This is a genomic window from Echinicola pacifica DSM 19836 (assembly GCF_000373245.1).
In the GTDB taxonomy this organism is placed as follows: Bacteria; Bacteroidota; Bacteroidia; order Cytophagales; family Cyclobacteriaceae; genus Echinicola; species Echinicola pacifica.
Window position 1 is genome coordinate 57,672 of sequence record NZ_KB890758.1, and the last position, 57,671, is coordinate 115,342.

Genomic DNA, 57,671 nt, shown 5'->3' on the forward strand with positions numbered 1-57,671 from the left:
ATGAGATTCCATGATTGCTTTTCTGCGACATAAATCATAAAGCTCAACGGGTTGGCTATAAATTTTATAGCCAAAGCGGGCAGCAAAATTTTAGCATAGGCCCCGGCTATGGCCCAATCTTTACCAAATACTAAAATAAATACATCTTCTATATAGAAAAACATCACAACAGAAGGTATAATGGACGCAAAGAACAGCCACTTTAGTGTTTTTAAATACACATCCCTAGCATGTCCTGTTTTACGATAAGATCTAGAGGCTTCCTCTTTAAAAACATCCAACACTGATGTTGAAATCAAAGTAATTGGTGCTTGCAAAACTCTCTGCGTCAAATAATAGTGACCAGAATAGGTCGCTAAAAAGAACGATGAAAACAAAATATTAGGCGCATGAGTTGACCCTACACTTAGAAGATTTGTAGGAATATCAAACTTTGGAAATTTTGAATAACGGATAGCAACCCTTTTTAATGACTTTAATTTCACCTTAGAAAAATAGTCCCCCTTTGTATTAAATAATTTCTTAAATAAGATATATACCGTAATTATTTGACCTATGAGGGAGCCATACAATAACCCCATTCCTCCCATATTACTCAGCCCAAATAATAGTTGGCTACCTCCAGAACTAGAGCTTTGGACAACCCTATTTAATGCCAATCTTTTGAATTCTTTATTCCTATTATACCAATAGTTTAAGGCCTGATAGGTACCGGTAATAAAAATAGATAGTGGCAGAAAATATAACCACTCTTTTATTTCTGAATTTCCTAACAGCTCAGAAATTTGAACTCCAAAAAATAGTACAACAAAGAAAGTAATTGCGCTAATTAATAAAGAAATGCAAATGGATAATTTCACTATGTCAGAAGCTTCTTCATTTTTGGCAGGCAACATTATTGCTAATTCATATCTACCAGTGGCCAATACTAATAAAATAGCTGATATCCCTGTATATAGAGCAAATAAGCCAAACTGGTCTGGTGAATAAATTCTGGATAATATTGGACTTAAGGCAATAGGTATTGCTTGTGCAATACCAGTCCCTGTCATTAATGTGACTACATTCTTGACAAATTCATTCTTGAAATGAAATTTACTTAACATATATAAAGATGGGTAAGTCTTAAGACCTACCCATATCAACTAACTTTAATTTTAAACGCTAAAAGGATGCTTGACAATCTCTCCTTTAGCCAAAGGATGATAATCACCTGTAAGCCCTACCGCATCCATATGTCGTATATCATGTACAATCTGAATAGAGTTTCTAGCTTCCTCTAGACCAAATCCCTGACCATCCAATATATGCTGATAACTATGGGTATGCAATTCTGTGAAACCATCACTGAACTCAATTTCTTCCCCTTCCATCGTTAATGAGCGATAAGTTCTCCCTCCTCTTTCTTTAACTGCCTGAGGCAAGGTATCCGAATTGATACTTAAAAACCATCGAACTCTAGCCTTCTCCAATTCAAAATATCCCGCTGCTCTGTCATGGGTATGAACATTTACCACGCTTTTCTTCACATCCCCAAATATCCAGGTTAACATATCATAAAAATGGACTCCAATATTAGTCGCAATACCACCGGATTTGGAAACATCCCCTTTCCATGAAGTATAATACCAATGTCCCCTAGAGGTAATATAAGCCAGATCTATATCATATATTTTATCCTTTGGCCCATTTTGAATCTTCTCCTTTAGTGCAATAATGGATGGATGGAGACGTAACTGAAGAATATTATACACTTTGGTACCATGTTCCTTTTCTACCTCCTTTAAAGCATCGATATTCCAAGGATTTAGAACCAATGGTTTCTCGCATATTACGTTTGCACCCACTCTTAAACCAAATCGAATATGTGAATCATGGAGGTAATTCGGTGAACAGATACTTACATAATCTATCTTTTCCTCCCCTCGCTTAAGCTTCTCCACATGGCGATCAAATCTTTCAAATTCGGTGAAAAAATCAGCATTTGGAAAATGACTATCAATTACCCCAACACTGTCGAATTTATCATAAGCCGCCAATAACTGATTATTGGTGTCTTTAATGGCCTTCATATGCCTAGGAGCTATATAACCAGCGGCTCCAATTAATGCAAAGTTCTTCATTAGGATTTATTTTATAATTTTATAACTTTATTATTATCAATTTTATATTCCTCGCCACTTTCAACACACAAGGCTATCCCTGAATCATCAAAGTTTAATTTTTGGCCAAACTCACTCATCCATCCAATTTGCTTTGAGGGATTCCCTACGACCAAAGCATATGGAGGAACGTCTTTAGTGACCACTGCCCCAGCACCAATAAAAGCAAATTCTCCAATATCATGTCCACATACAATGGTTGCATTTGCCCCAATTGTTGCGCCTCTACCTACATGGGTTTTTGCATACTCATTTTTTCTATTAACAGCAGATCGTGGGTTGATCACATTTGTAAAAACCATCGAGGGCCCAAGAAAAACATCATCACCACAGGTAACCCCTGTGTATATCGAAACATTATTTTGAACCTTGACATTTTTCCCTAACACTACCTGAGGACTAATCACTACATTTTGACCAATATTGCAATTTTGTCCCAACTCACAATTAGACATAATATGGGAAAAATGCCAAATTTTGGTACCATTCCCTATTATGCAGCCCTCATCAATAAATGCGGACTCATGTACAAAAAACTCATTATCCATCAGAAAAATCTTTTTATAGTTTCAATAATATAATCTTGATCTTCACTTTTCATCTCAGTATGAATCGGAAGGGATAGTACCTTCTTGCATAAAGATTCAGCGATTGGGAAATCCCCCTCTTTATATCCGTATCCGGTGTACGCATTCTGAAGATGAACGGGAACCGGATAATAAACCATTGAAGGCACGCCATTATCTGCCAAATACGTTTTCAATTCATCCCGATCAGCATCTTCAATTTTTAAAGTGTACTGATGAAAAACATGGGTCGAATTTTTAACTCGGCTAGGCGCTATTATATTAGCATGTCCCTCAAATGCTCTATCGTAATTTTCTGCAACCTTACTCCTTGCTGAGGAATAATCATCCAAATAATTTAACTTCACTAGCAAAACCGCTGCTTGAACGGTATCCAGCCTCGAATTTACCCCAATGCTGTCATGGTAGTATTTTTGCTTTTGGCCATGATTTGCTATCATTTGAAGCCTCTGTCCCAAGACATCATCATTAGTAAACATCGCTCCCCCATCTCCAAAACAACCTAGGTTCTTTGATGGGAAAAAAGAAGTAATTCCTATGTCTCCGATAGCACCAGCCATTGCCACTGATTGATTTTCGAAAGTATATCGCGCTCCAATAGCCTGCGCTGTATCCTCTATTACCTTCAGGCCATACTCATTTGCAATCTCCATGATTCGATCCATATTAGAGCATTGTCCAAAAAGGTGAACCGGCACTATTGCAACTGTTTTAGGAGTGATCTTTCCTCTCAACTGATTTACATCCATCTGAAAGGTATCCGCCGTAACATCAATAAAAACAGGTTTTAATTTTAAAAGTGCAATCACCTCCACCGTTGCTACATAAGTAAACGCCGGAACAATTACCTCATCACCAGGCTGGAAATCAAAAGCCATCATTGAAATTTGAAGAGCGTCTGTTCCATTGCCACAAGTAATGGCATACTTTGATTTATTATAAGAAGCCAGTTCTTTAGCAAAGGTTTTCACCTGAGGGCCATTGATGAAGGCAGCATTATCAATTACCTCTTGAATGCCAGCATTCACTTCCTCTTTGATCTTCTCGTACTGAGTCTGAAGATCAACCATTTGTATTTTTCTCATATTAATTATAATCTACCATCGACTAATTCCTTCGCAAAAAATGCTTTGGTATCATAAAGCACTGTATTTTCATTTGACTTGATAGTCGCTAAATCCATATCGGTAAACTCCTTATGACCTACCGCTAAAATTATAGCATCATATTTATTCAAATTATCTTTAGTTGTCAAAGCCATACCATACTCTTCCAACACTTCTTCTCCTGAAGCCCAAGGATCGTATACATCTACATCAAGGCCAAACTGATTTAGCTCTTTATAAATATCAATTACCCGTGTATTACGTATATCCGGACAATTTTCTTTAAAAGTAAAGCCTAAGATTAAAGCCTTGCTCCCTTTGATAGTTTTACCTTTCTGAATCATCAGTTTTATCACCTTATTGGCGACAAACATCCCCATATTATCATTCACCCTTCTGCCAGAAAGAATTACCGCAGGATGATATCCCACTTGTTCCGCTTTATGAGCCAAATAATAAGGGTCAACACCAATACAGTGGCCTCCAACTAATCCTGGCTTATATTTAAGGAAATTCCATTTGGTACCCGCGGCTTCCAATACCTCATGGGTATCTATCCCTAGACGGTCAAAAATTAAAGCTAGCTCGTTAACAAAAGAAATATTCACATCTCTTTGGGCATTTTCAATGGCCTTAGAAGCTTCTGCCACCCGAATAGAAGACGCCTTAAAAGTACCTGCTTCTATAATCGAGGAATAAAGATCGTTGACAAAATCAGCCACCTCAGGAGTAGAACCCGAGGTTACCTTTCTAATTTTGGTTAAGGTATTTATCTTATCTCCAGGGTTTATACGCTCTGGAGAATATCCGCAATAAAAGTCTTCATTAAACTTAAGTCCAGACTCTTTCTCTAATATGGGAACACAATCCTCTTCCGTGCAACCAGGGTAAGTAGTCGATTCATAAATGACGACATCTCCCTTTTTAAGCACTTTACCCAGCATAGAACTTGCAGAAATCAAAGGTCTCAAATCTGGAGTTTTGTGCTCATTTATTGGGGTAGGAACCGTAACTATAAAAACATTGCAAGAGGAAATTGCTGAAATAGCATTTGTGGGTAAAAAACCTTTCCCACTTTTTTCCATATCAACAATTGATTTAACTAGGGCCGCTTGTAATCTTTCCCCCTCAACTTCAAGGGTAAAATCATGTCCACTTTCTAAGCCCTTAATTCTATTAGGAGAAATATCATACCCAATTGTTGGATAAAATTTAGCTAATTCAACAGCTAAGGGTAAACCAACATAGCCGAGTCCTATAACTGCAATTTTTGATTGCTCGATAGGTAAAAACATGGATGTATTCATATATTTATGTATTATCTAATAATTAAATGAAGGTAGAATAAGATATGACGAAAAAATCACATCTATTAACTTGCCAACCATATATGCTTAATTTTCGAAATATAATCACTTAATAGAACCCATAGTATTGAAACTATAATCCCTAGAACTAGAAAAATCGCTATGATTACAGGCCTTTTTGGCGCTGATTTTTCCAAGGGGATAGTAATAGGATTAATTACAGAAAAAACGGGTGTGTCCTTACTAACCTGAAGCTTTGCTTGCTCCATTTGCTTAGCCAATTCTGAGTAGACTGAAAAAGCTAAATTATAATTTGCTTCAAGTTTATTTTGTTCATTGAGAGCATAGGCACTTGATATATTCTGGTTCCGGTCACGAAATCTACCTAGTTCACTCTGAATTTTCTCAAATTCCTCTCTCTTTTCATTATACCTTTCCTCGGTAAATGAGAGTTGCTCTTTCGCATTCTTAATTTTAAAGGCTATTACCTCCTTTTGGAGAATCTGCTCAGCAAATTTTGTCAATTGAGCTGCAGCAATTGCATCTGGCATGGCTGCTGAAACTTCTACAATACCATCCTTATTGTTATAGGATATTAATACTTGATTTGATAGACGTCTAAAATGACCTAAGTCTAAAGCTGAAATGGCTAAAATAGGCGATTGACTTGGGGATTTTGCCTCTTCCACAGCCTCTTTTTTAAACAGCTTAATTATTACACTTGGCAAGCCCAAAGTATATTTCTTAATATTTACCAAAATGCTTGGAGAATAGTAATTCTCATAATATTCTTTATAAGTAACCATTTTTCCAACCTCCTCAAAATACAATGGAGCTTCAAGCAAGGCCATTTTAAAAGGAATACTTTCAACTATTTTGGGATAAAGAGAAGGAGGGATTTCGGAATTCCCTACCCCACTTGCTAGATTAATTCCTGCAAGAGACGCTAAACCTGACAAATTACCAACACCATTCATTCCGTCAACTGTTGTAGGAAGGTAGGTTCCACGGGCGGTATATTCCTTAGGGCTGACTATCGCTACAAATATTCCTAAAATAAAAAAAATCCCTATGCTCTTAAAAATAAATCGTCTATCTCTCCATAAGGTTTTGATTAAAGAGAGTAAACTTATATCATTATTATCCTTATAGGAAGTCTGCGAAGAAATTTTTGAATTAGTGGAATCAGACATTAGATCTTAATAAAAATGGGTTGATAATTATGGTATTAAACGATCAATCAATATCCCTAACGTGGCCAAACTAGATGCCACCCCTATCCAGTTAGTAGCGGACATTGGTGTTCTGTCTGGCTTTTTAGGCACGATGATTTCTGCTCCAGGTTCGATTTTAGGATAGTTTTTGAAGAACAAAATATGCTTTGTGCGCTGCACATCTCCATTTGCATAGACTACATACGACTTCCCTTTTCGCGCATTATCAGTAAACCCTCCTGCCTTGGAGATGAACCTTTTGAAGGCATAACCATGCTCATATCTCGCAGAAGTAGGGAATAGTACTTCTCCTCTCATGCGGACGGTTTGAAGTTCTTTAGGAATGCTAAGAATATCACCTTCCTCCAAAATCAAATCCTGGGGAGAACCTGGATTCTCCATAATGTACTTAAGATCTATGCCTATCAGCTCCTGAGGTCTAAACTCTACCACTGCCACTCTACTGCTATCCGCGGCCGCTACTTCCATCACCCGATTGATCTTATACTCTCCTGATGCGAGACCTTTTTGGTTGGCTAAATCGCCACCTTTCTCATCGATCTTTTCATCTATACGGCTTAGAATATTGATCTCAGCCTCTGTATTCTTCCCTTCTTCCTTTATCAGATTTTGCTTCACCGCTCTGAGATCTTTAGACTTAATCTCATTATCACTTTCCGGCGTATAGAATTCGGTTCTTCTGATTAACGTAGCTCCTTTTGGATAGGCAAACTGATTTATCCCCCCTGCTCTTTTTAATAAATCGGAAATCCTCTCTGCTGAAGTAGCAATGGTATATTGCCCTGGATAGTTGACCTCCCCTTCCACTCTTACCATTTTCTCTCTTTGGAAACCAGGACTTCTTCGGATGATCACATGATCAAATGGCTGGAGGACAATCTTCTTTCCCTCCTCATCGATTTGTAAGTTATTATCAATATCAATGGTGATAATTTCAGCAATCTGGCCATCAGTACGGTCTTTGACCCTTCTAGCTACCTCTATATAGGCATCAGAAGCTGATTCCTTAAAGCCTCTCGCTTCAAGCACCAGGTCCTGGACGGTCATATTAGCGGCAAAGGCAAATGCTCCCGGGCTATTTACCTCCCCGGATATCTTAACATAATACTCTTCCTTAAGGTCATATTTGCTAGGAATATGCAATACATCTTCTCGCTGCAAATAAATATTAGTGGCTGTCCCATTGATCACCTCCTGGACATTCACAGGGACGATCTCTAGGGTCATATCCGTCTGAGTGCGGTATAGCGTAGCTCGGTTCAGAAAAGCCTCTCCTCGAAGTCCCTGTGCCTTATCGATAAGGTCCTTAACGGTCATACCCTCAAAAAGAGCAAATTCCCCAGGATGGTAAACAGCTCCTGAAATCTGAACTCGATTTTCGTATCGCTCTAGCTTGGTATCCACCAAGAACATATCGCCATCCTGAACTTTGAAGCTCTCAAATTGCTCCTTAGAAACATCAGCCACCTTCCGTGCCTCATCCGAAACCCTTCTCACTGAAAGCCTTTGCTGAAAAGCCTCACTTTTAAACCCTCCTGCATAAGAGATCAAATCATTGATGTCCTCCTGAGGCAAAATCTCAAATAAGCCCTCCCGTCGTACGGGGCCCACAATTTCAACTCGCGTCTGCACTGCAGGAACCATAATGACATCATTGTCTTGTAAGCGTATGTTTTCTCCCTGATTTCCATTAATGAGATAATCATAAATATCCACCTCAGCTACCTGGCGTGAATCCCTGAATACCTTAATACTTCTAAAAGACCCTGACTTATTGGGACCTCCAGCCGCATATAAGGCATTGAATACCGAAGCGAAAGAAGGTAAAGTATAAGTGCCAGGCTTATTTAGCTCTCCCACCATGGACACCTGAATAGAGCGGATATTTCCAAGCCTTATTTGCATAAAAGTCCTTGGATTGCCACTGTTCAGGTCGGAATAGATACTACTCATCTCCTGCTTTAGCCGAGCCGTTGCCGCCTCAATGCTGGAGCCTCCTACGTTTATTGGACCCACGTTGGGGATATATACTCGACCCTCCGCATTGACCGATAAGTCATAGGACTGTTGCGAATCCCCGTAAATGTCTATTAACAATTGATCCCCAGCCCCAATTATATAATTTTGGGGAGTGGGGATATTTAGGCTCGGAGAGAAATTCAGGTTTTTATGTCTGAATAAATTGTATCCAAAAATCTTTTTCTCCTCCTCATCAGAAGGGATATTGACCGTATCGGAATCGTATAAAGTGGAGGAGGTATCCACAGTTCTTTGGCCCTGCATCATAGTGGAAGATTCCATCTCCATATTACCGCCAGTTCCTAGTTGATTGATCCTTGTGGCCAATTTGTTGGCTTCCATGGCGGGCATGCCACGGTCTTTGGCGAGCTGCGGAATCTTAGCTCTAGAAATCCCCTGCTCTTCTGCCTTGCTGATTATTGCCTCAATCTGGGCATCGGATAGCTGGTCCACCTTTACCTTATGAATATCCGAAAGAGACTGGGCTTGCACACAAAATGCAAAGACTAGAAGGATAAAAGTGAAATAAAAAGCTTTGATATTAATGGACATACCTCTTTTATTATATCGAACTATTTGGTGCTTGACTCGTAAGTGAATTGCACTATTATATTACTAAATGGAAATATTAATGCTTCTTGATTTCAATTAAAAAAACCGATAGACAGACACTTTAAACAGGTCCTCCAGGCAAGTGCCGCTATGGAACCCCTCCCATCTCCATACCTTATCTTCGAGCCATAGTATCTGACCCTCATAGCTCATAAATCTCAAGGGGCCAGATCATGCTGTACACAGCTTCGCCCGGTCAGTCACAGTCTGTGCCTAGCATATCATATGGAGACGCGGAAAAGATGAGTTATATCAACTGCCCTTTTGGCTATACAGGACAATGGCCGATTTCATATTGGCATTACCAATGGTGAAATTTACCTTACGATTAATCATTTCCTCAATCCGCTGGCTTAATACCGCCAAGTATTGCGTATTTAATTCTTCACCTGTAATCCTGATTTCGATGATTCCGGTATCCTTTCCATCTGCATAATCGCCGGTCAATAATACGGTCTCGACATTCCCCATTCTATCCAATACCTCCTCTACAACGGTATCCAAACCGATATATTTCCGTATGATATCCTGAAGTGATCCGAAAAGCGGGTGAAGTGTATTTGCTCTATAACTAATCCTATTTTTCTCTGATTCCTTTTTAAGGTACCCCGCCTCCGAAAGATTGTTTAGTTCCTTTCGAATGGCATTGGTGGATTCCCCAAACTCCTCCGCCAAACCACGCAAATGGCTATGATTATCCGCATTGATGAAGAACTTCACCAATAAGCGTAATCTGGTCTTGGATGTTATGATAGAATCAAGCACGAAAATAGAGTAATCTTTAATGAGCACCAAAAGTACTCACTCCTTTTTGTTTATGCAAAGAATTCATTTCATTTCTAAATAGAAGAGTTTGATAAAAAATTGTTAATAAACTCATATAATATTAAAAATATAATAAAATTATCAGCCATTTAGCCTAAATTCAATAATAGTGTATTTATAATACTTTTTTATATATTTCAAATACGGGCAGTAAAAAACCTCCTAATCTCCGCCTAGAAAAGCCAAATTATGCCACAGGATTTGACCAGCCCCTTAGTGCAAAACACCTAGACTAAAGCCACTATATTTCTCCAGCAAAACAGCTTATTGGGAACATAAACATGAAAATTAGCTACCCAAATAATATCTATATCCTAGAATCGTAGGAATTCTGGAGCCATACCCTGGAGCCATAAAAAAAAGGGAAGGAGAGTTTTAAAACTCTCCTTCCCTAAAATTCTCTTCCTGCTAAGGTAAACTGATAGCGAGCCTATAAATTATAATCGAGCGTCAATCATAGTTTTATCCAGGATTCCCTTTACATCATACACCACCAGACCAGGGGACTTCTTAATATCCCAGGCTTTAAATTCTTTATGAGAAACTGCCAAGATGACCGCTGAATAATGATTCAGGTCTGGTTTCACTTCCTTATTGAGTATCTCTATATTATACTCATGGGACACCTCACTGGCGCTGGCCCATGGATCATATACATCCACATCGATATCAAAATTCTTCAATTCATCATAGATATCGATCACCCGCGTATTGCGCACATCTGGGCAATCCTCCTTAAAAGTAAAGCCTAATATAAGCACTTTGGATTCCATGACCTTTAGGTCCTTACGCATCATATGCTTGATCACTTCGGTGGCCACATGCTTACCCATGGAGTCATTGAGCCGGCGACCGGCGAGGATGATCTCGGGGTGGTACCCTACTTCCTGTGCCTTCTGAGCAAGATAAAAGGGATCTACCCCAATACAATGGCCTCCAACAAGACCTGGCCTGAAGGGCAGAAAGTTCCATTTGGTGCCCGCAGCCTCTAATACCTCCTGGGTATCGATCTTCAATAAATTGAATATTTTGGCAAGCTCATTTACAAAGGCAATATTAATATCGCGTTGTGAATTTTCAATCACTTTTGCGGCCTCTGCCACCTTGATGGAGGAGGCTTTGAAGGTGCCAGCAGTAATCACTGATCGATATAAGGCATCTATAAATTCCGCAGACTCTGGCGTACTCCCTGAGGTTACCTTCAGGATTTTGGCAACGGTATGCTCCTTATCTCCTGGATTGATCCGCTCGGGTGAATAGCCCACAAAAAAGTCGGTATTAACTATCAAACCACTTTTCTCCTCGAGCACCGGCACACATTCATCTTCTGTCACACCGGGATATACGGTGGATTCATAGATGACCACATCTCCTTTTTTGAGGTACTGGCCTATTGTTTCTGAGGCTTTGAGCATTGGGGTGAGGACGGGACGATTATGCTTATCAGTGGGGGTGGGTACTGTCACCACAAATACATTACAATCAGTCATGACCTGAGCGTCAGTTGTAGGAAAAAATCCATTCCCCTTCTCAGCTGCAGCACTTTGCAGTACGCTGGCCAATAAGTCATTTTCTACTTCCAGGGTATTGTCTATCCCCTGCCCAAGTTGCTGGATTCTGACGGTGGAAATATCAAATCCAATCACAGGATATTTTTTAGCAAATTCAACAGCAAGCGGCAAACCTACGTATCCAAGACCAACCACAGCAATCTTAGCTTGCTCCAAAGGGAAAAGTACAGAATCCATTGAAATAGTTATTTTAAGTTTTTGGGGATAATAACCCCACTAGTTAGAGTAGTGAAAAAAGGAGCTTACGAGTAAATAAGCTCCTTTGGATATTTTTATTTTAAAGGAAAAATGATCCTTTATATAATAATGAATGATCGATTTTTAATATACTCTTAATTGACGAGTTCGGGTTTATCTTTTTCTAATTTCTCATAAACCTTTTTCACATCCTGAGCATTATCTTTTTTGAGCACAAGGATAGCATCCTTAGTTTGGATCAAAATGGTATTTTTGAGACCTACAAATTCGGTATGCAGATCAGAGCCAATGACCATATTGCCATTTTCGTCTGTAGGCACTCCCTGCAAGCTCATATAATCAAATACGGATTCGAATGATCCCATATCAGACCATTCAAACATGGAAGGAACGACCTTGATACGATCTGTTTTCTCCATCACCGCGTAATCAACGGAAACGGAGGGAATTTCTAAAGAAAGGGCCTCATCCAGGAAGCCATCTTTTTTGTTTTCCATAACCGCTTTAGAGCATTCAAGGACCTTCGGAGCATATTTATCTAGTTCCTGAAGGAATACTTTAGCCTGAAAGCAAAACATCCCGGAATTCCAGAGGAAATTACCACTCCTTAAAAATTTCTCAGCGGTATCCAAATTAGGCTTTTCTCTAAATCCGATCACATTCTCACCATCTGACTCGATATAGCCAAATCCCGTCTCCGGGCGACTGGGCTTAAGGCCAAAGGTAACGATATTCCCTTCCTTAGCCAAGGCAATAGCTCGCTTAACGGCTTTGGAATAGGCTTCAGTTCCTGAAATCAAATGATCCGAAGGGCTTACAAATAGAATATCATCAGGCTGCACGCTAAGTGCTGCAAAGGCTATGGCCGCAGCAGTATTTCGTGGACAGGCTTCTATTATTTCCCCGTATCCAGTCATGGACAAAGTGTTCAGATCATTTCTTGAAAGTTCAAAATTAGCTTGGTTGCCCACCACCACCAGGGAATCACAAAGTTCCTGATTACGTTCTACCGTTTTCTGGAATAAAGTTTTCCCTTCAAAAATAGGAAGGTATTGTTTTGGACAACTTTTGCGGGATAGTGGCCATAGTCTACTCCCTACTCCACCTGAAAGCACTACATTTACGGTATTCATTAATTTATAAGATTTTAATGAGCAAATAATTTATATGCTGAATCAACTCTCTTTTTTCAACTTTTCCCAATACCAGTCACAAGCCTTCAAAATCCCCTCTTCCACCGTAATGGAAGGGTCATAGCCAACGGCCTTATTACTCTTTGCAATGGACGCTAAGGAATGGGGCACATCCCCCGGTCTTTCGGGCCCATAATCCACCTCTACCGCCGATATGGCAGCATCATACTTTGACAAGCCTTGCTTAAGTGCATCCACTAGCTGGTTCAAATTGGTACGATCACCACAAGCGACATTGAGCACCTCACATATGGTATCTCCAAAGGGTTTTGGCTCTTTTATCTCAGCATAATACTGATCTAATTGCTCGGTCAAGTCAGCGGTACTGATTTCAGCACACTTTATATTTGCTTGAATGACATTGTCAATATAAGTGAAATCCCTTGAGAAGGTCCCGTCCCCGTTGATTTTGGGAGAGGATTTCTCTATCAGCTGGCTGGCAAATTTGGGGATCACAGCGGCATAGGCGCCATTAGGATCCTGTCTGCTGCCAAACACATTGAAATACCGTAGTCCAATGGTCTCCAATCCATATACCATCGCGAAGTTTTGAGCAAATAACTCATCTACATATTTGGTAATTGCGTAAGGAGAGAGGGATTTGCCGATTTTATGCTCCACTTTTGGAAGGTCAGGATGATCTCCATAGGTGGACGAGCTGGCAGCGTAGATTACTCTTTTTACTCCTGCCTGCTTCGCAGCAAAGAGGACTTTGACAAAACCGCCGATATTCACATCAGTGGAGGTCATCGGGTCTGCGATGGATCGTGGTACTGAGCCTAAGGCTGCCTGATGAAACACATAATCACATCCTTCCACCGCCTCAGCACAGTCTTCAAAGTTCCTGATATCCCCTTTGATCAAGGTGAAATGCTCAGAGCGCATAGCCTGATCCAGGTTCTCCAGTTTACCGGTCGAAAAATTATCCAGGCATACCACTTGGTTGCCTGATTCTAGTAGAGTATCAATCAGGTTGGAGCCGATAAAACCGGCTCCACCTGTGACCAAGACTTTTTGTCCTGTAAGTTTATATGGCATGACGAAGTCTATGCAGGTTATTTATAACTAATTTATTGGGATCAGATTCCGATACCATAATGCTCAAATCCTAGTTCTTTAAGGTATTTGCCATCATAGATGTTTCTACCATCAAAAACCACTTTGTTTTTGAGCAATTTGGTTAATGCACTCCAGCTAGGGATTCTGAATTCTGACCATTCAGTAACCAATAGTAGAGCATCTGCATCCACACAAGCGTCATAAGCATCGTTGCAATAAGTCACCTTATCGCCTACATATACTTCTTTAGCCTCATGCATAGCGATAGGATCATATGCTTTCACCGTAGCGCCAGCAGCTCTAAGCTCATCGATCATTACGATGGCAGGAGCCTCACGCATATCATCAGTGTTTGGCTTAAAGCTCAAGCCCCACATAGCAAAGGTCATTCCGCTAAGATCATCGCCAAAGTGCTTTTTGATTTTCTTAACCAAGGTATGTTTCTGGTCGTCATTCACCGCTTCCACAGCTTCCAAAACCCTAAGGTCATAGCCGTATGTTTTAGCAGTTTTGATGATAGCCTTCACATCCTTAGGGAAGCAGCTTCCTCCATAACCCACACCTGGGTAGATGAATTTATTTCCAATTCTTGGGTCAGATCCGATACCAGATCTTACCATATTTGCATCCGCACCCACAAGCTCACAAAGGTTCGCGATATCATTCATGAATGAAATCTTAGTGGCTAGCATGGCATTGGCAGTATATTTGGTCATCTCCGCAGAAGGGATGTCCATATAGATAAGGCGCTCACCGCTCAACTGGAATGGCTTATACAACCTTCTCATGATTTCTTCTGCACGCTCATCTTCTACTCCGATGATGATTCTGTCTGGTTTTAGGAAATCCTCTACAGCAGCTCCTTCTTTCAAGAATTCAGGATTAGACGCTACTGCAAACTCAAGGTCGCTTTCTCTTTTGTCCAAAGCATCCTTAATAGCTGCTTTAACTTTTGATCCGGTCGTCACTGGCACAGTACTCTTAGTCGCTACCACAATAAAATCGCTCATGGTACGGCCAATTTCGTCTGCTACTGCCAAAACGTACTTCAAATCAGCAGATCCATCCTCACCTGGAGGTGTTCCTACAGCGATAAAAGCAACTTCAGATCCCTGAATAGCTTCTCCAAGATTAGTAGAAAACGATAGTCTTCCACTCTTGTAGTTTCTCATTACAATCTCTTCAAGCCCTGGCTCATAAATCGGCATGATGCCATTCTTAAGCTTGTCGATTTTTTTCTGGTCTATATCTACACAGACCACTTCGATACCTACATCGGCAAAACAGGCTCCTGAAACAAGGCCTACATATCCGGTTCCTACAACAGTAATTTTCATCTTTTACAAAACTTTATTTAGGTGGTTAAAAATACTATTAATTTATCTTTTATTTACAATTTCACGCTTCTTAAACTCAAATCTTACTCACTTATACTTACCTCTCTCCAAACCCATGCCTTTATTGCCTCTTGGTAAATATATTAAGGTCATCCAGGAATTTAATTGGGTAGGTTTTTACTTTTTAGGCTTCTGGGTAGTATGAGATCCATACATTAAATACTCTTCGAGGAATATCACCTATAAAAATTCCAACATCCCTGCTGATATCCCTTTTCGAATGTCTAACTGCTGTCAATCTCATCAAACAATTTATAATAAAACTACTTTATTATTACACCATCTACTAGACCACTGGCTGTACCACCCTTCTCTCTTCCCACCTCCCCTGGCCAAGCATTTTCAGTAGCTGACTAGTCTTTGGTTTTATTTGATGATCTAAAAGTAGGTCAAAATATTTTAAATACAAAAATTTGTCTTTAAAAAATTGTTTTATGTATTTCAACATCTTTTAAAGCTCCCTCCTTCTTTTTTCAAAATGATAGAAATAATTGAATTATTATGCTTTCTATTCCACAGAAGGCAAGATATTTACTCTATTTGGCAGTAAATAGCATCTTATATTATGAAATCATAAATTTTACTGCAGCTACCAGTACAATCTACAAAAACCCAGGTCATAAAACCCATTTTTTAGAGTATCGAAATGGCGGGACATAAAATAGTCCGAATAAAAAGCCATCGTCTTAATCAGGAAAAACTTGTGTTTATACATGGATATTCCGACTTTTGAAGTTCAAATTTTTATGACTTATGAGTACGGAGAGAAATTGGTACGTATTATATACTGCTCCAAGAGCGGAGAAGAAAGTAGCGCAGAGGCTGGAGGAAAATGGCGGGGAAGTATATCTCCCCATGATAGAGGAAATCCGGCAGTGGAGTGATCGTAAGAAAAAAGTAAGCCGCCCACTTTTCAACGGCTATGTATTCGTCAAAACTGAAAAAAACAAACTCTGGGAAACTCTTCAAATACAAGGAGCGGTGAAATTTGTAAACTTCTCGGGGGATCATGCCATCGTTCGGGATTTTGAGATTGAAGCAATCAAGCGAGTGGTATCCACTGGGGTGTCCATTGAAGTGAATACTGACAACTTATCTCCTGGAAAGCAGGTCAGGATCATTGGCGGACCTATGCAGGGATTTGAGGGAGAATGTATCCAAAAAGCGAATCAGGACTTCTTTATTATCCGAGTCCCCAGCATTCACCAAACCGTAATGGTAAACGTACCCTCAAAATTCCTACAAATAAAAGATTAAAAAGCTCCTGCGGCTCCCCAAAGCCCTTATTACTCGAGTCCCAAAAGAGAGAGATAAAAACTGCCTTGGTTATTAATAGCTAATGAGGACTTCCTGAGTCAAATAATTCTTAATGGTAATAAAACTCTTTATTCTTTTCGAATAATCGACGAAACCTGTTGCCGGTGAGTGCACTGAATCCTCCAATCAAAAGTCCCAAAAGCCCAGTAGCCACAATCAACACCGGTGTATTATTGATTCCCATAAGTGCTGACATCTGGTCTGGGAGTGAGGACCCCGTGATCCAGGTAATATAAAATGCCTTTCCGGCCCAAGCTAAGGCCACGCCCAAGCCTGCCGCAAAGAAGGTCTGAGCCCCTGGACCAGCCATGATCGCTCCCATAACGGCCCAAAGCAACATCATCATCCAATAGGTCATATAAGGACCCAAAGCGATGCTCACCACTAAAAATAACAGAAGCCAAAGTGAGAATTTCATCTATTTTTTCGGTTTTAGAATGGTATAAAACAAGGAATTATTTTTGGAGGAGGCATCGCGAAGCTGAAAGTCCAGGTACTCACCCTTAGCCCAAGGGGCTATAAGGTTATCGTAAAATTTACTTCCTGGATTTCCTGATTGCCCGCCAGGGTATATCCCAAAGGCGACGATGGGCTTCCCTAGCTCCACCACCATTCTCCAGCTCGCCCCATGCCGCTCGCTCGTAGCATTCACAATACTTCTTCCCCCACCGGTATAGATCCCTTGGCGGCTAAAGGCCTTGAAATTGGGGACCAGGTGATTGATAGAGGTATGCTTAAATTTGGCCCAGTCCATCTCTGGATTACTTTGCCTAATGCTGTCATATTGCTGAGCAGCGATGACAAAACTTGAGGCAATATGATCCTTGGCTGATTCAAACACCTGAGGCGTCGAGGTATCATCAAAGAGACTGTCCTGGGGATAATCCCTTATAAATCGTGTCGTTTGATAATTGTCCGGATGGATAATGGGCAAACCCTCTTGATCCAAATACTTCCACACGCCCTCCTTGAGAACCGACCACCACAGGTCAAAGGCTATAGGGCCATTTTGATCAGGATCAGCATAATAATCCCAGCGCTGCAAGGTATCCAAGAAGGCCGTCTCAGCCTCAGAGTACTCCCTGGTGCTGTCCGCTGCGATCATCTCCAGCATCACCGGCAAAGCCTCTGCAGCATGCAGATTATAATCATCAAACTGCAGCCTCTTCATATCCTCCACCTCTATGGCCTCCATCGAGGCCAGCTGGCTATTGATCCGTCGGTTTCTATATTCCTCAAAACTGTCATCAAAAACATAATAAGGATAGGAAGGTCCTACGGAATATTGATTGGCAGAGCTTACAAAGCCCCTTTCAGGATTCAGTGTTGCTGGGTTTTGGTCGGAAGGAATGTAACCTGCCCATTCAAAAGCTGGATTATTACCATCCATCAGGTATTTTCCTTGTTTGGGCCACTTCAGCGGAAATTTCCCCTGTACCTTCATAGCGATATCACCCTCCACCGAGGCAAACACAAAATTCTGCCCTGGGGAAGAAAAATGAGCTAAGGCCTCCAAATAGTCTTTATGATTGGTAGCTCTATTCAGTTCAAGGAATGTCCCTTGCTCATTGGAGCCCTCATGAGCGGTCCATTTTAAGGCGAAATTCGCCTTGGGATCTTTTGCTTTGAAGCTTTTGTCATAGACCACCGGCCCATAGTGAGTATATATTACAGTATCCTGAAAGGTCACGCTTCCCTTCACCTCTATCGTCTCCACCCGCACCGTGCTCTGGATCCATTGGTCATTATAGCGGTATTCCAGTCTCTTGGAATCCTTAAACTGGATGGCATACCAATCACGCACATCCCGGGTGGCATTGGTCACTCCCCAGGCGATATTTTGGTTGAAGCCAGAGATCACTCCCAAAGCGCCTGGTAAGGTGGCTCCCTTGACGGAATACTCCGGGCTGCTAAGCTGCATGGCGTACCAAAGGCTCGGTAGATTCAATCCTAAATGTGGGTCATTCGCCAATATTGGATGGCCATTTTTTGTTTTGGAGCCTGAAACCGCCCAGTTGTTTGAGCCTACTCCTTCCTCAGGACTAGGGAGTGGCTCCGCCAAAATCGAAAAATCAGGATATACAAGCCCCTCAGGCTTTTGGACCTTCAAAGGAATGAAATCCCATACCTGATCCATCTGGATCACAGGGTCATTGTCCTCCGGCATTTCTGGAAACAACTTATTGACCTGGGTCTCGCCAAGCAGATAGCGGAGGTTAGTGTATTCCAGGTCCTTATCCCCCACGAGCATATCTGCCATATACTTCAGCAGCAGCAAGGTTTTATAGGGCGTCCAGGCCTCTGGCCGATAGTCGAGCAGCTTATATTCCACTGGAAGTGCGGCTAATGAAAGCTGATTTATATATTGATTGACTCCATCGGCATAGGCCTCTATCAAGCTGAGTGCCTCAGGTTCGTTTTCTTTTAGGTATTGCAGTCCCATCTCTGCCCCATATCCTAGTCCTTTGCGACGCTGCATCCGGTCAAAATCCAGCGCTACAGGCCCCACCACTTCAGCGACTCTTCCTGCTGCTGCCCGGGTTTGAAATTCCATCTGCCATAGGCGGTGCTTGGCCGTGATATAGCCCTGAGCCTTCATCAGGTCCCTTTGGTTCTCTGCAAAAAGATGAGGAATAAGCGCCTCGTCATAAATAACCTCCACTGGCGCTTCTAGCCCAACGAGCATTATCTCCTGTTGCGCCAAGTCATCCTCACTATAGGAATTCTGCCAAAAGCCATGTGAAGGATCCAGCAAATACCCTAAGGGAGGTATTTGCCCTAAATTAACAGAAAGCCCTACTGCGAGGACCAATGAAATTAAAAAAACCAGCAAAAAGCCGAAATACTTCATATATACTTCCCCTTTTAGGTCATGAAAGGTGAATAATCTTCGAATTTAACCCTTATAAACGTATTTTCAATTTTATTCACTGCTTAAATTTGGCGATAAACACATAATTCAACCCGATAATTGACTATTTCACAATTATCCGTTAAAATCTGAACTACATCTTCAAAATCTACAAAAATTTAGCCCCCTATTTTCATCCTCTTTTTATAGTAGCCTACCGAGATAAATTCGGATTCTGTTTTTAGAGAGATACAGGTCTCCGGCGAATAAAACCTAAGCTAACCAAACAATCCTCCTGAGAAAAGCTATTCCTAGCAAACCAAAGCATTTTTTGAGCACTTCCGAATCCATAGATTCACGAAAAGGCTTTATGGTGCGGGCACAAAAAAACCTGAGAGCGGTCCGTCCTCAGGTTTTATAGTGTTGAATATATAACTGGCCATGGTTTACTTGGATTCTTACTCCACCTTGATGGGTAAATTCAACTTTTCCCACCTCACCACGATGCCGGGCTCGGTTACCGTTATTTTTAATTGTTCCTGAATATCTTCCTTCCATTCTGGCTGAACCTGCACACGGATGACATCATTCTTTTCATTGTATTGAAAATGCCCATGCTCGAGATCCCAATCCTTATTGAGGATCACTGTCCAAGGTCCTTTTTCGGCAGGAATGGTAAATAATGAATATTTGCCTGCTGGCACGGATTTACCTTCTACCATCACGTCCTGCTCAAAAGACACATAAGTGGCCTCATTAGCACCTGTTCTCCACACTTCACCATAGGCTTCCAAATTGCCCCAAATGGTACGGCCCTTGACAGAAGGAGCCCCATATTGGATAAAAATCCCTTTTCCATTGATCTTGGCTTCAGAGGATTTCATGGGGCTGGCACGCTCCTCCTCTTTCATTTCCATCGCCTCAGTTTCTTCCCTTTCAGCTTCCTCAGAGGCCTTATTCTCCCCAGCACAGCCCGACACCACTAGAACAAGACTCACCAACCATGCTAAAAATAAAGTGTCTACCTTTTTCATATACTTTTAATAATTGATTCAACACGAATTTAAGCATTTTTTCTGCATCCACTTCTTCCCCCTCAAAATAAATGAGGGAGATGCGATAAGCTTCAGCATGTTTCAGGGAGTTTATAGGGTCTCTGAAATTTACATTAAAGCTTAGTGTCAGCCATTATTAGCAGATCCTCTAAGGAAGAAAGGACTTGCGATCCTTTCATGCTAAAGATTTTTCTCTAAGGTCAGAAACTTCACTGAAAGTGCTTATTTATAGTGAGAAATAAGCCAATCTGCTTCCCCATATATCTGCTGTTTCTAAGCTTATTGTTCTTTTTTACACCTCTTAACCGTTTATTACTTGATATTCCTTTCTTCTTACCCTATTTTCGCTATCCTTTATGTAAATAAATTGTATGAGGTATCTAGTATCCCTGATATTTATTCTATCAGCCGTATTGTTTTTTGGAGTGAATATCTCTCCAGAGGAATTGACCTATGCGGGTTTGATACCCTTGCTGATCCCCGTATTTTTAGGGATCAATTTTATTTTATTATTTGTATTGATTTTGTCCAAGAGAAAACTTCTGGTGCTACCACTGGTGGCCATACTTTTTGGGTGGAAGTTTATTGGCATCACTTTTCAGTGGAATGCCAGTGATAAGGCCAGCGAGGGAATGGAAGTTTTGAGTTATAATGCTCATATGTTTTCCTATGAAAAGTATAAGGCTGGAGATGATAAAATCAAAGTCAATATATATGATTGGATCAGGGAGCAGGATGCCGATATTATAGGGATCCAGGAATTCTACCAGGACAATACCACTCCCTCTAGAAATGCCATTAAGCTATTAGGAGGGGATAATAAGTACTCCTATGCCACGCAGTCCGTCGAGGAGCGGAAGGGTAAGCGTTTTTTTGGCTTAGCTATATTCACTAAATACCCCATTCTGAATGAGGGGAAGCTGTTTGATAATAATAAAACAAATGGGGCGATGTTTGTGGACCTGAAAGTGAAAGATGATACGATCAGAGTCTATAATGTCCACTTAGAATCCATGAGTATTCCTGCGGAGCAGCTCGCCAATATAGATGGAATCAAAGAAAACTATAAGAAGACCTGGAGAAGGCTGAATAAAGGGGTGGTAAACCGTGCCTCACAGGTAAATGTCCTTGCGCAGCATGTCAAAAACTCCCCTTATCCAAGTATCGTTATGGGGGATTTTAATGATGTCCCTTATAGCTACACCTATTTCTCCTTGCGTTCTTTCATGGACAATGCCTTTGAAAGTGCCGGTAAGGGATTTGGTTTTACGTTCAATAAGGTTTTGTTTTTCCTTAGAATAGATAATATATTCTACGACCAACGATTAGCCCCATTGGAATTTAACACTCTGCGAGAAGTAGATTACTCTGATCATTATCCCATACGGGCAAAATTCAGAATAGCCCCACTACTTCCCTCCAAAGAAGAACCATAGCCAAGAGTCGGCAATAACCGGTTTTCATCTGCTTCACGGCGGGTTTGATAAGCGGTATCGCAGATTTTTGGTTTTTATTTTACTTTTGAAAAAAATATAACTTATGAGATTTAAACGTTCTACAATCCTTTTGGCCATGGGCCTGGGGCTGATTTGCGGAGCACAAGCCCAAAACGGCAGCTGGCAACAAGCTGTAAAATACAATATGGACATCGAAATGGATGTCGAAACCAACCAATATGAAGGTAGCCAGGAGCTGGAATACACCAACAATTCTCCCGACACCCTCTATAAGGCATTTTATCATTTATATTATAATGCCTTCCAGCCAAACAGCATGATGGACGTGCGCTCCAGATCCATCGCTGATCCAGATGGCCGGGTGAAAGACCGAATCGCCAACCTTAGCCCAGAGGAAATTGGGTATTTGAAGGTGAATTCACTCAAGATGAATGGCAAGAAGCAAGACTATGAGCATGTGGGAACCATTCTTGAGGTACAGCTATCCGAGCCCATCCTACCCAATAGCAGCGTGACCTTCAGCATGGATTTTGAAGGCCAGGTTCCCTTGCAGGTGAGAAGATCCGGGCGTGACAGCAAAGAGGGCGTTCGCTATTCTATGTCTCAGTGGTACCCTAAAATGGCCAATTATGACGATATGGGCTGGCATGCCAACCCCTATATCGGTCGAGAATTTTACGGCATCTGGGGAGATTTCGACGTGAAGATCACCATAGACAAGGAGTATATCCTTGGTGGTACAGGCTACCTGCAAAACCCCGGGGAGATCGGCTATGGCTATGAGGAAGAAGGTCAAAAAGTGAAACGCCCTCGAGGCAAAAACCTCACCTGGCACTTCAAAGCCCCTCAAGTACATGACTTCATGTGGGCCGCAGATCCAAAATACACCCATGACAAAATCCAGATGGACAATGGCATCACCATTCACCATCTGTACATCAAAAATAGCAAGACAGCCACCAACTGGGAGAAATTGAAAGATTATTCTCCAAAGGCCATGGAATACCTAAGCGAGCACTTTGGCCAATACCCGTATAAACAGTACTCTATCATCCAAGGCGGCGATGGCGGTATGGAATACCCTATGTCCACCCTGATCACTGGCGAAAGAAGCCTACCTAGTCTGGTGGGAGTTACCGTGCATGAGATGGCTCACAGCTGGTATCAGGGCGTATTAGCCACCAACGAATCCTTGTATTCCTGGATGGATGAAGGCTTTACAAGCTATGCTACCAACCTGACCATGTCCTCTATCTTCTCTGAAGAACCTACAGATTTCCCACAAAGAGGGGCCTACTCAAGCTACGAAAGACTAGCCACCTCCGGCAAAGAGGAGCCCTTGAGCACCCACGCCGACCACTTCCACACCAACTTCGCCTATAGCGCAGCCTCTTATTCAAAAGGCGCTGTATTCCTAGCTCAGCTGGGCTATATCATCGGCGAAGAAAACAGAGACAAGGCCTTACTCAATTATTTTAATGACTGGAAATTCAGACATCCCAGACCCAACGATATTATTCGTGAAATGGAAAAAGTGAGTGGACTGGAGCTAGACTGGTATAAGGAATATTGGGTATATACCACCAAGACTATTGATTATTCAGTGAAATCAGTGGAAGCCTCAGGGGATGGCACCAAGATCACCTTACAGCGAGACGGCCTTATGCCTATGCCTATTGACTTGGTCATCACCTATCAGGATGGCAGTCAGGAAATGGTGTATTTGCCACTGGTCATCCAGCGAGGCATCAAAGCAGAGGAAGCCAATATGCCTGCACGGGTAAAAACACAACGCTGGCCATGGACAAATATCACCACTGATATCCTATTGGATAAGGATGTGTCCACTATTCAGCAGGTGGAAATCGACCCAAGCAGAAGGATGGCGGATATAGATCGTGAAAACAACGTGTACAGCACCGAGGAATAATCCTGAAGACCTCCATCGAAAAATCACCTTATAGGAAGGCGAGAATTTAGCCTCTAAAGAAAGGAATAAATCACTAATTTTTAACAATGCCTGCCTGTTATTAGGCAGGCATTGTTGTTTTTGGAGGAGGCAGTGACGGCCATCTAGGATATATATGAGCTCGTCTGATCGTAGGCTATTCGATCAGCTAATTCCAGCCTGCTATACTTTAGCTCTCTGTAAACCTTCCATAAGCGACTCATGTGCGGGGATTTTTTATAATGACATAAGGTATAAGGGGCTTCCCTATTTATCTCCTATATCCCCCCACTGTTTAGTAAAGCCCTTAGTAGAGTAAAGGACGTCTTCTTTTTAGGGGAAACATTTAAACAAATAGCACTGGAAAATTTGGAGAAGGAAACTCAGGACTGACTCAGGGCCTACTCTATGAGCAAGTAAATCTATTCTTGTCCTTAGGTACGATCTAGAGAGACTGGTCTTGGTATGTTTTTTTATAGGCACAAAAAAAACCTCTGGAGCATTGTTCCAGAGGTTTTAACACTTAAAAAACCACCAACCTTTAAATAAATCTATATAAACTATTTTTTACGAATAGCTATATTGACTTTGTCTGCCAGTAAATACATGACAGGTACAATTACTAACGTTAAGAAGGTCGCAAAGGTTAACCCAAATATCACTGTCCAAGCCATGGGTCCCCAAAAATCTGCATTATCACCTCCTACGTAGAATTGAGGGTCGAATTCTGAGAATAAAGTGAAGAAATTTATATTCATTCCTATTGCCATCGGCACCAAACCAAGGATGGTCGTGATGGCGGTAAGCAATACGGGACGCAAACGAGTCTTACCACCTTCCACGATACTACCCATCACCTCAGAATACGGCAGATGCTCGTCTTCTGTAAGGTTCATCTCCGATCGCTTACGTTCCCGGATAAGATTAGTATAATCGATCAGTACGATGGCGTTGTTCACCACTACCCCGGCTAGGGAGATGATACCAATACCAGTCATGATCACCACGAAGTCCATATTGAAGGTGGCTAGACCAATAAATACCCCGATAGTACTCAATATCACTGAGCCCATAATGATAAATGGAGTCATGAGAGAGTTGAATTGAGCCACAATAATCAGGAAAATGGCAGCTACCGCTATCATCATCGCCCGCATTAGGAAGGCCATGGATTTAGCTTGCTCTTCTTGCTCTCCAGTAAACTTCACGTCGATGCCATCAGGAAGATCATAGTCAGTCATCATAGAGCGAATTCTGTCGTTGATTTCCGTTGGGTTGAAGCCTTCATTTACATTGGAGTAAATGGTGATAACCTTATCCAAATCCTTTCTCTTCACGGAGCCGTAAGTGGAGCTGTACTCTACATTGGCCACGGAGGTGATAGGGATATGGCGTTTATTACCGAACTTATCCATAAAGTAAACCTTCTTATTTACCAAGGCATCCACATCATAGCGGTACTTTTCGTCCAGTCTAAGCTGGATAGGATAGTCATCTTCTCCTTCTTTATACTTGGAAACTTCCAGTCCAAAGATTGCCGTTCTAAGTTCATTGGCGATAGTAGAAGTGGATAAGCCATATCTTCTGGCCTTTTCTCTATCGATATTCACCACCAATTCGGGCTTACCCGTCTCCAGGTCCATCTTTAATTCTTCTATTCCTCCTATATTGGCGGAATTGATGAACTCACGGATGTTTTCCACCTCACCGATCAGTTTATCATAATCTTCTCCACTTACCTCTATATTAATAGGCTTACCTACAGGAGGTCCATTTTGCTCTTTATCCACCGTAATCTGGACGCCAGGATATTTCACCATTGCTTCTCTGAGCTCTTCCATGATATCAGAGGTATTCTTACCATTTCGGTATTGATACTCCACAAAACTCACGGTAAGCATGGCCTTATGAGGGGTCACTCCCATGCTGGCGCCCTCGGAGGGATCACTAGTCCCCTCACCTACCTGCGCGATGAAGGCTTCCACAATATCCTTATGAGGTTTGATCAATTGGATGACCTCATCCTCCACGGTTTTACTAAATTCATTGGTCGCTTCTATATCCGTACCGATAGGATATTCGATGAAGATATTGACATAGTTCGGGTCGCTACTAGGAAAGAATTCCACTTTTGGAGACCGAAGCATAAGTAGTAATAATGAAAACACTAGCACTCCAAACATCCCAACCAGGAACAAATAGGGCTTTTTGCCATGGAGGGCAAACTTCAGCATAGCTTCATATTTCTCCTCAAGCCAAACCAGGAATACCTGCTGGAACCAGCGAATGGCCTTTTTCATAAATACGGCATTCACCAAAGTGATGATGGTGGCCAGCATCGCAATATTGGCGATGGTCACCGCACCTGCTATATAGCCGATCGTGGCGATGGTCAGCAGCGTCCCTGCGATCAGGAAGGAACGTCTTTTGGGCCTCACATCATCCAGATCCTGGATTTTCATAAACATGGCCGTGATTACCGGATTGATCACCAAACCCACAAAAAGGGAGGATGAAAGCACAATAATCAGGGTAATAGGGAGGTATTTCATAAATTCCCCCATAATATCCTGCCAGAATGCCAATGGAATAAATGCTGCCACGGTGGTGGCCGTGGAGGTGATAATCGGCCAAGCCACTTCTCCCACACCTTCTTTGGCGGCACGGAGAGGCTTCATGCCATCCTGCATCAGTCGGTAGATATTCTCTACCACCACGATACCATTATCCACCAACATCCCCAAAGCGAGAATCATGGAGAACAACACCATCATATTCAGCGTCACCCCAAAGGCATTGAGCACCATAAAGGAGATAAACATGGATAGAGGAATCGCAATCCCCACAAATAATGCATTTCTAAATCCTAAGAAAAACATCAATACCACAATCACCAAGATCACTCCGGAGATAATGCTATTCTCCAAATTGGCCACCATGCTTCGGGTAGCCTTGGACTGGTCATTGGTAATACTCACCTTCAGACCAGGAGGAAAATGCGTGCTTTTAGCCTCCGCAATGATTTCCTTTATCTTATCACTGGCGTCGAGCAGGTTTTCGCCACCTCGCTTCACCACATTGACGGTCACCACGGGCAGTTTGGATGCTCGGGCATAGGATTCTCTTTCTTTATAGGTATCTTTTACCTCGGCGACATCCCGAAGATAGACGATATTTCCCCCTTCATTCTTCACAATAATATCCTTCAGCTCCATGGGATCCTCAAATTCCCCTGTGATACGAAGTGCTCGTCGGAAATCGCCGCTGAGGATATTACCACCAGAGATGGTCACATTCTCCATGGAGACCGCATCCGCGATATCATTGAAGCTCACTTCACGGGCTTCCATCTTGAATAGATCCGCATTGATCTGAATCTCCCTATCAATGGTCCCTGTGAGGTCTGCCTTAGAAATCTCTGGTAAAGCCTCAATCTCATCTTCCAAATACTCGCCATATTCCTTCAACTCCTCCTGAGAATAATTTCCAGAAAGGTTTACGAACATGATTGGCATTTCGGAGAAATCCAGCTCGAAGATATTTGGATCCTGATCCAAGTCGGTAGGCAGTTCGCTTTTGGACTTGTCCACCGCATCTTTTACATCCTGCAAAGCCCTGGAAATAACGACATTAGGATTAAACTCCACGATGATGGTGGAGTAATCCTGTATGGAAGTGGACTCGATGGATTTCACATCCTTGAGTGACTTCAGTTCCTTTTCGATAGGCCGGGTGATGAGGTTTTCTATATCAACGGGCGAATTGCCGGGATAGCTGGTACCCACATATACGGTCGGGATTACGATCTCAGGAAAACTCTCCTTTGGCATCGTTTTATAGGCATATATCCCCATGAAGGTGATAATTAAGGACAGTATTACTACACTGATCTTATTATCAACGGCCATGGATGACAAGCCAAATTCCCGCTTTCCTTTTTTATTGTTAGTGTCCTGATCTGTCATGATTAATTTTTGACGATTTCCACATTAGCCCCTTCGGTTACTTCTCTGAAGCCTTTTTCTATGATCAGCTCCCCACCGGAAAGTCCTTCTTTGATTTCAGACTTCTGATGGTAGGTTTCGCCTTTGGTCACATATTGTTTGATGGCCTTATTGTCTTTGACCACATAGACGTATTCTCCAATATTATCACGCTGGATAAGATTGGTAGGCACAGTCACGGCATCTTTGTTTTCGTAATCCTTGATTTTCAGCACCGAGATCATATTAGGCTTGACATGCTTGAGGTTTGGAAGGAATACTTCCACCTTAAAGGTCCGGTTGCTAGGATTGATAATCGCCCCCACGGCCGTCACCTTGGTCTGGATCACGCGGTCAGTGGAGGGGAATTCTACCATCACTGAGTCGCCTTGCTCCAATACACCCACATAAGCCTCAGAGATATCGCCTTCTATATAAAGGTCACTATCTCCCACAAAGTTGATAATAGACATACCTGGCTGCACCAGTTCTCCTAATCTCACCGAAACGGTCTCCACGGTTCCATTATAGGGAGCTCTGATGGAAGCTTTACCCTTTTGGGTTTGCAGGGTTTCCAGGTTTCTTTCGAGGCTTTCCATGCGGTTTTTGGCCTCAAGGTACTGTACCTCCGTGCCGATTTCCCGATCCCAGAGTCTCTTTTGTTTCTCGTATAAAGTTTGGGCTAGCTCCATTTGAGTTTCGAGCTCAGCGATATTATTATCGACTGATTCGGCATCGATGCTTACGAGCACATCCCCTTTGGAGACGCGCATACCTTCTTTGGCCTTGATATCCTCGATACGTCCGGCGACTTCCGCTCCGATATTTACATTTTTCTTAGAGAGTACATTGCCTGTTACTTCCAGGAAATGTTCGAAGGCCTGCTTTTCGGCAGGGATGGTGGTCACAAGGACCGATTTCCTATTGGACATTGCAAAGGTGGTGTCCTCCTCAGAAATCTCTTCCTCCAGGCTCGCGATTTTATCTTTTAAGGAGTGATAATCGTCCTTATAAGTCGCCAATTGTTCTTTTTTGGCTTCAAGATCTTGCTCTTTTGGGCCACATGAAAAAGTCATCGCCACTATAGCTGCAAGAGACAGTTGAGAAAATGTTTTCATATTTGTCAAAGGGTGTAGGTGTTTGTTCATCGTAAAATTCCTAATGCTTTTTCTAAATCCACCTTGGCAATCAAGGCGTCATACAAGGCGGTATAATAATTAATTTCAGCTTCTTTCAGGTCAGAGTCCGCTTCCACCACCTCTAGGTTGGTGCCCACGCCTTCGGAATATTTGATTCGGCTAATCGTATATACCTCAGTAGCCAAGTCCATATTCTCACGCTGTACCTCGAGTGTTCTCAGGTTGTTTTGCAAGGTGGTTTTGGCTTGATAGCGCTCCACTTCGATGTTTTCGTCTAACATCACACGTTGGTTTTCGATCTGCTGAAGCTGAATTCTATTTTGCTGAATTCGCTTGGCCTTGGCCAGTCCATCAAAAATCGGAACGCTTAAGGTCACGCCCACAAAAGCCCCCGTGTACCAGTTGGCACCATCCCATACCGAGTTAAACTCCTGCCCGGCACCACTACGCTGGTAGGTAAAATTGGCATCTAGGCTAGGGAGATATTGCGCCGTATTATTCTTAAGGTCCAATCTCACCAAATCCCAATTGGTCTGTAATTGATCTACTTCCACGCGTCTATAGCCTGGGTTTTCCAGGAGCTCTTTTATTTCCTCAGGCTTGTTCAGGTCACGCAGAGTTTGTGTGATCTTCATCTCATAAGCCAGTGGAAGTCCCATTTGTACTTTGAGCAACTGCTTGCTGATATCGAAAGCGGCATTGATCTTATCCAGTTCGGTGCTCATATTATTATACTGCACCTTTACCCGGGAGACGTCGATCTTCTCTGCAAAACCTTCCTCATGCAAGGCCGTGGTTTCCTGAAGGAGGGAATCTATCCTTGCCAAGTTGGCCTCCGCGAGTTCCATTCGATCATGATTGACTAAGACGGTATAGAAAGCCTTCTTGACATCTTCTATCACATCATTTTCGGTCTTTTCACGATCAAATTCGCTAAGCTGCCTAACGGTCTTGGCGGCCTTTAACCCCACAAAATACGACCCATCAAAAATCATCTGAGTAACCGTCACCGAAATGCCACTCTGGTAGTTGACCCCAAACTGAATGGGGATAACATCGGAGGGGTTGTCAGGATCTGCAAAAGGGCCCTCATTGGGCAGAAACATCACTGGAATAGCGACGTTTTTGGTAAAATCAAAGCCTCCATTGATCTGGGGTAAGCCTTGAGCGACCTGCTCACCTACTGAAGCTTTAGAGGCAAAAGTCTCAAGCAATGCGTTTTTTGCATCGGCATTGTTTTCTAGTGCATATTGTACACTTTCCTCTAAGGTAAACTCCAACACTTCCTGTGCTGACACCTGACTGAACAGAAAGCAGGCCAGCAACATCCCTATTAGGGAGAACTTGGTTTTTAATTCCATGAATTAGTTCTGATTATTGATTTTATAAAATTGTTCACGTCCTTTATCGGTCAAAATACCATGTATAAAATGATCCATAAGTACCATCTGTACTTCCACCATGCTGAATTTTGAAGGGGGATAAATATTCGGGTCAAAGGTACTGGAAATCTGATTCATTCTCAATAAACCTAGCATCTCTGAGTTGACTTCTGGTCGAAATACCCCAGTCTTTTTTCCACGCTCCAAAACGCAAATAATGGTCTTCACGGCGCAGTTATGCTTAAAATCCTGACATAACTTCCAACACCTAGGGTAATACCGCTGGATTTCACTTAAAACCAGCGGATTTATATCTGAAAATCGATGTCGAATATATTTTGACACCTCCCTAAATACCTTGATCGGATCCTCCTCCGTGGCGATCAGGCCTTCAAAAAAAGCTCTATCCTGATCCATGGATCTACTAAAAGCCTCTATGACCAACTCCTCCTTATCCTTAAACTCCTGATAAATGGTCTTCTTGGATACTCCGGAAGCTTTGGCTATGTCCTCCATGGTCACATAGCGCACCCCAAGCCGGGTAAATTGATCTGAAGCGATCTCCAAGATTTTATTCCTCGTTTCCAATCGATTATTTTCTCTGATTTAACGATGCAAAACTCAGGAAACTTTATGAAACTTCAAAGTTTCCGCCAAATTTTATTCTATATTTCAGGGACTAATCAAAAACCTTACTAAAGTTCAAAGCCTTCCATAGGGCATAAAACCAAAGTTTATGCGGAAATCAGTGCACGATACTGAACAGGTGACCGCACGTATTCGAACAGTTTTTGAATTAGTTCATGGGGATAAATGAAAAAATAATTGGGTGGCTGGCATTTTGATTTAAAGTTTCCCTGCATTTATGTACCTTTGCTGCTTAATTTATGATCATCCAAGACACACGGACATGATTCTCTTTTTCCAATCTCCACAAAAAAGTAAAATTTACGCTGTGCAAACGCAGCAGCCGCTCGCACCGGCAGATCTACCTAAACTATCATGGCTATTCGGCGAGGCCAAAGTACTGGAACAAGATTCAGTAGTGGGCCTATTTGCCGGACCGCGGAAGGAAATGATCACTCCATGGTCCACGAATGCCGTAGAGATCACTGCCAATATGGGCATCCCGGGAATCTTCAGGATAGAAGAGTTTCTTGCTATTCAAGCGGATACCTCTATTGACCCCATGCTTCAGACGGTATATAAGGAGCTGGATCAGTCCATATTCACCATAGACCTACAGCCCGAAAAAGTGATTTCGATCACCGACATTCGTACTTATAACGAAAAAGAAGGCCTTGCACTGAGTGAAGAGGAAATAGAATACCTAGACAATGTCAGCAAAAATCTCGACAGACCATTGACGGACAGCGAGGTTTTTGGATTTAGTCAGGTAAACTCCGAGCACTGCAGACACAAAATATTTAACGGTACTTTTGTGTTGGACGGGGAAGAGAAAGAAAGCACCCTGTTTCAGTTGATCAAAAAGACCTCTATAAAACATCCCAACCGCATCGTATCGGCTTATAAGGATAATGTGGCCTTTGTCAAAGGACCAAAAGCTCAGCAGTTTGCCCCTAAAACACAGGATAAGGCCGACTACTTCCAGCCGGAAACCATAGACACGGTCATGTCATTAAAAGCCGAAACCCATAATTTCCCCACCACTGTGGAGCCCTTCAATGGTGCTGCTACAGGAGCAGGAGGGGAAATCAGGGATCGACTAGCCGGTGGCACTGCCTCCATTCCTCTCGCAGGGACGGCGGTATATATGACCTCCTACTCCCGGGCAGAAGCTGGGAGAAGCTGGGAGAAAGACCTAGCCCCACGCAAGTGGCTCTACCAAACTCCAGAAGACATCCTCATCAAAGCCTCCAACGGGGCGAGTGACTTTGGAAACAAATTTGGCCAGCCCGTGATCTCAGGAAGTGTCCTGACTTTTGAGCATGAGGAAGGTGATAAGCATTATGGATTCGATAAAGTAATCATGCTCGCTGGCGGAATCGGTTTTACCCGAGAGAAGTACAGCCTCAAAAACACCCCTTCAAAGGGTGATAAGGTCGTGATCATGGGCGGTGACAATTACCGTATCGGCATGGGTGGAAGTGCTGTGTCCTCAGTAAACACCGGAGAATTCAGTAATTCTATCGAATTAAATGCCATCCAGCGATCCAATCCTGAGATGCAAAAAAGGGTGGCCAATGTAATCAGAGCCATGGCTGAAAGTGACGATAATCCCATTATCTCCATACATGACCATGGTGCTGGCGGACACTTAAACTGCCTCTCTGAGCTCGTCGAAGAGACCGGTGGATCCATTGATATAGACAAATTGCCAGTGGGTGACCCTACCCTATCGGCTAAAGAAATAATCGGTAATGAATCCCAGGAAAGAATGGGATTGGTCATCAGCCAGGAGCATGTGAATACGCTTCAGAAGATCTCGGAGAGAGAAAGAGCGCCATTCTATGTGGTGGGTGAAACCACCGGGGATATGCATTTCAAATTTGAGAATAAGCTGACAGGAGAAAAACCAGTGGACTGGGATCTGTCTCATATGTTTGGCAGCTCTCCAAAGACCATCCTAACCGACAAAAAGATTAATCCAAACTTCGCTGAGCCAGCCTATATCACTGAGAATATCGGCTCGTATATCAAGGAAGTATTGCAGCTGGAAGCTGTGGCCTGCAAGGACTGGCTCACCAATAAGGTGGATCGATCTGTGACTGGCCGTGTGGCTACACAGCAGAGTACTGGCGCGATCCAAGTTCCTCTGAATAATGTGGCGGTGATGGCCATAGACTTTACAGGTAGTAAAGGAATCGCTACCTCCATCGGACATGCTCCCGTGGCTGCACTTGCAAACCCTGAAGCAGGCTCCAAACTGGCTATCGCTGAGGCATTGACCAACTTGGTTTGGGCTCCTATCGAGGAGGGACTATCGAGTGTTTCTCTAAGTGCCAACTGGATGTGGCCTGCCAAAAATGAAGGCGAAAACGACAGGTTATACCGTGCCGTGGAAGCGATCAGTGAGTTCGCCATCGAATTGGGCATCAATATCCCAACAGGAAAAGACTCCCTGTCGATGACGCAGAAGTATCCTGATGGCAAAACTGTCTTCTCACCGGGGACCGTCATCATCTCCAGCGTTGGGGAATGCTCGGATATCCGAAAAACCGTCAACCCTGACCTTAAACCTATCGAAGGAAGTAAGGTATATCATATAGACTTCTCTAAAGACCAGCCACAACTGGGCGGAAGTAGCTTCGCACAGGTGATCAACAAAATCGGTAATACTCCTCCAACAGTGAAGGACAGCGCCTATTTTGTAAAAGCCTTTGGAGCGATCCAGGAGCTCGTACAGGAAGGCCTATTACTGGCTGGCCATGACATCAGTTCTGGCGGCTTGATCACCACTTTATTGGAAATGTGCTTCCCGACCAGCCAGTGTGGCTTACAGGTAAGCCTTTCTGCCCTTAATGCCAAAGACCCTATCATCGGCTTATTTGCCGAAAATCCTGGGGTAGTCATTCAGGTGAAGGATGAAGTAGCAGTTCAGGAAATATTAAGTAAATATGGCGTTAGCTTTAGCCTCCTTGGGGAGCTAAGTCTTGACGGCACACTATCCATAGCGGAGCTAGGACTAAATCTGGCCATCGAGGAGCACAGAGACATCTGGTTCAAGTCTTCCTACCTATTGGATAGGAAACAAAGTGGAGCAGCGCTGGCCGCAGAGCGCTATGCCAATTATAAAAATCAGGAGCTCAGCTATCAGTTTGGAGCGAACTGGGAGGGCTCATTTGATAAGTACAATCTAAATCCATTCCGTAATGACCGCAGCGGCCATAAGGCGGCGATCATCAGAGAAAAGGGCGTCAATGGCGACCGTGAGATGGCCTATGCACTATGGTTGGCGGGATTTGATGTGAAGGACGTACACATGACCGACCTGATCGCGGGAAGGGAAAATCTTGAAGACGTCAATATGATTGTCTTTGTAGGTGGATTCTCCAATTCTGATGTGCTAGGATCTGCCAAAGGCTGGGCAGGAGCATTCCTTTATAATGAGAAGGCTAAGCAGGCCTTGGACAATTTCTACGCAAGACCTGACACCCTCAGCTTAGGCGTATGTAATGGATGCCAATTGATGGTGGAGCTGGGCTTGATCAATCCTGAGCATAGCGAGAAGCCAAAGATGCTTCATAACGATAGCCATAAATTCGAGTCCGGATTTGTCAATGTTACCATTCCACAAAATGATACCGTGATGTTTGGTAGCCTTTCCGGCCAGAGACTAGGTGTATGGGTAGCGCATGGTGAAGGTAAATTCTCCCTTCCTCAAGAGGAATCTGCCTATCAGGTGGGGATGAAGTACAGCTATGAAGCTTATCCCGGCAATCCAAATGGTTCGGATCATTCCGTTGCAGGCCTTGCCTCAGCAGATGGCCGTCACTTGGCCATCATGCCACATATCGAGAGATCCTTGTTCCCTTGGAACTGGCCTTATTATCCTGCCGATCAAAAAGCGGAGGAAGTAAGTCCATGGGTGGAGTCATTTGTAAATGCAAAAGAATGGGTCGCTAACCATTCCAAATAAGATAATAAGGCACCTTGAAGTCAGTAGATTTTTTCTTACTGACTTCAAGGAACTTACCTATTATCCCTAAAAAAACTTTTACTGAGTATTTGCATTAAATAAAAAAGCACGTACCTTTGTGTCACAATTAAGGCAAACGAGGCTTTAAAACAACAAATACTGACCCATGGTGTAACTGGCAACACGTCTGATTTTGGTTCAGAAGAGTCTAGGTTCGAGCCCTAGTGGGTCAACAAAATTTCATACAATCCAATCAGGGCGTCCAAAAACGCCCTTTTTTTGGCTCCTATCGCAAATGACAATAGGGATTTTTGAAAGCTTGCTTTCGAGGTATTTCCGAGGAAAATATCACTTTGGTAAATTGCAACGCAAATGTAGCTTTGATCCATGGTGGATCGGAAAAGATATCCTGACAAGCCTTTATCTAAGGGTCATCATCAACTCTAGGAAAAAAGATATAAACCTAAAACTTAATCAGAAGGCAGATTGGTTTGATTTCCTCACGGAATGGTAACTACCATTGAAATGAAATGATTTAGAACATCAGGACGTCAATTAAATTCTCGCGGATATAGAATCCAAAGCCACAGATTTTTTTCCAGTACCACCTTCAGTACCTTCTTCTCCCAATAAGATTTTTCTATATGAGCTTTAAACCTGTCTCCTTAAAAAAGACTTGTTGCTTATTATGAAAATAAGATACAAGACAAGCCTCGATCCAATGAACCAAACTATAAATCGTCTCCAACTCAGAAAGTCACCTTAAATCACTTAAAAAAATGGAAAGCTCAATTGCCATCTTCCTAACTCACTAACAGAACCGCCCTACCCTCCTGGATAAATTTCAACTTTATTATTTCTAAGTTTTTCAGTAAATTCCTTTATAGAGTTTACACCAGCAATTCAGAAAGCAGACAAGCCTGTGCTATTGCTAAACTGTCATCCCCTAGACGGTGTAACGATCACGAGGAATGGCATTCTATTTAAACAGGCCTTTAGGACTATAAGAAGGCAATTCCCCTTCTACTTTTTTAGAAAAATTATCGCTATTAATAAATTGATTAGTTAGATATTCAGGCGCTTCTTTCGCCTCCTCAGGTATTCCCATGAATCTGAATAGTGACAGTTTGAATAAAATGATCATCTGGACGGATAATCCCGGAAAGTGTTTTCACTATCTTCTCGTTTCCGACAAAAGTAAGGCTGATTTCATAGGGACTTTTTCTACGAGCAGTTTCCCTCTCAAAATAGGCTGAAATAAAACCCATGGTTTTATAGTTTGGTTTACAAAAATTTAGTTGAGGAACTAATTCTAATGGGAAAATAGAGAGATACTAAAAAGCCTCTATTTGGAGGCCCACTGATATGGATTGGTTTTCTGGCCTTTTGCTCTTCATTGGATGTTTCTTGATCCTGCTTAAAATCAATGCTGCCCTTGACAGCTTCACTCATTAATGAATCTAGTATTCAGAAAGTCGTACAAGTTTCAACAGCCACTTTGTCTTTATGAATAGTAGAACCATTACAGTTTTCATATATAATCAAAAATCAATTTAGTTTCTGCAATTTCGACATCGAAAAGTACCGTAAGGAAGCGTAAGTTTTGTAGTTTTAGGAATAGGATTCCTTTGGTGAGTCGCATACTTCATAAATGAGCCATAATTCTGATCAGATAAATCAAATATAAGAAGTGAGGTAAATGTATATCCGTTTCATATCCTTATACATTCTCCCTTTTAAAAACAGAATACCTATAGATCGAGTACACCATAGACAATGGAAGGGCTCTGTGGCACAAGACAATTATACATTAAAAATTGATAAAGAATAACTTGATGAGAATAAATAAAACACTGTGGATAGGCATTTTGGCACTCTTTATTACTTCAGAGCTGCTAGCCCAGGACAAGAAATTTGCTGATCAATGGGAATATGTGGGCATCGCCATTGATGAGCCTGGATACACCGTGTGGGGATCCTCTCCTGTAATGGATGAAGAAGGAAAAGTGCATCTTTTTGTAGCCCGGTGGAAGGGGAATACCGTGGAGCCAGGATGGCGATCAGGGAGTGAAATCGCCCATTACGTAGGCGAGGGACCTGAGGGACCTTTTACCTTTTCGGAGGTGGCTATTGCTGGAACCGGCTTGGATACCTGGGATCGTTTTGGGGCACATAATCCTGCCATACATTATATCAATGGGAGGTATGTATTGCTATATATCGCCAATGACAACCCTAACCGGCCAGCACATCCTTCCAATCAAAAGATAGGAATGGCCACTTCAGAGAGTCCTTATGGTCCATGGAAAAAAGTCAATAAAGATGGGCTGATATTGGATGTCCCTAAAGACCCACAATACTGGAACTATCAAGCGAGCAACGGGGTCAATAACCCCGCACTCTTAAAGCATCCAAACGGAGGCTATTATTTGTATTTCAAATCAGAGAAGGCCAAAATGGGACTTGCAGTGTCACAAAGCTTAGAAGGCCCCTATGTACAACTTCCTTTCCCGGTGACGGCCAACGACTCCAATATTGAGGATGGCTATGCCTTTAGGTATAAGGGTAAATTTGCCTTACTTACAACGGACAATCATGGCATGATCGAAGAAGGCGGTGGCTTACTTTGGCTGTCTGATGATGGGATTACTTTCAAAGAATACGAAAAGGGGTTTCATCGTATTAATGCCTATATGCCTATAGATATGTCGAAAGTGGCCGTCCACTATGGCCCCAAAAATCTTCCCTATGCCAAATTTGAGCGTCCTCAACTCCTAATTATAGATGATAAGCCTCAATATCTTTATGTACCATCAGGCACCAATGTTTTTGGCGGAGATTATACCGTAAGTTATATCCTGAAATATAAGGAGTAAAATGTCTAAAAAATTTCTATCGCTATTGATTTGGTTTTCTATAGCCTTGGCCCAGGTCTTTGCCCAGGATGGGCAGACTGTACCAGTACCTAGTCCTGCACAGCTGACATGGCAAAATGCAGAGCTGGCGGCTGTTTTCCATTATGACCTGCACGTATTTGACGGAAAGAAATATGTGCAGGGAGAAAATAGAATTACTCCAGTAGCTGATTATTCTATTTTCAATCCCAAAGAATTGGACACCGACCAATGGATAAGGTCAGCCAGGGATATGGGTGCCAAGATAGCCATTCTTACCGCGACACATGAAACAGGCTTTGCCCTTTACCAAAGTGATGTCAACCCCTACTCATTAAAGGCGGTAAACTGGCGAGAAGGAAAAGGTGACTTAGTGGAAGATTTTGTGAATTCATGCAGGAAATATGGCATAGAGCCGGGAATTTATATTGGCATTAGGTGGAATTCATTTTATGGCATCCATGACTTTAAAGTTCAGGGAGACAGCGAATTTTCCCAACACCGGCAGCACTATTATAATCAGATGTGCGAGGGTATGGTGGAAGAGCTTACTTCCCGGTATGGGGATTTGGCGATCATTTGGTTTGATGGCGGAGCTCATGGGCCAGCGCAAGGAGGCCCTGATGTACAAGGGATAGTGGAGAGGAATCAGCCGAATACTATCTTCTACCATAATCTGGACCGGGCTGATATCCGATGGGGTGGAAGTGAGTCCGGAACGGTCCCCTACCCTTGCTGGGGTACTTATCACAGCTCCTCCTGGTTTGCCAACAGGGGAGATTCCATTGACTTTAAGCCCATAAAATACGGAGACCCTGAGGGTCAGTTTTATATGCCAGCAATGAGCGACGCCCCATTGAGAGGATATAATGGAAGGCATGAATGGTTTTGGGAACCAAATGACGAAGCACATATTTTCCCTCTGGAAAACCTGATGCATATGTACATAAATAGTGTGGGACATAATAGCACCTTGATTTTGGGGATTACCCCAGATGATAGAGGCCTGGTCCCTGTGCCGGATGCAAAAAGAATGAAAGAGTTTGGGGAGGAAGTAAAAAGTAAATTCGCTCAGCCAATAGCAGAAACCTCCGGAATTGGAAATAACATCATGCTTGCCCTGAGCCAAGGTGAATTGATCAGGCATATAGTACTTCAGGAAGATATTCGGTCTGGAGAGCGGGTCAGAGCCTTCGTAGTCGAAGCAAAGGTCAAGGGACAATGGGAGGAAATATATGAGGGAAGTTCCATAGGCCATAAACACATAATACCAATAGAAACGCAGGAAGGGAAAGTAGTCGATGGCTTAAGACTGCTGATCAAGCAGTCAAGGGGGGAACCTATGATTAAGGCTCTAAAGGTCTATTGAAACACAGCTCCTTTATTGCTAATTAGGAAATCTACCCAGACCTCATAGGTACCTTAAAAATACTTCTCCCATATATCATACGGGACGTATTTTTTTATTTGACCCGCTTACCTTCTAGGCGACAAAATTATGATTGTCGAAGACCAAAGCTTCCTAGCCTATATTCATCCTTACCTCACACCATAGGTGATTTTTCAATGCTTCCATGGCCGATTCATTTCCCCCCCAAAGGCATGCTTCTCATAAGTATCCCCGTCCCCCCTCCTTGTAGTGAGCATTCCTTTTTTAATTTTTGAGATGTAGAAGACCATTTTAATAAATAAAACTGTAAAAGCGATGGTAACCAGAATCTGAATTAATATAATTATCCACCTAATAATAAAGCCTATTAAATACAACCGATTAAATCTGTTTAGAGCAATTTTATTTTAATTAACAATTAATTACCATACTTAGATGATACTAATAAAAAAACAGGTTCACCGCTACACAAAACTTATTTAAGTATATAAAAACAGAAAGCCTTCATAAAGTCTCTATTCTTTATAAAAACAATGCCTAAACCATTAAATTTTAATTTCTTTTCAAACAAATTACACACACTATATAATCTATGCTTAACTATAGAGAAATTGGAATCAAGCCATCTCACTTCTCACTTCATCTTCGACCAAAGGCCCCTAAGGTGCAATAACCTCTGGAAGTCCCTTCCACGTTTTTGGCCAAAATATGCCTGATAAGGGCAGGATATAATCCGCTATCAATCTAAGTATTAATCCCTTGGCATGGAATATCCCATAATTATGAACTTTTCTTTTTCACTATTTTCACAATGCGACTGTATATAATTTCTGCCAGGCTCCAGTCGTAGCCCGTAAAATTCGTGGTATTGTTAAACTGAATAATCACGGCATCCATCTCCTTATGGTACCTTGCAATGCTTTGGTAGCCCGGTATCAGTCCAGTATGCTCAGAGGCATATATAGAGGTATAAATGGCCTGCTCTCCTTCTTTAAACAGCGAGCCCTCATTCAATGCCCGAAGGAATACCGCCACATCCTGAGCAGTGGCCAGCATGGAGCCATAACTATTCAGTCCATAATCTACGGTCTTAATATCCTCCTCAATTCCCACATAATAGCCTCCCATCAACTCGTCAATAGCTACTTCATCTAGCGAACCAAAGGTATGGTTTAGATTTAAAGGAATTAATATTTCTTCCTTGATATACTCATAGTTATTATACCCCAATTCCTTATCGAGGATCTTGCCTATCAGCAGATAATTGGTATTCGAATACCTGTATTCCTCATCCGGGGCGAAGTCTGCCGGCTGGTCCAGTACCAGCCTCAGCTGCTCATCAGCATCGATGGGTGGATCGACCCAAAAATTGGGGACATCGGTAAAATTGGGTATGCCAGTCCGGTGCTGCACCAACATCCTCAGGCTAATTTTATCTGAATTTTCTATTCTTCCAGCTAGCTCAGGCAGGTAATCCGCCAGGCTAGCATCCAAGGATAAACGTCCCTCATTGACCAATTTGGCCACCGCCACGGCCACATATAATTTGGTAATACTTCCTATCTTAAACAGAGCCTGGGGATCAGCTGGCACTTTATCCTCTCGATTATGCCAACCGGCTGCATAGCTAGCCGGAGGCTTTCCTGCCTGATCCACATAGACAATTATTCCATCAAAATCATATAGAATGGCTTGCTCAAGTTGCTCCTGCACAGTAGCAGGCAGTGGCATTATCCATGCTTTAACCAGTATCCAAGGCACAAAATACAATGAGCCTATGCTGACAATTATAAAAATTATTCGAGCTATCCGCTTCACTTTTTTATTGCTCATATTGATTTTGGAGTATCGTAAGTCCCACCATAGCGATGAGGAGGCTATCAGCAAGCCTCATGGTAAAAAAGAGCTTTTATATTACTGAGGTCCAATAATAAACAAAATAACTTAAACCTGCCTCACTATACCCTTCTCTTTCAGCAATTTAACCAATATTATAAAAAATAAGATCTAATTTTTACCAAGTTTATTCCTGGCTGATGTGGCCTGATCCTTTGAGGGAATAGTGCTGGGTACTCATTGGCATTCCCGAGGAATTGGTTAAGTTGGCCTTGGTATAAGGCTCATAGCCATAGGTCACTTTTTGCAATTCAAAGTGCGGAGGAATGGGCAGATGCAGCTGTTCATTTCGGATTTTGCCGGTGACGCATAGCGACTGACCTCTAGTATCCTCAAGGATAAATCCTAGAACTTCCCCTCCATCCAGTGTCTGTAATCCTTCCTTAAACTTAAAGTAAACTATAAGTTCCTCAGGGAATACCTGGATGGAATCGATCACTGGAGCATCGGCCGGAAGAGGTTTATGATAGGTTTTGGCAAGGGCCAGTCTTGCTAGCCTCTCACCTACCTGCTTCTTTTCCTTCGGATGTACCTCCAGGGAATCGCCCAGGTCTAAGGTCACCGCCATTTCAGTATATGGATCCCTTTGGGCTAAATCCAGCTGCATTTCCCTGAATTTTGGCCAGGAGGGACGTGCCATACCAGGGAGCTGTACCAGGTAAATGGGAAGTGAATCGTTGGCCCAGCGATTACGGTAACTATCCACCATGGTCGAGAAAAGCCTTTTATATAAAGTAGGGTTATGGGTGTTACTTTCTCCCTGGTACCATAGGATTCCCTTTATCCCGAAGGGAGTCATATTGCTAATAGCCGCCTCATAAATATAAGAGGGCTGATAAGGATGCCGCTGCTGTCCCTCATACCCCTCTCCAGTATTCATTGCGGCCCTTTCCCTCACCCAAGGCATAATAAAATCAGAGTTTTGCCAGTCATCGAACAGGTCCACCAGTAAATCATCCTCCCACAGACTTTCCCTATCCACAAAGGCCTCTATGGGAGCTCCTCCAAGGGAAATCTGCACCAATCCTATCGGAATGTCCATTTCCTTTATAAGGTCGGTTCCAAAATGGTAGGCGACGGCCGAAAAAGTTTCTCTTTCACTATTCCATTGTCCTTGGAAATACGATAGATCATTGACTTTCATAAGGGTAGAATCCCCCCAAAGTCTATTATCTGTTGGCTGAATCGCATTATACTTAAAGAGTTTTAGACGCTCAGGCTTCTCTGTTGCCTGCTCTATCTGCCATGAGCTGGATGAAGAAAGGGGAAAATCCATATTTGACTGGCCCAGGCATAGCCACAGATCGCCCACCCAGATCTCCTCCATTCTGATGGTATCGGTGGCATGGATTACCTCCATTGTAAAAGGTCCTCCCGGCTGAATCTCTGTCAAAAAAAGCTCCCATTGACCATTTTGATTGACTTGTACGCTTATTTCCTTGCCCTGCATCCTTAGCCATACCGTCTCTGAAGGAGTCCCCTTCCCATTTATCCGTATCCTTTCGCCACGTTGGAGGAGCATACCATTACTGAAGAAATCAGGAAGCTGTAATCCTCCACCCTCCACTATTAAGGAGCTGTAGGCCGTGGCAGCCAAGATTTTTGCGCCCTCCGCGGTGGGATGAATAGCATCAGGAAAGAGATCCGGCCGACCAATTAATGGTTGAAAAAAATCGATCAAATCCACCTCATTGGCTTGGGCTACCTGCCGGATCTCGGACCTAATCTCCTTATGCCATTCATAGGTTCCAGACTTGAAGCGTGGGTGCTCGCTATATAGGGGTGTCAATAAGGCTATATAAATTTTCATTTGGGGATTAACCGCTCTCAATTGAGCAATGAGCCAGGAATAATCCGCCAAGAAGTTTCCCCCATGATCCGGCCAATTTCGTGGGTCGGTATCATTCAAGCCCAAATGAATCAGAGCTATGTCTGGTCCATAAGCCAGGGCCGCGGCAAATTCCTCAGTCTGCGCATAAGGCCGATGCCCCTGCCGAAGCAGGGTGGCCCCACTGTGTCCATAATTCCTAACTTGATAATCCTCCCCCAATAACTGCTGCAACTGCACCGGATAGGCATTTTGCTCCCGATCCACTATTCCTAAACCATAGGTAACCGAATTCCCCATACAAGCCACCTTGATGGGGGGCTGGGCATGGGCTGTGGACATGCAAAGTATCAGTATCATCAGGAAGGAAACTTCCTTAAGTCTTCTCCAAAGCAGGGAGTTTATCATCATCAGAAATGTTTATGAGGAGTAAATATCCTGTGGTGCTACCTGATCCAATTCCACCAAAAACGCCTTCATCTGGTCCGTCAAGGCTTCCAGAAACCGCTCCCCCTTTTGGGCACTGGCCCGCTGGGGATTTCCCACTCCCGTATCAGCACTTACCTTCTGCCAATTGCGAGGAGTCCAAGCCAATTTATCTTTCAGGCCCTTCAGCCCAAAGGCCTTGGTCTGACCGAGCCCCGCCTGATCCAGCGGTAGCACATCATCAGGGAAGAAATATTGCATGATACTGGTCTCCATCTCTCCAGCATGATCCCCGGGTTCATCAAAATAATCCTTATTTTCCATAACCCGAAACCAATCTATAAGGCCAATAAAAGAAGTTTCAAACTGTAACTGAAGTTCTCTAATAAGCGGTTTGAAATCATTACCTCCATGGCTATTGATGATCACCAATTTGGCTATCCCCTGCCGATCCAAAGAAGTCATAATATCCCTAAGAATAGCCAGTTGGGTTCCTGGGCTGGTGTTTAGACAAAATGGATAATCCACCTGCCCGGGATTTTGCACCCCCAAAGGAATGGCAGGAAGTACCATGACTTTTGTACCCTCGGCATATGCTTTGGCGGCTGTCATCTCAGCTATTTTCTCAGACTGTAAGGTATCCGTCCCATAAGGCAAATGGAGATTATGAGGCTCTGTTGCCCCCCAAGGCAATAATGCGATACCAAATTGCTCCTCTTGCAGGCTTTTCCAATTGGTTTTATTTAGAATATAATTCTTCATACTAATCATTAAAATTGAGTCCTGAAGTCCCGCTTAATCAGCCCCTTCCTAAAAACCATTATTTAACCGGCAGAAAATCATCAAGTTTACCTCAGACCTTTCTCCAGGCTTTTCCATACTTGGAATAAAGCTCTTGGGACATGAAAGCAGCCTTTCCACTTCCCGCCCTTTAGGTCGAGCAGCACCTCGCCTTTTCTATTAAGATAGCCAAACCACTCCCCATTTTTGGGATCGTAAAATTTGCCCCAGGCATAATTATGTACTTTCTCAAACCAAGCCATACATTCCGGATTGCCTGTATGCTCATAGCCTTTGGCAAGAGCGACCAAGGTCTCCAGGTGAACCCACCATAATTTCTGATCCCATTCCAGCTGCTGGGGAGGATGGCCCTTGCTATCAAGGAAATAAAAAACACCCCCATATTCTTTATCCCAGCCCCGCTCAAGCTGCTTGAGCATGATCTCCACCGCTCTATCGGCTAGCTGCTGATCGCCTCTTCTTTTGGCAATATCCATCATAAACCACATGGCCTCTATAGCATGTCCGGGATTCAACAGACGACCTTCAAAGGTATCAGAGAATTCATTTTCTAAGGTCCTATTTTCGAACATGAGCAAAGTCTCCGGGTCCAGAAAATTCACCATTACCTCCCGGATACAATCATCCAGGGTTTTCTCCACCATCTCAGAGGGCAGCAGGGACTCCAGCTCCAAGCAGAGATTACTGAGAATCATGGGCAAGGCAAAGTTTTTTAGTGGGCGGGTTCCTGGAAAAGCCTTATTATACTTGCCTTTGGGGTTTGCCTGACGCTCAAGAATACGTTGAAAAATCCCTACGGCCTGATCCGTATAAACCTTCTCTCCAGACACCAAGCCATACTTCCCAAATGCCATGGCGGCAAAGCAATCGGAAAAAATATTATAAGGCTGCACTAAGGGCGCCCCCTCCTTGGTTAGTGAGAAATAAAAATCCCCATTATGATCCCTTCCATAGTTGGAGAGAAAGCTGATTCCTAATTTTGCCATGGCAAGCCAGTCCTCACGGGGCTCCACCTGCTGATAAAGCAGGCTGAACATCCAAGCCTGCCTGCCTTGGAGCCAAAGAAACTTGTCTGTATCATACACATTCCCCTGCCGGTCCAGACAGGTATAATACCCGCCATTTGTCCAGTCCGGAGAATGCTTTTCCCAAAAAGGAATCACATTCTCCAAAAGCGAATCACGATATAGCTTACTATATTCTTCTGGTCTCCACTGTTTCATTGTCTTCATGCTTGCTAGTAGTTTGGCTTTAATGGATGTATTCCTATGCGTTATTTTTCCAGCTCAGATATAGGGATAATCTGAAAGGTCATATGCGCCTTGCTGCTTTCGTAGAGGATGCCCAGATGGCTCTCATCTATCACTGTCAGACAGGAATAGCCCCATCCTTTGCCTTCATCCAAGAGTAGCCCATTATTCCAACTGATTCCCTGATCTTTACTTGCTTTGATGGTCATATTATATCTTCCGTCGCTTGCTGCGGGGTTTGAGAAGAATAAATAGCTGGCCTCTTCGGAAATTCTATTTTCCGGATAGGTAATCAGGCTGGCCATACATACAGGCTCTACCAATGCCGACCTGCTGGAAGGATGCGTTTCCCAGGTGTCCCCCAGGTCTTTGGTGATGGCTATCGCTCTAGATCCGCCACGATTATCGCGCATATTGAGCATTAAGCTGCCATCATTAAGCTCTATCACCTGAGCCTCCGTGGTATTAGGCTTGGCCTCCGTCCCGATATGCCAAGATTCGCCCTTGTCCTTACTATATATGATCGTGCTATGAGGCAAATCATTCTCGTCCTTAAACTGCCCTGCAAAAACCAGGGTACCATCCCGCATGGTGATCCCTTTACCAGGGCCATTGAACATCAGCTTCCACTTATCTTTTTTGATTTGGTCCGTAATAGAAATAGGGCTAGACCAGGTTTTGCCATCATCCTCACTTTTTACCAGCATCAGCTGGCCAGTCTCCGCGGGGCTATTTCCCTGTCCAGAACTAAACCAAGCTCTTTCACCGGGTTTGCCATGAAGCCATAGGGCCAGCACATAAATGGTATTATCGGTGGGATCCACCAAAATAGCAGGGTCTCCAATGCCATTTTCTATCTGAGGCTTCCCGCCCCATTCGCCCATATCCATGATGATCTCCATCGGCTCCCAAGACTCTCCTCCATCCGTACTGCGGCTCATGCCCACATCCACATCCTCCTGAAGATCCACCGAACTATTATACCGCACATCATATACTGCGATCAAACTGCCCTGGAGGGTGGTGGCCAATCCGGGAATTCGGTAGGCGGCTACCCCATCATCCCCTGCCGTCCTCAGGCTTGTGGCTAGCCGCAAGGGCTGAAATGTCCCTGGAGAAAGTGCTAAGGAGGTTTGTTTTAACCTCAGCTCTTTTACCTTTAAGTTTATCGTCTCCTTCAGCGAGGCCTCCTCTTTTGGCTTCAAGTGAAGTTCCAGCTGGTGAGGACCTGCCTTTAAGGGGCTGTTCATTGTTATTTTCAAATGCTTATCCGGCTCTCCCAGACTGATCAGGACCACTGGCTCCTGCTCTGCATCCGTCCGGTCATAGAGCCATAATGAATCTATGACAGACTGCCCCTCTATCTCCACTACCAGGTCCTGCAGGATATCCGCCTGCTCCAAGGTAAAGTCAAGGCTTAGCACCTTATTGCTTTGACCTTTAATCAATGGAATATCATTCTGATCTATGGTCAGTGGTACGGATTTCCCATTGCCGATGACCTTGCTGGTACATTGTCCCAAAGGGACCATCAAAAGGCTATAAAGGAAAGACAAATAAATTGCAGGAGATTTGATCATGTTCATCAGTTATTTTCGTTTATTATTATTCTAATTTTCTTGCGTGGCCCTATTTATCCTTTTTTTTCAGGGTATGAATGGTAAGGCCCTTTAGGTCCTTGAAATCGGTAAAGAATAAGCTAAATAGGTAGGTAAAACTTATTGCGCTCAGCAATCCAGTCAGGGCATAAAGGTGAATGCTTAAGTCGGTATGAAACTTCACCCCGATCTGCACGATTGCACTGAGGATAAGGCCTATTAAAGCTCCCTTTCCATTGACTTTCTTGGACAGCATTCCGATGAGGAAAATTCCACCAAGTCCACCGGCAAAGAAGCCGATAATCATATTGAACTGATCCCAGAGAGAGGGTAATCCTAGGCTTGCCATGATTAGGGCAAAGCCGGTTCCAAACACCCCAACCACGATGGTAACCCATCTTGCAAATTGCAGGGTATTTTTTCCATGGATATCCTTAGGAAACCATTGCTTATAAAAGTCGGTGGTCACCACCGTCGCCACCGAATTCATACTACTATCAAGGCTGGACATGGCCGCCGCAAAAACCGCTGCAATCAGCAGTCCCGACAAGCCAGTAGGGAGTTGGGTGACAATATAGAAAGGGAAAATGCTGTCCATATTCCCCACGGCAGGACTGAGTTCGGCAGGATGGATTTTGTAAAACAAATACAAGGCCGTACCCATGGTAAAGAAAATCAAGGCCGAAGGAAGGGCCATCAATGCGCCCGTGGTGATTCCATTTGCGGCTGTCTTCTCGTCTTTGGTGGTCAGATATCGCTGGATGACGGTCTGGTCGCTTCCGTACTGAACGATATTGGACGCCAGTCCTCCAATCAGCACCACCCAAAAGCTCGTCCCTGTAAAGTCTAGTCGCATATCAAAAATCTTATTCTTTTCATTTTCCTTCACCATCGCCCACAGGTCCTGAGGGTTTTCATGAATTTCGTAAAATATAAATCCTAAACAGATCAAGGCTCCACCAAGTAAAACCACCACCTGAATGACATCGGTCCAAATAACGGCTTCGATCCCTCCGAGGACGGTATATAAAATACTCAGTAAGCCCATAATTAATATACAAATGGACACGTCGATGCCTGTCACAACGGCCAAAGCCAGGGAAGGTAAGAGTAAAACTATCCCTAGCCTGCCCAGCTGCAATCCCACATAGAGGATGCTCCCGATCAGCCGTACGGTGCGGTTGTAGCGCATTTCGAGGTATTCGTATGCGGTGGTAATATTCAGTCTTCTGAAAAAAGGCAGGAAAATAAAAATGATCACTGGGGCGACCATAATGATGGTCATCAGTAGGAAAAATAGCGTCCAGTCCGTGGCAAAGGTCTTAGCGGGGATCGCCATAAAGGTAATTGCACTCAGCTGAGTGCCAAAGATGCTAATTCCTGCCGCCCACCAAGGTACCCTACCACCAGCCTTAAAATAATCTTCGGTGGTATGTTGTTTGCCAGAAATCAGCAATCCCATAAGCACTAATGAGCCCAGATAAAGCCCCAACACTGTATAATTCACCCATCCAAATCCACCGATTTTCTCAAAACTCAACGCACGAATGCCAGGGCTGCGGAGTCCCGGGGAAACTTCTCCCGAAGGAAGGATAATTTTATCCCCCCACCTGATCGCCGTCGTGGTGACAGGAGTCTGGTAAGGAAGATCTCCTGCCGATTGCCAGGTATCAGTCACCGTATGGTAGATTAAAATTCCCCGATCAAAACCCTGATGGCTCTCCAAAATAGCATCCCGTTTTTCTATCAACTCCCTTCTTTTCACCGAATCCATGGTGGCAGCAAGGCTGGCGCCAAGTCCTTCCAGTACATTGAAAGTCTGTCCCTTTACTCCCCCATACAGGACGATTTGTCCCGCACCTTGGGCAGCCCCTGTGCCGGCAGATAAGGTCATTGGATTGCCTTGTTCGTCTTGAATTCCACTGATTTTGGTCCACTGATCCTCTGTGGGATCAAAACAAAACGCATCGCTATAGAGCTCGCTCAGCCCTTCAGCAGTCCTTTGGCGACCGCCAAACAAATAAAGGCAGTCGTTTAAGCCATTGCTTTGGACGACAGACACGGCATGAGACCGGGCTTTGCCCGGCCAGGTGGGCAAGTCTTCCCAAGCGGGATTAGCATTTGAATAATCGATACGATACACCGCCTGAGAAACCGACCGAGCCGACCCTTCTCCTTTGCTTTCACCTCCAGCCACATAAGCCTGGGTACCGATCACTCCTCCACTGGCATTACTAATCGGAAGGGGTAAGTCGGGTAAATAATGTAAGCTTAGCTGACGATCTCGGGGATTCCACTTCAATATAAAAGCCGTCTGAAATATCGTATTGGAATTCTCCCCACCCACACATAGCAGGCCCTCAGGAGTGGAAATACTCGTACCATAGGCGACGGCTGCGGGCAGCTGTAAGGTCAGCCCTTCCACCCAGGCATAGCCAGAGGAGGTTTTCTCAAGCACGTGGATTTGCTGAGAAAAGTGCTTTTCACCGCCCTTCCAGGGAAGTTTATTGGGGAAATTTGCCCCTCCAGCCAAGATAAGTACCTCCTCGTGTACCCCCGCAAACATCCCCGCATAGCCAAATGCCAGGCTGTCGCCTTCCTCTCTGGGTAAATCCGGCAGATCACTAAACTTAAAGCTCCCCACGTCCTTATGGAGCTCCTGGCTGTGCACCTGAGCGCTAGAGACTAGTAAAAGAAGAATACTCGATAAATAGACAAAAATTTTCATGAATTAATGGTTAATGGGCTTACTTGGTTTCACTCTGGCCTTCTATGACTGCTCTGACTTTACGCTAAACTGGAAAAAGTCCAGGGCCTCCAATTTCCCCTGTAATTGCTCATAATCCTGCTCCCGGAGCTGCTTTACCGGAGATCTAAACTGCCCGCAATCCAGCCCACAAAGCTTCATGATGGCCTTCCCACAGGCTGCCCCACCAAATTCGCTAAAGAGACTGATCATATCAATTGATTTTTCCTGGTACTTTCTAGCCTCCAGCATATCACCATTTTTATAGGCCTCCGCTAGCAAATGATAGAGGGGAGCGGCGTAATTATAGGTGCTCCCTACTGCCCCTTCTGCGCCCATGGCCAGCCCAGCTAGCATCGTCTCATCCCAACCCCAGAGCAGGTCATATTTACCTTGCTCATATCGGAGACAGCGATTAAATTCCATAAGGTCATTATGGGTGTATTTGATACCCGCAAAATTGGGAATCCGCCTTCCCGCTTCCTCCAAAAAGTCCAGCATAGGAAGATCGACCTTTGACAATAAAGGGATATGATAGAAATAAAACGCTTGCTGTGGGGCTACCTCGGCAATAGGCTCAAAATAATCCACCAATTGCTTTACCGTGCTGGGCCTCATATAATAGGGAGCCGTGAGGGCAATTCCATGGAACTTAAGCTCCCGAGCTTTTGCCGCGAGTAAGATCGCTTCCTTCTGATTGGTCCCTCCCAGCATGGCCATTATTTTGAAATTGCTATGAGAGAATGGCGCCCAGGCTTCGAACAATTTCATCTTCTCCTCCAGGGTCAAAGCAGCGCCTTCCCCGGTGGTGCCTGCTATAAATGCCCCTGCTAGCTGGTGTGATTTCAAGGAATGAGCTAAGGAGGGAATTTGTGAAAGATTCAGCTCTCCATGTTTATTATATGGCGTGAAGGTCGCGGCGATAAGCCCTTTTATTTTTTCAAATTTCATAATGGAAAGTTAAAGTACAAGAGGTGAGCGGCTCACCTCTTGTACGGATAGGATTAATTTCTATACCCTGGATTTTGGGTGATTTTGGAATTTAAGCTAATGGTGCTAAGTGAAATAGGCCATAGCTTCAGGAATTGATCATTCGGTCTATTCTGTAAGGAAGGCACCTGAGCAAAGGCCTGATCAAAGCGCAGCAAGTCCCACCATCTTTTCCCTTCAAAAGCCAATTCCAGCAGTCGTTCTTCGAGGATTGCTTCATCATTGGCTTCCTGCTCCATATCCACAAATCGATGGGCCTCAAAATCTTCCCCGTAAGCTCGCAGCCTTACCTTATTCATCTCCTCTGAAGGATCCTGTCCCAAGGCATTTTTGGCCTCGGCAATCATCAGGAGAAGGTCTGCATATCGGTATAGGACCACATCGTCAAGGAATCTCCTCCCTGAAGGATCTAAATATCCACGAAATTTGGTTACCACATGAGCATAAGGCACCATCTGTCCCTGTTCATTTGGAATAGTGATACTTAAGTAGGTCGCATCCTTGCGCTGGTCAGTAGCCGAAAAAGCTGAGGTAATCACTGGAGAAGGCCCCCAGCGGTTGAGACCTCCACCTTCACCTAATTTCTCAAGTACTACAGGATCCGCATTGGCCGGAATCTGATCATCGCGCATATACATATCGCTATTATAATTGGTACCTGACTCAAGGTCCATAAAATGTACGGCCATCAAAATCTCATTATTTCCCTTATGGTCATAGCGAAAGATATCGTCATAGTTTACCTGCAAGGAAAGGTCGGGTACTTCTGCGGCTTGAAGTGCTTCTAAGGCAGTTTGGATATCCGCATTTCCTCCTCCCATCTGCTTAGCAGTCCATAGGAAGACATCTCCTTTGAGTGCATTAGCAGCGGGTTTGCTCCAGGTAGCCTTGGCGGCAGATAGGTTATTGTCAGGGTATAAGGACAGCGCAGAATTCAAATCCTCCTTGACCTGAGCAAAGATATCCTCTACTGTATCTCTAGTCCGGAAGGTGGTTTCTGCATCATAGCCTTCCGTAGGGAGAGTCACCAGTGGCACCCCACCCCAGGTTTTGGCCATGGTAAAGTACACAAAGGCACGCATGGTATAGGCCTCCGCTAGAATTGCATTTTTTTCCTCTTCATGGGTGAAGGTGATTTCCGGAACATACTTGATAAGGAGATTGGCATCATGGATGACCGTGTACATTCGCAGCCAGGTGGGCCCGGCAAAATTAGGATCTATAGTATTCTCAAAATACCGCTCTAAACCCTGAGAGGCCTGCAGCCCATAAGTCAGTGTACCACTTCTACTCTCACCCCAGGTAAAGAGGTCAGTCGCCGCCTGATCCCGAAATCTCACATACATTCCGTTGGCAGCGCCCTTGGCATTGTCCTCCGTGGTCCAGAACCCTGCCACGGTGATATCACTCGTGGGGTTCAGTTTTAGGTTTTCTGTACAGGAGCTTATGGGCAATAGCAAGGTCAAACATGCTGCAGCTTGCGCTATTTTATTTTTTATAATTTTCATGGTTTTTAGATTTGGGTTAGAAGTTGACATTCACTCCAAACAGGAAGTTTCTTGCAATCGGATACCTTCCGGAATCTGTTCCTCCCTCTTCGGGGTTCAGCCCTGTATATTGGGTGAAATAAAATAAGTTGGACCCGGTAAAGTAGGTTCTCACATTTGCAATTTTCAGTGCGCTCACCCATTTCTTAGGAAGGTTATAGCTCAAGGTCACTTCCCGAATGGCGAGGTAATCTCCCTTCTCGTAATAGTAGGTATTGCCGCGGAAGGAGTTATTTTGCGAGAGCTGATCCGCCCAATAATACCTAGGAATCTGGGTCATGTCTCCCTGATTTTGCCATGAAGTGGTGGTCTCTTGTAATATCCCGATATCACCTTGATACTGACCATTAAACCTAGCTCTTGTCTCATGATAGATGGTGTGGCCGAGGGCAAAATCTGTTCGAAGGGTTAAAGAAAGGCTCTTATAATTCAGGGTATTGGTAAATCCGCCAGTCCATTTGGGGTATATATTCCCTGCATACACTCTATCTCTGCTATCTATGGAATCATTCTTATCCAAATCTGCCCAGTTTACATCGCCGCCAAACTTACTTTTGTCTGTGCCTGGCACCAAGGCATCATATGCCCCTTCTGCGGCTTCCTGGTCCGTGGCATATACACCTAGCTGCTGATAGGCAAACATATCTCCCAGCTGCCCACCTTCTTGAAGTCCACCTTTCCAGACATAGATCCCTAGTCCCTGGTCATAGACAAAGATGCCTCCGATGCGGTTGTTATCATTGTCATTTTCGGGTAGCTCCACCACCGTATTGATATTATAGGAAGCATTGGCCGAGACATTCCAGCCGAACTTTTGGCCTTGTATGACACTGGCTGTCACTTCCATTTCCACCCCTTCATTACGTAATGAACCCAGATTAGTCAATATACTATTGAAGCCTGTGGACTGCGGCAGCTCCAGGCTGGTCAGCAAATTATCCGTTAACCGATTATAATAATCCGCTATTACCGTCACTCGGCTATCAAACAGCCCTAAATCCATTCCTATATCAAAAGTACCAGAACGCTCCCATTGTAAATCCTGGTTGGCCATTCGGTTGTTTTGGATCGCAGCCTGATCATTATACCTGTTTCCTACTGAGTATAATCCCTGAGCGTGGAAATCCGACAAATTCCCGATATTCCCATTCACCCCATAGGAGGCTCGAAGCTTAAGCGAGGTGATGTCTTCGGGCATATTTCCCCAAAAATCCTCTCTATGTAAGTTCCACCCTGCTGACAGACCTGGGAAAAATCCCCAATAATTATTAGAACCTAAGCTAGACGCTCCATCATATCTCGTGGTGAAGGAAAAGAGGTATTTCTTATCAAAATCATAATTCACCCTACCAAAATATCCGACAATCACCTGCTGACTCAGCGAGCTGCTCACCGAGGTGGGCTCAGAGGAGGCATTCAGCGTAGGGATAAGATCCGAGGCCGCTCCTCTTCCTGAAGCGCTTGCACTATAACTCTTCCGATCATAATAAGATCCACCCACCTTAAACTGCAGGTTATGCTGCCCTATATACTTCTGGTAGCTGAACACCCCGTCAAACTGCTTCTGCCAATAAATGGAGTTGGAAGCAGAAGCATCGCGAGAATCGATAAATTGCGTGGGGGTATTATAGTAGGATTTCTGAAAACTGTTTGTTGTCCCTTGCACAAAATAGAGGGAAGCCATAGGCTCAAAGGTGAAATCCTTAAAGATTTCCCAGTTTGCTCCACCAGACAGGGTGATTCGATTTGTCGCATTGAGTGCGTCGATTCTGTTCAGGTGATAAAGGGGATTTCCTTGTGTTTTGTTTTGGCCGGAGGCCAGAGTACCATCCTCGTAATATAGCTTGGCAGTTGGTGGTAATCCTAATGCTCTTTGGAACAACTGATTTTCACTAAACACCTGACTATTGGAGCTGGAGGTAAAATTCATTCTGCCATATACCCCCAGCTTGTCATTGACTTGGATATCGCCATTCATTCGGGTGGTAAACCTCTTAAAGTCGGTATTGATAGCGACCCCTTTGTTGTCTAGGTACCCAACGCCAAGATCGTATCTGGCTTTTTCGGATCCTCCACTTATATTGATATAGTGGTTTTGGCTCACGGCAGTCCTGAATAGCACATCTTGCCAATCCGTATCAGAAAACAAAATAGTCTTGCTGGGGTCCGCTGGATCGGGCATCTGCTGCCATCCTTCGTTGAGCTTATGTTCATTTTCCGGGCTGAGGTATTGAGGAGAAAAAGCCGTGCTATTGGTCAGGTCATTGCCGGTCCCAAAGCCGCTGGCCAGATTTAGCCTAAACAGGTGGTCAGGATGCTTTTCGCCCGTGGCCAATATGCCTTTTCTATTGAAATAAATATAATCACGGGCAGAACCCATATCGTACCTGTTCCAGAGTTCTGAGGCTCCAATATTAAAACGATAGGTAACCAGGGTTTTGCCTACTTTGCCAGTTTTGGTGGTGATGATCACCACGCCATTAGCACCTCTGGCCCCATAGATAGCTGTTGCTGCGGCGTCCTTTAGCACCTGCAGGGATTCTATATCATCTGCATTGACGTCATCCATATTATTTCTGATGACCCCGTCGATGATGTATAAGGGCTGTGCACCATCTGGATTATTGATGGAAGTCCCTCCCCGAACGATAATCCTCGGCGCGGCTCCCGGCTGACCTGTGGTAGTCTGCACCCGAACCCCCGACACGGTACCCTTCAGGGCCGAAGCGGCATTTGCAAAAGGCACATTTTCCAATACCTTATTATCCAGCTTAGCCACTGAGGAGGTGAGCGTTTCCCGCGACTGCTCACCATAGCCGATCACCACGATCTCATCCAGCTGCTTGGAGTCCAGCTTTAGGCTCACCTCCAGTTTGGATTCATTACTTAGCGGGATCTTTTGGCTAGTATATCCGATATAACTAAACACTAATACGTCTCCAGCCTGAGCTTGCAGGGTGAAGTTCCCTTCCAAGTCCGTAACTGTCCCTTTATTTTTTCCTTCGATGAGGATATTTACTCCGGGGATTGTCTCCCCTGAGTTGGAGTCTGAGACCGTTCCTGAGATACTTCTCTCTTGAGCCATAAGTCCTGTAGAGGAAAGCACGAGGAGTAGCATCAGAAAGGCTTTAATGTAATTGTTCCAATACATATTTTTTGGGTTTAAAATGGTGAAAATGATTAGATGATGATAATAAGACTCGATACGCTGTACAGCTGAAGCGATAGACCAAGTGCTTACCTTACAAAGCTATATAGGCCTATTTCCAACTAGGTACAGTGGCGTTCGTAATAGGGGCAGAAAAGTCCGAGGGGGTGTAATATTGTTCAGAAATGGTACTACAATCGTCCATAGATGAGATTTTACTTTTCTATAAGGTGCGATTAGTCAGAGAAAAAATTTAGATTAGTCCTTCCATTAAGTGCCCTCCAGGAGTTATGACAAAACCGTATTTCATTTCCTATTTACTATTAATATTGCTATTGAAATGTTCTGCAATCATGGCTCAGGGCACGGGTCATCCATTTTATAAATTTACCCATTATACCTCCCAGGATGGGCTTCCCCAAAACTCCATCCTGGCCATCTTGCAGGACCAGAAGGGCTATATGTGGTTCGGGACAGATGATGGTTTGGCCCGATTCGACGGCTACCAATTCACCGTATATAAGCATCAATACAACAAGCCCAATAGCCTCAGCAATAATGTCATCAGGGGCTTGGCCCAGGATAGAAATGGCTATATATGGATCAGCTCAGAGGGTGGAGGAATCACTATTTTTGATCCAAGCACCTCTTCCTTCCACTCCCTGCTAAGCCCACAACTAATCGACTCCAAAAAAACTGGCCAATTGCTTCTGGACCATCTTGGTAACTTATGGATCAGCACACTGACAGATGGGATCTTCAAGGTGGAGATGGAGGAGCTCAGCAGCCCCAGCAGTCCCGAAGAATACCTCTCCAGCCTAAGCATCAGCCACTTCACCAAGGCCAATTCGGGTTTGGCAGACAATAAGATTTGGCAGGTATTCGAGGATAGTGGGCACCAGCTATGGATCGGAACTTACGATCAGGGAGCTCAGATTTTTGATCCGATTTCTGAGGAATTCAAGGCGGTAAACCTTCCCCAATCGGGGCGGCCCATCCGCTCGGTAAAGTCATTTTATGAAGATCATCAACAGACCCTATGGCTTGGAACCGAAAACCAGGGGCTATTCTATTTGCCCAAGGGCAAAAGCATTTTTCTTCCCTTCGGTCTTAAGTCTGACCGCCAAGGAGAAAAAAATATCACCAGCATATTACAGGATCAGCAGAGCAATATCTGGATCGGCACCCTGGGCAGTGGCGTCTATGTGCACGAGCTCAATACGGGTCAGACGTTTCACTATGATGACAATCCAAGTGATTCTTATAGCATCAATGGAAGGTCCGTATATTCCATGCTGGAGGATGGCGAGGGCAATATATGGATAGGAATGTATTCTGGAGCAGGACTAAATAAGATTAATCCCACCGCCCAGCACTTCGAGCATTACCGCCCAAACATCAATGCGCCAGGAAGCTTATCCGGCAAGATGGTGAAGTCCATTCTCCTGGACCAGAATGAAAACCTATGGGTCGGCATTTTCAATGATGGCCTAAACGTAAAGAGGGCTGGCAGAAGCCTGTTTGAGTCCATTCCTCTTTCTCCGCAGAGCAAAAAGGTAAGCACAAATGTCCAGGTAATATTTGAAGACCAGCAGCAGCAGATCTGGATCGGTACCGATGGCGAGGGACTCTATCACTATTCCCCAAGCCGAAAGACCTATGAGGTGTACCGCCATGACGAAAAGGATACCAGCACACTGAGCAAGGATGAAATTTGGGCCATCGCCGAAGATGCTGGCGGCAGCTTATGGATAGGAATGGCCAATGGTGGTGGGCTGAATAAATTCGATCCTAAAACAGGGAAATTCCAGCATTTCATGCATCGCCAAGATGATTTTGGCAGCCCCAGTTTCAATGATATCAGAGCCTTATTGGTGGATTCCAAAAACAGGTTGTGGATAGGAACCTATGGCGGTGGGCTAAATCGATATGATTTCGACACGCAGCGATTCACCTATTTCCAACACCTGAGCTCCGACCCTTATAGCATTAGCCATGATATTATCACCTCCATTTTCGAAGATTCTAAAGGGACTATCTGGCTTGGGACTTTTGGTGGCGGGCTAAATAAACTGGATAGTAAAACGGGGAAATTTACCCATTTCAGAGAAAATGACGGCCTTCCAAGTGATGTCATCAAGGCTGTGCTGGAGG

36 protein-coding genes and 1 tRNA gene (2 of these 37 cut by a window edge) are annotated in these 57,671 nt (G+C 43.7%); 8 read left to right on the plus strand and 29 right to left on the minus strand.

What is annotated here, in order from left to right; genetic code table 11:
• The 12 genes from B050_RS22720 to B050_RS0120005 all read right to left on the minus strand — a co-directional run.
• On the minus strand, nt 1-1,106 hold the 5' portion of the coding sequence (locus B050_RS22720; RefSeq protein WP_044203120.1) for a lipopolysaccharide biosynthesis protein. Its footprint begins 160 nt before the window's first position; the window shows 1,106 of its 1,266 coding nt (coding positions 1-1,106); it begins with the start codon at nt 1,104-1,106; its stop codon lies beyond the left edge, outside the window.
• A 51-nt stretch (nt 1,107-1,157) separates the two neighbouring features.
• The gene (locus tag B050_RS0119955) at nt 1,158-2,123 is read right to left on the minus strand and encodes a Gfo/Idh/MocA family protein (RefSeq protein ID WP_026236043.1); all 966 of its coding nucleotides are present in this window, start codon (nt 2,121-2,123) and stop codon (nt 1,158-1,160) included.
• 11 nt (nt 2,124-2,134) lie between these two features.
• Nucleotides 2,135-2,710 (minus strand): acyltransferase, encoded by a 576-nt coding sequence (locus B050_RS0119960; RefSeq protein WP_018475730.1) that lies wholly within the window; start codon nt 2,708-2,710, stop codon nt 2,135-2,137.
• Nucleotides 2,710-3,834, minus strand: coding sequence for a DegT/DnrJ/EryC1/StrS family aminotransferase (locus tag B050_RS0119965; protein ID WP_018475731.1), 1,125 nt, complete (start codon nt 3,832-3,834; stop codon nt 2,710-2,712). Before B050_RS0119965 ends, B050_RS0119960 begins: the two co-directional genes overlap by 1 nt.
• A gap of 5 nt (nt 3,835-3,839) precedes the next feature.
• Nucleotides 3,840-5,150 (minus strand): nucleotide sugar dehydrogenase, encoded by a 1,311-nt coding sequence (locus B050_RS0119970; protein WP_018475732.1) that lies wholly within the window; start codon nt 5,148-5,150, stop codon nt 3,840-3,842.
• A 77-nt stretch (nt 5,151-5,227) separates the two neighbouring features.
• Nucleotides 5,228-6,355 carry a GNVR domain-containing protein gene (locus tag B050_RS0119975; protein WP_018475733.1) on the minus strand — a complete coding sequence of 376 codons (1,128 nt, stop codon included), beginning with the start codon at nt 6,353-6,355 and terminating at the stop codon, nt 5,228-5,230.
• Nucleotides 6,356-6,382: 27 nt separating this feature from the next.
• Nucleotides 6,383-8,968 carry an SLBB domain-containing protein gene (locus B050_RS0119980; RefSeq protein WP_018475734.1) on the minus strand — a complete coding sequence of 862 codons (2,586 nt, stop codon included), beginning with the start codon at nt 8,966-8,968 and terminating at the stop codon, nt 6,383-6,385.
• 312 nt (nt 8,969-9,280) lie between these two features.
• Nucleotides 9,281-9,793: a helix-turn-helix domain-containing protein gene (locus B050_RS0119985; RefSeq protein WP_044203134.1), complete on the minus strand. Its 513-nt coding sequence runs from the start codon at nt 9,791-9,793 to the stop codon at nt 9,281-9,283.
• 497 nt (nt 9,794-10,290) lie between these two features.
• The gene (locus B050_RS0119990; RefSeq protein ID WP_018475736.1) at nt 10,291-11,601 is read right to left on the minus strand and encodes a nucleotide sugar dehydrogenase; all 1,311 of its coding nucleotides are present in this window, start codon (nt 11,599-11,601) and stop codon (nt 10,291-10,293) included.
• A gap of 155 nt (nt 11,602-11,756) precedes the next feature.
• Entirely contained in the window at nt 11,757-12,755 is a 999-nt protein-coding gene (locus B050_RS0119995; protein ID WP_018475737.1) for a mannose-1-phosphate guanylyltransferase, read from the minus strand.
• A gap of 42 nt (nt 12,756-12,797) precedes the next feature.
• Nucleotides 12,798-13,853: an SDR family oxidoreductase gene (locus B050_RS0120000; protein ID WP_018475738.1), complete on the minus strand. Its 1,056-nt coding sequence runs from the start codon at nt 13,851-13,853 to the stop codon at nt 12,798-12,800.
• A gap of 41 nt (nt 13,854-13,894) precedes the next feature.
• The gene (locus B050_RS0120005; RefSeq protein ID WP_018475739.1) at nt 13,895-15,211 is read right to left on the minus strand and encodes a UDP-glucose dehydrogenase family protein; all 1,317 of its coding nucleotides are present in this window, start codon (nt 15,209-15,211) and stop codon (nt 13,895-13,897) included.
• Nucleotides 15,212-16,024: 813 nt separating this feature from the next.
• Here B050_RS0120005 and B050_RS0120020 point away from each other — a divergent pair.
• Complete coding sequence (locus tag B050_RS0120020; RefSeq protein WP_018475741.1) at nt 16,025-16,528, plus strand: UpxY family transcription antiterminator; 504 nt, start codon at nt 16,025-16,027, stop codon at nt 16,526-16,528.
• A gap of 109 nt (nt 16,529-16,637) precedes the next feature.
• Here B050_RS0120020 and B050_RS0120025 read toward each other — a convergent pair whose 3' ends face one another.
• The 3 genes from B050_RS0120025 to B050_RS0120035 all read right to left on the minus strand — a co-directional run bounded on the left by B050_RS0120025 (nt 16,638) and on the right by B050_RS0120035 (nt 20,473).
• On the minus strand, nt 16,638-17,006 hold the full coding sequence (locus tag B050_RS0120025; protein ID WP_018475742.1) for a hypothetical protein: 369 nt from the start codon (nt 17,004-17,006) through the stop codon (nt 16,638-16,640).
• Nucleotides 17,007-19,439 (minus strand): penicillin acylase family protein, encoded by a 2,433-nt coding sequence (locus tag B050_RS0120030; protein ID WP_018475743.1) that lies wholly within the window; start codon nt 19,437-19,439, stop codon nt 17,007-17,009.
• A gap of 458 nt (nt 19,440-19,897) precedes the next feature.
• Nucleotides 19,898-20,473, minus strand: a complete 576-nt coding sequence (locus B050_RS0120035; RefSeq protein ID WP_018475744.1) for a DUF2911 domain-containing protein — start codon at nt 20,471-20,473, stop codon at nt 19,898-19,900.
• A 392-nt stretch (nt 20,474-20,865) separates the two neighbouring features.
• Between B050_RS0120035 and B050_RS0120040 the strand changes: the two genes are divergently transcribed.
• Together B050_RS0120040 and B050_RS0120045 are read left to right on the plus strand one after the other, a co-directional pair.
• A complete protein-coding gene (locus tag B050_RS0120040) occupies nt 20,866-21,930 on the plus strand; it encodes an endonuclease/exonuclease/phosphatase family protein (RefSeq protein WP_018475745.1) in 1,065 nt (354 codons plus the stop codon).
• A gap of 136 nt (nt 21,931-22,066) precedes the next feature.
• Nucleotides 22,067-23,881: a M1 family metallopeptidase gene (locus B050_RS0120045; protein WP_018475746.1), complete on the plus strand. Its 1,815-nt coding sequence runs from the start codon at nt 22,067-22,069 to the stop codon at nt 23,879-23,881.
• Nucleotides 23,882-24,459: 578 nt separating this feature from the next.
• Here the strand turns inward: B050_RS0120045 and B050_RS0120050 are convergent.
• From B050_RS0120050 to B050_RS0120065, 4 genes are read right to left on the minus strand one after another with little or no spacing between them, the layout of a single operon-like run.
• Nucleotides 24,460-27,864, minus strand: coding sequence for an efflux RND transporter permease subunit (locus B050_RS0120050; protein WP_018475747.1), 3,405 nt, complete (start codon nt 27,862-27,864; stop codon nt 24,460-24,462).
• Between the two features lie 2 nt (nt 27,865-27,866).
• Nucleotides 27,867-29,000 carry an efflux RND transporter periplasmic adaptor subunit gene (locus B050_RS0120055; protein ID WP_018475748.1) on the minus strand — a complete coding sequence of 378 codons (1,134 nt, stop codon included), beginning with the start codon at nt 28,998-29,000 and terminating at the stop codon, nt 27,867-27,869.
• A gap of 26 nt (nt 29,001-29,026) precedes the next feature.
• Nucleotides 29,027-30,382 carry a TolC family protein gene (locus tag B050_RS0120060; RefSeq protein ID WP_018475749.1) on the minus strand — a complete coding sequence of 452 codons (1,356 nt, stop codon included), beginning with the start codon at nt 30,380-30,382 and terminating at the stop codon, nt 29,027-29,029.
• Between the two features lie 3 nt (nt 30,383-30,385).
• Nucleotides 30,386-30,970 carry a TetR/AcrR family transcriptional regulator gene (locus B050_RS0120065; protein ID WP_229802481.1) on the minus strand — a complete coding sequence of 195 codons (585 nt, stop codon included), beginning with the start codon at nt 30,968-30,970 and terminating at the stop codon, nt 30,386-30,388.
• Between the two features lie 343 nt (nt 30,971-31,313).
• Here B050_RS0120065 and purL point away from each other — a divergent pair, with 343 nt between their 5' ends.
• Both purL and B050_RS0120075 read left to right on the plus strand, forming a co-directional pair.
• Nucleotides 31,314-35,003, plus strand: a complete 3,690-nt coding sequence (gene purL, locus B050_RS0120070) for a phosphoribosylformylglycinamidine synthase (protein WP_018475751.1) — start codon at nt 31,314-31,316, stop codon at nt 35,001-35,003.
• Between the two features lie 160 nt (nt 35,004-35,163).
• Nucleotides 35,164-35,236: transfer RNA gene (locus B050_RS0120075), tRNA-Gln, on the plus strand.
• 861 nt (nt 35,237-36,097) lie between these two features.
• Here B050_RS0120075 and B050_RS23515 read toward each other — a convergent pair.
• Nucleotides 36,098-36,271, minus strand: a complete 174-nt coding sequence (locus tag B050_RS23515) for a hypothetical protein (RefSeq protein WP_157492918.1) — start codon at nt 36,269-36,271, stop codon at nt 36,098-36,100.
• Nucleotides 36,272-36,838: 567 nt separating this feature from the next.
• Here B050_RS23515 and B050_RS22725 point away from each other — a divergent pair.
• Both B050_RS22725 and B050_RS0120105 read left to right on the plus strand, forming a co-directional pair.
• Nucleotides 36,839-37,879: a glycoside hydrolase family protein gene (locus B050_RS22725; protein ID WP_018475754.1), complete on the plus strand. Its 1,041-nt coding sequence runs from the start codon at nt 36,839-36,841 to the stop codon at nt 37,877-37,879.
• A gap of 1 nt (nt 37,880) precedes the next feature.
• Nucleotides 37,881-39,266, plus strand: a complete 1,386-nt coding sequence (locus B050_RS0120105) for an alpha-L-fucosidase (RefSeq protein ID WP_018475755.1) — start codon at nt 37,881-37,883, stop codon at nt 39,264-39,266.
• An 801-nt stretch (nt 39,267-40,067) separates the two neighbouring features.
• Here B050_RS0120105 and B050_RS0120115 read toward each other — a convergent pair.
• The 9 genes from B050_RS0120115 to B050_RS0120155 all read right to left on the minus strand — a co-directional run bounded on the left by B050_RS0120115 (nt 40,068) and on the right by B050_RS0120155 (nt 55,520).
• On the minus strand, nt 40,068-41,120 hold the full coding sequence (locus B050_RS0120115; protein ID WP_026236045.1) for a serine hydrolase domain-containing protein: 1,053 nt from the start codon (nt 41,118-41,120) through the stop codon (nt 40,068-40,070).
• 190 nt (nt 41,121-41,310) lie between these two features.
• Nucleotides 41,311-43,422, minus strand: a complete 2,112-nt coding sequence (locus tag B050_RS0120120; RefSeq protein ID WP_044203125.1) for a GDSL-type esterase/lipase family protein — start codon at nt 43,420-43,422, stop codon at nt 41,311-41,313.
• 9 nt (nt 43,423-43,431) lie between these two features.
• Nucleotides 43,432-44,199, minus strand: a complete 768-nt coding sequence (locus B050_RS0120125; protein WP_018475760.1) for a creatininase family protein — start codon at nt 44,197-44,199, stop codon at nt 43,432-43,434.
• Nucleotides 44,200-44,285: 86 nt separating this feature from the next.
• A complete protein-coding gene (locus B050_RS0120130) occupies nt 44,286-45,461 on the minus strand; it encodes an AGE family epimerase/isomerase (RefSeq protein WP_018475761.1) in 1,176 nt (391 codons plus the stop codon).
• A 50-nt stretch (nt 45,462-45,511) separates the two neighbouring features.
• The gene (locus B050_RS0120135) at nt 45,512-47,074 is read right to left on the minus strand and encodes a sialidase family protein (protein ID WP_229802479.1); all 1,563 of its coding nucleotides are present in this window, start codon (nt 47,072-47,074) and stop codon (nt 45,512-45,514) included.
• A gap of 43 nt (nt 47,075-47,117) precedes the next feature.
• A complete protein-coding gene (locus tag B050_RS0120140; protein ID WP_018475763.1) occupies nt 47,118-49,814 on the minus strand; it encodes a sodium:solute symporter family transporter in 2,697 nt (898 codons plus the stop codon).
• A 42-nt stretch (nt 49,815-49,856) separates the two neighbouring features.
• Entirely contained in the window at nt 49,857-50,783 is a 927-nt protein-coding gene (locus tag B050_RS0120145; RefSeq protein ID WP_018475764.1) for a dihydrodipicolinate synthase family protein, read from the minus strand.
• A 53-nt stretch (nt 50,784-50,836) separates the two neighbouring features.
• Entirely contained in the window at nt 50,837-52,330 is a 1,494-nt protein-coding gene (locus tag B050_RS0120150) for a RagB/SusD family nutrient uptake outer membrane protein (protein WP_018475765.1), read from the minus strand.
• 16 nt (nt 52,331-52,346) lie between these two features.
• Nucleotides 52,347-55,520: a SusC/RagA family TonB-linked outer membrane protein gene (locus B050_RS0120155; protein WP_018475766.1), complete on the minus strand. Its 3,174-nt coding sequence runs from the start codon at nt 55,518-55,520 to the stop codon at nt 52,347-52,349.
• A 332-nt stretch (nt 55,521-55,852) separates the two neighbouring features.
• Between B050_RS0120155 and B050_RS0120160 the strand changes: the two genes are divergently transcribed.
• Nucleotides 55,853-57,671, plus strand: the 5' end (the start) of a protein-coding gene (locus tag B050_RS0120160) for a hybrid sensor histidine kinase/response regulator transcription factor (protein ID WP_229802478.1). 2,351 nt of this gene lie beyond the right edge of the window; only the first 1,819 of its 4,170 coding nucleotides appear in the window; it begins with the start codon at nt 55,853-55,855; its stop codon lies beyond the right edge, outside the window.

Bases quoted from the DNA above. Each gene is read 5' to 3' on its own strand.
- B050_RS0119955 (WP_026236043.1), bottom strand. From the start codon at position 2,123: ATGAAGAACTTTGCATTAATTGGAGCCGCTGGTTATATAGCTCCTAGG.
- B050_RS0119960 (WP_018475730.1), bottom strand. From the start codon at position 2,710: ATGGATAATGAGTTTTTTGTACATGAGTCCGCATTTATTGATGAGGGC.
- B050_RS0119965 (WP_018475731.1), bottom strand. From the start codon at position 3,834: ATGAGAAAAATACAAATGGTTGATCTTCAGACTCAGTACGAGAAGATC.
- B050_RS0119970 (WP_018475732.1), bottom strand. From the start codon at position 5,150: ATGTTTTTACCTATCGAGCAATCAAAAATTGCAGTTATAGGACTCGGC.
- B050_RS0119975 (WP_018475733.1), bottom strand. From the start codon at position 6,355: ATGTCTGATTCCACTAATTCAAAAATTTCTTCGCAGACTTCCTATAAG.
- B050_RS0119980 (WP_018475734.1), bottom strand. From the start codon at position 8,968: ATGTCCATTAATATCAAAGCTTTTTATTTCACTTTTATCCTTCTAGTC.
- B050_RS0119990 (WP_018475736.1), bottom strand. From the start codon at position 11,601: ATGGATTCTGTACTTTTCCCTTTGGAGCAAGCTAAGATTGCTGTGGTT.
- B050_RS0119995 (WP_018475737.1), bottom strand. From the start codon at position 12,755: ATGAATACCGTAAATGTAGTGCTTTCAGGTGGAGTAGGGAGTAGACTA.
- B050_RS0120000 (WP_018475738.1), bottom strand. From the start codon at position 13,853: ATGCCATATAAACTTACAGGACAAAAAGTCTTGGTCACAGGTGGAGCC.
- B050_RS0120005 (WP_018475739.1), bottom strand. From the start codon at position 15,211: ATGAAAATTACTGTTGTAGGAACCGGATATGTAGGCCTTGTTTCAGGA.
- B050_RS0120020 (WP_018475741.1), top strand. From the start codon at position 16,025: ATGAGTACGGAGAGAAATTGGTACGTATTATATACTGCTCCAAGAGCG.
- B050_RS0120025 (WP_018475742.1), bottom strand. From the start codon at position 17,006: ATGAAATTCTCACTTTGGCTTCTGTTATTTTTAGTGGTGAGCATCGCT.
- B050_RS0120030 (WP_018475743.1), bottom strand. From the start codon at position 19,439: ATGAAGTATTTCGGCTTTTTGCTGGTTTTTTTAATTTCATTGGTCCTC.
- B050_RS0120035 (WP_018475744.1), bottom strand. From the start codon at position 20,473: ATGAAAAAGGTAGACACTTTATTTTTAGCATGGTTGGTGAGTCTTGTT.
- B050_RS0120040 (WP_018475745.1), top strand. From the start codon at position 20,866: ATGAGGTATCTAGTATCCCTGATATTTATTCTATCAGCCGTATTGTTT.
- B050_RS0120045 (WP_018475746.1), top strand. From the start codon at position 22,067: ATGGGCCTGGGGCTGATTTGCGGAGCACAAGCCCAAAACGGCAGCTGG.
- B050_RS0120050 (WP_018475747.1), bottom strand. From the start codon at position 27,864: ATGACAGATCAGGACACTAACAATAAAAAAGGAAAGCGGGAATTTGGC.
- B050_RS0120055 (WP_018475748.1), bottom strand. From the start codon at position 29,000: ATGAAAACATTTTCTCAACTGTCTCTTGCAGCTATAGTGGCGATGACT.
- B050_RS0120060 (WP_018475749.1), bottom strand. From the start codon at position 30,382: ATGGAATTAAAAACCAAGTTCTCCCTAATAGGGATGTTGCTGGCCTGC.
- purL (WP_018475751.1), top strand. From the start codon at position 31,314: ATGATTCTCTTTTTCCAATCTCCACAAAAAAGTAAAATTTACGCTGTG.
- B050_RS23515 (WP_157492918.1), bottom strand. From the start codon at position 36,271: ATGGGTTTTATTTCAGCCTATTTTGAGAGGGAAACTGCTCGTAGAAAA.
- B050_RS22725 (WP_018475754.1), top strand. From the start codon at position 36,839: ATGAGAATAAATAAAACACTGTGGATAGGCATTTTGGCACTCTTTATT.
- B050_RS0120105 (WP_018475755.1), top strand. From the start codon at position 37,881: ATGTCTAAAAAATTTCTATCGCTATTGATTTGGTTTTCTATAGCCTTG.
- B050_RS0120115 (WP_026236045.1), bottom strand. From the start codon at position 41,120: ATGAGCAATAAAAAAGTGAAGCGGATAGCTCGAATAATTTTTATAATT.
- B050_RS0120120 (WP_044203125.1), bottom strand. From the start codon at position 43,422: ATGATGATAAACTCCCTGCTTTGGAGAAGACTTAAGGAAGTTTCCTTC.
- B050_RS0120125 (WP_018475760.1), bottom strand. From the start codon at position 44,199: ATGAAGAATTATATTCTAAATAAAACCAATTGGAAAAGCCTGCAAGAG.
- B050_RS0120130 (WP_018475761.1), bottom strand. From the start codon at position 45,461: ATGAAACAGTGGAGACCAGAAGAATATAGTAAGCTATATCGTGATTCG.
- B050_RS0120135 (WP_229802479.1), bottom strand. From the start codon at position 47,074: ATGAACATGATCAAATCTCCTGCAATTTATTTGTCTTTCCTTTATAGC.
- B050_RS0120140 (WP_018475763.1), bottom strand. From the start codon at position 49,814: ATGAAAATTTTTGTCTATTTATCGAGTATTCTTCTTTTACTAGTCTCT.
- B050_RS0120145 (WP_018475764.1), bottom strand. From the start codon at position 50,783: ATGAAATTTGAAAAAATAAAAGGGCTTATCGCCGCGACCTTCACGCCA.
- B050_RS0120150 (WP_018475765.1), bottom strand. From the start codon at position 52,330: ATGAAAATTATAAAAAATAAAATAGCGCAAGCTGCAGCATGTTTGACC.
- B050_RS0120155 (WP_018475766.1), bottom strand. From the start codon at position 55,520: ATGTATTGGAACAATTACATTAAAGCCTTTCTGATGCTACTCCTCGTG.